This window comes from Pseudomonas sp. IPO3774 (assembly GCF_013386835.1).
GTDB lineage: Bacteria > Pseudomonadota > Gammaproteobacteria > Pseudomonadales > Pseudomonadaceae > Aquipseudomonas.
In genome coordinates this window covers 57,672-115,342 of the sequence record NZ_JACAQY010000058.1, presented here as the reverse complement: position 1 = coordinate 115,342, position 57,671 = coordinate 57,672, and the positions used below count along the sequence as shown (strand labels likewise).

Sequence of the window (57,671 nt, the reverse complement as noted above, 5' to 3'; positions counted from 1 at the left end):
TTCTGGCCGCTGAACAGTTCCAGCGGGCGCGCGTAGACCTTGGCCGGAATGGTCCAGCGCTTGCCGGAGAACTTCTCCTGGACCACGGCATCGAGGTAAACCGCGAAGCCGGCGATCACGACAAGCCCTACCAGGCTGAGCTTAAGCGCCCAGCCCAGCCAAGGGCGCAGGCCGCGGGAAGGAGGTTTTTTACGGGAACGGGGAGATCGGGTACGAGTCATGGCGGCGGATTATACGCACTTTATTGATGACCAACATGAGCCGGACAGCGGTTTGCACGACCGCCTGTAGGAGCCATAATGCCCGCCATGAATTTTCCCAGACTCTGAAGGATCGCCCGTGAGCCAGTCCCTGATTGCTGCCCTGCAAAACCCGGCCCTGTTTCCCCATCCGGTGGATCAGTTCCAAGTCATCGAGACCCATATTTCCTGGGTCCTGCTCACTGGGCCCTATGCTTACAAGATGAAGAAGCCGGTGAATTTCGGCTTCCTCGATTTCACCACCCTGCAAGCCCGCGGCCACTTCTGCAATGAAGAGCTGCGCCTCAACCAGCGCCTGACCGATGATTTGTATCTTGAAGTGTTGCCGATCACCGGCAGCGCCGAGGCACCGCAGTTGGGCGGCGACGGTCCGGTGGTCGACTACATGCTGAAAATGCGCCAGTTCCCGCAAAGCCAACTGCTCAGCACCCTGCAGGCCAACGGCGAACTGACCAGCGCGCACATCGACGAAATGGCCAGGCAGATCGCGCATTTTCACCTGAATGCCCCGAAAGTGCCGGCCACTAACTCTGCTGGCACGCCGCACGATGTCATGGCACCGGTGCTGCAGAACTTCGAGCAGATCCGTCCGTTCCTCAGCGACAAGGCCGACCTGGCACAACTGGACGCCTTGCAGGCCTGGGCCGAAAGCAGCTTCGAGCGCCTCAAGCCACTGTTCGAACAACGCAAGCTCAATGGCTTCACCCGTGAATGCCACGGTGATATCCACCTGGGCAACGCCACGATGATTGATGGCCACGTGGTGATCTTCGACTGCATCGAGTTCAACGAGCCGTTCCGCTTCACCGACGTGTATGCCGACACCGGCTTTTTGGCGATGGACCTGGAAGACCGCGGCCTCAAGAGCCTGGCACGACGCTTCATCAGCCAGTACCTGGAGCTGACCGGCGACTATCAAGGCCTGGAAGTACTGAACTTCTATAAAGCCTACCGCGCCCTGGTACGCGCGAAGATCGCGCTGTTCAGCATGCCTTCCGAGGCGAATGCGGTGCAGCGCGCTACCACCCTGCGCCAGTACCGCAACTACGCCAACCTGGCAGAAAGCTACAGCACCATCCCATCGCGCTTCCTGGCCATCACCCATGGCGTATCGGCCGTTGGCAAAAGCCATGTATCCATGCGCCTCGTAGAAGCATTGGGGGCGATTCGCCTGCGTTCGGACGTAGAGCGCAAGCGCCTGTTCGGCGAGCAGAAGGTCGAGAACACGCCGCAGGCCGGGATCTACGCCGCAGACGCCAGCGCCGCGACCTACGCGCGCCTGAACGAAATCGCCGACACCGTACTGCGCGCCGGTTTCCCGGTGGTATTGGACGCGACCTTCCTCAAGCGAGAACAACGCGACGGGGCGGCCAAGATCGCCGAGGCCACCGGCGCGCCATTCCTGATCCTTGACTGCAATGCGCCACAGGCGGTAATCGCCGCTTGGCTGGCACAACGTCAGGCGGACAAGAACGACCCTTCCGACGCCACCCTGGCCATCATCGAAGAACAGCAGGCCACCCGTGACCCGCTCAGCGCCGAGGAGTTGCTGCTCAGCAAGCGCGTGGAGACCAATGAAAGCGGGACCCTGGACGCATTGGTGGCACATATTCGCCAGCGCCTGCCGGGGCTGTAAGAAATATTTCTTGGTCGTGCAGCCTTCCGGGGCTCACGGCCGAGAAATAGTGGCACTATAATGGCGCCATAATTCCAACACGGGAGTCGCCATTGTGAGCCAGCCGAAGCTACTTGATACCCCGCTGTACGCGCTTCTGCATAAAGATGATATCCGCGGCTTCAACCAGGAGCGTCCGAAAGACGGCACCATCGATATGCGCGGTGGCGACTTTCGCGGCCTGGACCTGCGCGACCTGAATGCCGAGGGCGTGGATTTCACCGACGCTTATTTCCGCTCCGCCGACTTGCGCGGCCTGGATTTGCGTGACTGCCCACTGGAAGGCGCGAGCCTGGCGCACGCCCAGATCTCCGGCACTTATTTCCCCCCTGAGTTAAGCGCCGACGAGATCCTGATGTCCGTCAATTTCGGCACACGCCTGCGCTACCGCACACGCTAAACCGCTGCATCGGCTCCCGGCTACGCACAAGGTACCGGGGGCTTCACCCTTTCCTACGCTAACCCCCCCCCGCCTGCCTTAGAAGCTTTTAGGTCGTTGCCGACCAAAGAACTACGCTTTTCCTACTGAGCGCTACACTCCTTTCAGGCTTGCCTGGTCACGATACCCACCGAACCATTCGGCCGTCGCAAGGAGGCTTGATGAATGATGAGCTGCAACACCTGAAAAACCTTGGCAAGACGTCGGCGCAATGGCTGCATGCGGTGGGCATCCACAGTGCGTCCGACCTACGCCGCCTGGGGGCAGTCGACGCGTACCGTGCCGTACGCACCCGCGGTTTCAGGGCATCCAAAGTGTTGTTGTATGCCATTGAAGGCGCGCTGATGGATGTGCACTGGAATGACATTCCCGTTGAACGCAAGGAAGCTTTAAATCGTCAGCTGGACGCTCTGACGGCACGCCAAAAGAATTGAGATGCCAACTTGCACCCGCGTTTACGGGGATTCCAAACAGAAGTTTGAGGAAATTCGAAGAGACCGCAAAAACAAATGTTGACTCTCAAATGAGAATCGTTATGATTATCACAACTGGTCGCGAGATCAGCCGATAACTGAAAGACCATTGGTTCGGACTCTCAGATTATCTCCTCATCAGGCTAATCACGGTTATTTGACCCGGCTCTTGCCGGGTCTTTTTTTGCCCATAAAAAACTGCGGCGATTTTCAGCGGGCAATGATCAACGGATGGCCGCGCTCCGGATGCGGCTGCACCAACACATCCAGCCCGAATACCGCCTTCAGCGGCTCAGGCCGCAACACCTGTGCCGGTGTGTCCAACGCATGGGGCCGGCCATCCTCCAGTAACAGGATGCGATCACAGTAGCGCGCCGCCAGGTTCAGGTCGTGAAGGATCACCAGCACAGCCGCGCCACGGTCGGCAAAGCGGCGGATCGCCTGCAAGGTGGTGTGCTGGTGCAGCGGGTCAAGCATTGATGTCGGCTCATCCAGCAACAAGGTCTGCCCCGCTTCACCCGGCCATAGCTGCGCCAGCACCCGTGCGAGGTGCACACGCTGCCGCTCGCCGCCCGACAACGCCAGATAGCTGCGCCCGCTCAAGTGGCCGACGTCGGCAGCCTGCAAGGCAGCATTGATGATTTCATCGTCACGCACCCGGCCCGTCTGATGAGGCAAGCGCCCCATGCCCACCACCTCTTCGACGCGAAAGGCAAAGTCCAGGGTCGAGGTCTGCGGCAACACCGCCAGGCGCTGGGCACGCTGCGCTCCGCCCCAGTCTTTCAACTCACGCTGATCCAGCCACACAAGGCCTTGGTCGGGCTGCAACTCGCCGCATAACGCACCGAGCAATGTACTTTTTCCCGCACCGTTGGGGCCCAATACGCCGAGCACTTCTCCTGGCAGCAGGTCCAGGGTGATGTCCGCCAGCACAGTTTTGCGCCCACGACGGATCTGCAGGTCTTCTACTCGCAGCATCAGGCGCGCCCTCGTAACAACAGGTAGAGGAAAAACGGCGCACCGATAAACGCGGTAACAATGCCGATCGGTAATTCCGCCGGCGCCAAGGCCAGGCGCGCCACCAGATCGGCAAACAACAGCAAACTCGCCCCCGCCAGCACCGAGGCTGGCAGCAGCACCCGATGATCCGGCCCCGCCAGCAGGCGTACCAGATGCGGCACCACCAGCCCGACAAAGCCGATCATCCCCGCAGCCGCCACGGCCGCGCCCACGCCCAGCGCGGTGCAGAACACCAGTTCGCGCTTGAGGCCTTCAACATCAATGCCCAAGTGACTGGCTTCCGACTCACCCAGCAGGAGTGCATTCAGCGCCTTGGCCCGGCGCGGCAGCCACAGTGCTACGCCGGCGCTGACCAGCAGCAGCGGCCATAAGCGCGAGTAGCTGGCGCCATTCAGGCTGCCCAGGTTCCAGAACGTCAGGGTGCGCAAGGTAGCGTCATCTGCCAGGTAGGTGAACAGGCCCACCGCCGAACTGGCGAGCGCCGTCAGGGCGATACCCGCCAGCAACATGGTCGCGACGTTGGTTTGGCCGTTGCGCCGCCCCAGGCGATAGACCAGCGCTGTTACCCCCAAACCGCCGAGGAAGGCACAAAACGACAGCAGATAAGGCCCGAGCGCATCCGGCAAACCGCCAAAAAACGAACCACCGACAATCGCAATCGCCGCGCCCAACGCCGCACCGCTGGAAACCCCGACCAACCCGGGATCAGCCAAGGGGTTGCGAAACAGCCCCTGCATTGCAACGCCGGAAAGCGCCAGAACCCCACCGACGGCCAATCCCAGCAACGTACGCGGCAGGCGAATCTGCCCGAGGATCAGCTCCGCCTGCTCCAGGCCTTGGGCCTCGATTGGCACACCCATCAAGCGTAAGGCTGCCCGCAGTGTGTCCATTAACGGCAGACTCACCGGCCCCAGGGCCAATGACAACCAGATCGCCAGTACACACAGCAGACTCAAGCCGATAAACAGGGTTCGCGGTTTAACCAGAGTGGTCATGGGGCGGTATTAGCCTGAGACGGATAGAACCCGGCAGACAGCTTCACCAGGCTTTGCGGCAAGCGTGGCCCAAGCCCACCCACCAGCAGCGTCGGGTCCAGTTCATAGACGCGTCCATTCCTGGCCGCTGGCGTCGAAGCCAGGATCGGGTTTTCCTTGAACAACGCGGCGCGGGCCGCATCCCCGGTCAAAGCGCGATCGGCAAACACCAGCACCTCAGGATTGAGCCCCGCCAGCGACTCTACGGAAAACGGCTTGTAACCATCGTGGGTCGCCAGGTTGTGGCCGCCGGCCTGCTGCAACATCCAGTCAGCCGCCGTGTCTTTGCCCGCAATCAGCGGTTTGCCGCCGGCATGTCCCAGCAGCAACAGCACTCCAGGCGCCTTTTGAGTGGCCTGGGCCTTGGCCACCCAGTTCTTTTGTTGGTCAAGTTGTTGCTGATAGTCACTGAACAGTTCTGCAGCCTTCGCTTCGTTACCCAGCAGCTTGCCCAAATGCTGAAGGTTGCCCTGCAGCGTCGGCAGATCCGGCTCGGCTGAAAACAGCTCCACTTTCACACCGGCATTGCGGATTTGCGCCAACACCGGTGGCGGCCCCATTTCCTCGGTGCCCACCAGGATTTGCGGGCGCAGGCTCAGAATGCCTTCCGCCGACAACTGACGCTGGTAACCAATGCTCGGCAACGCCTTGAGGGATTCCGGATGCTGGCTGGTGGTATCCACGCCCACCAGCTTTGACTCACCGCCCAGGGCCGTCACCCATTCCGACAACGCACCACCGGCGCTGACCCAGCGTTGTGGCAGTTCAGAGGCCTGGGCCCCAGCGTTGACCAGCAGTCCGACAACGAGCGCGATAGCACTGGCACTCAGGCGCATAAAAGGGTTTCCTTCCAAGGGGTGAGCCCGCTGAAACACTCGCAATGTGACAGATCAAGGCTGCCCGACATCGTACAGAGCGCCCAGTCAGCTTACGGGCGAAGCCGGCATTTGATAATTGTTTGCATTTGCACGTCAAGCACCGGGCTCTGCGGCAAAAACCAGGATAGCCTTGCAGCCCGCAAACGGCGGCACTTAAGGATCGATATGAAGTTTCTCTGCGCCTCCAGCGAACTCGCACCCAACGCCAGCCTCGGTTTCGATATCGACGGCCGCAAGCTGTTTGCCGTGCGCCGCGAAGGCATTGCCTACTTCTATATCAACCGCTGCCCACATCGCGGGGTGCCGCTGGAATGGCAGCCGCACCAGTTTCTCGACCCCAGCGCCAGCCTGATCCAGTGCGCCACCCATGGCGCGCTGTTCCTGATCGAAAGCGGTGAGTGCGTCGCCGGCCCTTGCGCCGGCCAGAGCCTGACAGCCCTGCCCGGCCGCGAGGATGAACAAGGCCTGTGGGTACAACTCTAGTCGCCGAGCAATACTTCCAGCCGGCGATCGACGCAGATTTCCTCTGACGTCACTCGTACGCCATAGGCCAGCACCTCGACGCCCGCCGCCTTGGCCTCACGCAACGCTGCCGCGTAACCGGCATCAATTTCTTCGGCAGGACGCACCGCATCGATCCCCGAGAGGTTGACGCAGTACAACTGCACTGCCCGTACACCCTCACGCGCCAGATGCGCCAGCTCACGCAGATGCTTGGCACCGCGCTGGGTCACGGCATCGGGAAACGCCGCCGTCGAGGTCCCGTCAAACCCGAGGGTGACGCTTTTGACTTCGACATACGCCGCGCCCGCCGGGTAGTCCAGGCGGAAATCGATCCGGCTGTTTTCCTGGCCGTAGGCGACTTCGCGTTTCAAGGCAGTAAAGCCATTGAGCTCGGTGATAACCCCCGCGCGCAGCGCTTCTTCAACCAACTGATTGGCCCGCGCCGTGTTCACACACGCCAGGCGCCCTTGTGGGGTTTCGCTGATTTCCCAGGTGCCTGGCAGCTTGCGCTTGGGGTCATTGGAGCGGCTGAACCAGACCTGGCCACCTTCCACCATGCAGTTGAACATCGAGCCGGTGTTCGGGCAGTGAATGGTCAACAACTCGCCGGTAACGGTTTCGATATCGGCGAGAAAACGCTTGTAGCGGCGGATCAGCCGGCCTTCTTCAAGGGGAGGATTAAAGCGCATCAGCCTTGCCAACTCCGCAGGCCGCGGGCAATCCGTTCAACGGCTTGCTGTAGGCGATCAAGGTTTTGCGTGTAGGCAAAACGCACATGGTGACCGGCTTGATAACGGCCGAAATCCAGGCCCGGCGTGAACGCAACGTGCTCGGTTTCGAGGAAGTGCCGGCAAAACGCGAAGGCATCGCCGCCGAATGCGCTGATATCGGCATACAGGTAGAACGCGCCTTCCGGCTCCACGGCAATACCGAAACCCAACTCGCGCAGCGCTGGCAGCAGGAAATCGCGACGCCGGCCAAACTCGGCCCGGCGGTCTTCAAGAATGTTCAATGTTTGCGGGGTGAAGCAGGCCAGGGCCGCATGCTGGGCCATGCTCGGCGCGCTGATGTAGAGATTCTGCGCCAGCTTCTCCAGCTCACCCACCGCAGCAGGCGGCGCCACCAGCCAGCCCAGGCGCCAGCCGGTCATTCCGAAATACTTCGAAAAACTATTTAGAACGAAGGCTTCATCGTCGACTTCCAGCACGCTGGCGGCATCGGTGCCATAGGTCAGGCCGTGGTAGATCTCATCCACCACCAAATGCCCATTGCGCGCCTTGATGGCGCTCGACAACCCCGCCAACTCGTCCCGCGTCAGGATGGTGCCGGTAGGGTTGGCAGGCGACGCGACCAACGCGCCCACGCTGTCCTGATCCCAATGGCGCGCCACCAGGTCGGCGGTCAGTTGATAACGCACCTCGGGGCCGACCGGGACCAGTTGGGCCGCGCCCTCCACCAGCCGCAGGAAGTGGCGGTTGCAGGGGTAGCCTGGGTCTGCCAGCAGCCAGTGCTTGCCAGGATCCACCAGCAGGCTGCTCGCCAGCAACAAGGCTCCCGAGCCGCCGGGAGTAATCAGAATTCGCTCGGGATCGATGCTCAACCCGTAGCGCTGCTGGTAGAAACCGCTGATGGCTTGCCGCAACTCCGGCAGCCCGCGGGCCGCGGTATAGCGGGTCTTGCCATTGGCCAGCGCCGCCTGCCCGGCCTTGATGATGGGCTCGGCGGTGGTGAAGTCCGGCTCGCCGATTTCCAGGTGAATCACGTCGTGACCGGCGGCCTGCAATTCATTGGCCCGCGCCAGCAACGCCATGACATGGAAAGGTTCGATAGCGCGGCTGCGCGCACTGTAGGGCTGAGCCATTAGCCTTCCTTAACTCTGAGGACAAACCCCGATTCTACCCAACCCGCCGCGCAAAACCTGCTCTATTGCCCCAAGACATGTAGCAAGCACGGCAAGCAACTACCTGCAAAACAGCTAAAATCAACATTCGAGACCGTACAAGCCCGCCCTGCTGGGGCCTGCGGCGGTTTGCAAGCCTCAGGAGACGGTGCCTCGACAACCGGGAGTGGCGCACCCCGAATCTATCTGGTAAGTTCGCCCGCTTGCAGCCGCAGGGCCGGCAGGTGTCGGTGATGTTGCAATCCTGCGCAATGGATTAGAAGAGTGAGAGGCGGTCCATTCATGCCCACCCAAGCAAAGCAACAGAGCATCAGCGGCTTCCAACCCTACGTCGAGGCGAAGGGTGAGGAATACATGGGCAAGCCCATGCGCGAACACTTCTCCAAGATCCTGAAGCAGTGGAAACAGGACTTGATGCAAGAGGTTGACCGTACCGTTGACCATATGAAGGACGAAGCGGCCAACTTCCCGGACCCGGCAGACCGTGCCAGCCAGGAAGAAGAGTTCGCCCTTGAACTGCGCGCCCGTGATCGCGAGCGCAAGCTGATCAAGAAGATCGACAAGACCCTGCAACTCATCGAAGACGAAGAGTACGGCTGGTGCGAGTCCTGCGGCGTCGAGATTGGTATTCGCCGCCTGGAAGCGCGTCCTACCGCCGACCTGTGCGTGGACTGCAAGACCTTGGCTGAAATCAAGGAAAAACAGGTCGGCAAGTAATCACTGCCGGGCTGGACAAATGGGGCGTGCGAACGCCCCATTTTTGTTTCTGGCGTTTGCTGGTTTTCCAGTAATATCCGGCCCATGACAGCCTCCTCCTATATCGGGCGTTTCGCCCCCACGCCCAGCGGACACCTGCACTTCGGTTCCCTGGTTGCCGCCCTCGCCTCCTACCTCGACGCCCGTGCCAACCAAGGCCGCTGGCTGATGCGCATGGAAGACCTCGACCCGCCACGGGAAGAGCCCGGCGCCCAGGCCGCCATCCTGAATGCCCTGGAACGCTATGGTTTTGAATGGGACGGGGAGTTGGTCCGACAAAGCGAGCGGCACGATTCCTACGCTGAAGTGCTCAACCGCCTGTTCAATCATGGCCTGGCCTACGCCTGCACCTGCTCGCGCAAGCAACTGGAGCCCTATGCCGGGATTTATCCGGGACTGTGCCGCAATGCCGGGCATGACCAGCAAGATGCCGCCATCCGCCTGCGAGTGCCGGAGTTGGAGTACCACTTTACCGACCGCGTACAAGGCAAATTCCGACAGCATCTGGGTCGCGACGTAGGCGACTTCATCATCCGCCGTCGCGACGGCCTGTATGCCTACCAACTGGCGGTAGTCCTCGATGATGCCTGGCAAGGTGTGACCGACATCGTGCGTGGCGCCGACCTGCTCGACTCCACGCCGCGCCAACTGTATCTGCAAGAACTGCTGGGCCTGCGCCAACCGCGTTACCTGCATGTGCCGCTGATCATCCAGCCGGACGGTAACAAGCTGGGCAAATCCTACCGCTCACCGCCCTTGACCACTGACCAGGCCACGCCTTTGCTGTTAAGAGCACTGCGCGCCCTGGGCCAGCCGGCGGGCGACGAACTGCACCACGCCAGCCCACGGGAACTGCTGGATTGGGGCATTCAACACTGGGATGCCACACAGATCCCGCGCACACTCACGCTGGCCGAAGCGCAATTGCGCTGAAGGCGCTTGCAGCTTGCGAGCCATCCGTTACCATCGCCGCAGTTTTTCAATCAGAGGCCAACATGTACATCTATCGATTGGTCCTGCTGCTGGTCGTCGGGATCTACCTGTTTTCTCCCGCCATCATGGATTGGTGGATCGACGCCACAGGCGCCTGGTACCGGCCCTATCTGCTTTGGCTGATTCTGATCGTCGTGACTTTCATCCTGCAGAGCCAAAAAGATGCCGATGAGCTTTAGCCTGACCGAGATGCTGCTGATCAGCGCCGCCTACCTGGCCGCGTTGTTCGGGGTAGCCTGGATCAGTGAACGTGGGATGATTCCGCGGGCGATCATTCGCCATCCGTTGACCTACACCTTGTCGTTGGGCGTGTACGCGAGTGCCTGGGCGTTTTATGGCACCGTGGGCCTGGCCTATCAGTATGGATACGGCTTTCTTTCGAGTTATCTCGGGGTGTCCGGCGCGTTTTTGCTGGCGCCGGTGCTGTTGTATCCGATCCTGAAAATCACCCGCACCTATCAGTTGTCGTCCCTGGCCGACCTGTTTGCGTTCCGTTTTCGCAGTACCTGGGCCGGTGCACTGACCACGATTTTCATGCTGATCGGCGTGCTGCCGTTGCTGGCATTGCAGATCCAGGCCGTGGCCGACTCCATCAGCATCCTCACCCGCGAACCGGTGCAACACCGCGTGGCATTGAGCTTCTGCGCACTGATCACTCTGTTCACGATTTTCTTCGGCTCACGGCATATCGCCACCCGTGAGAAACATGAAGGACTGGTGTTTGCGATCGCGTTTGAATCGGTGATCAAGCTGATCGCCATCGGCGGTGTCGGTCTGTATGCGTTGTATGGCGTATTCGACGGCCCGCAACAGCTGGAACTGTGGCTGCTGCAAAACCAGACCGCCCTGGCCGCACTGCACACGCCGTTGCAGGAAGGCCCATGGCGCACGCTGCTTTTGGTGTTCTTCGCCTCGGCCATCGTGATGCCGCACATGTACCACATGACCTTCACCGAAAACCTCAACCCGCGTTCGCTGGTCAGCGCCAGCTGGGGCTTGCCGCTGTTCCTGCTGTTGATGAGCCTGGCGGTGCCGCTGATCCTGTGGGCCGGCCTGAAACTTGGCGCCACCACCAATCCCGAATACTTCACGCTGGGCGTGGGTATTGCCGCCAACAGCAAATCCCTCGCATTGCTGGCCTATGTCGGCGGATTATCCGCCTCCAGCGGGCTGATCATCGTCAGTACCCTGGCGCTGTCGGGGATGGCGCTGAATCACCTGGTGCTGCCGCTCTACCAGCCGCCGGCCGAAGGCAATATCTACCGCTGGCTGAAATGGACCCGCCGGGCCCTGATCGTCGCGATCATCATGGCCGGCTATGGCTTCTACCTGTTGCTGGGTGCAGAACAGGACCTGGCCAACCTGGGCATCGTTGCCTTCGTTGCCACCTTGCAGTTCCTGCCGGGCGTGCTGTCGGTGCTGTACTGGCCGACCGCCAACCGCCGAGGCTTTATCGCCGGTTTGCTCGCCGGGATCCTGGTATGGACCGTGACCATGCTGCTGCCGCTGGTGGGCAACCTGCAGGGCTTCTACATCCCGCTGCTGAACATGATCTACGTGCTGGATGACACCAGTTGGCACATGGCGGCAATTGCCTCGCTGGCGGCCAACGTGCTGATGTTCACCCTGATCTCGCTGTTCACCAACGCCAGCCCCGAAGAAACCAGCGCTGCCGAAGCCTGCGCAGTGGACAACGTCCGTCGCCCGCAACGCCGCGAACTGCACGCCGCCTCACCCCAGGAATTCGCCACGCAACTGGCCAAGCCGCTGGGCGCCAAGGCCGCACAAAAGGAGGTCGAGCAGGCCCTGCGCGATCTCTACTTGCCGTTCGACGAGCGCCGGCCTTATGCCCTGCGCCGCCTGCGGGACCGTATCGAAGCCAACCTTTCCGGCCTGATGGGCCCGAGCGTGTCCCAGGACATGGTCGAGACCTTCCTGCCCTACAAGGCCGGCGGCGAAAACTACGTGACCGAAGACATCCACTTCATCGAGAGCCGGCTGGAGGATTACCACTCCCGCCTCACCGGCCTTGCCGCCGAACTCGACGCCCTGCGCCGTTATCACCGCCAGACGTTGCAGGAACTGCCGATGGGCGTCTGCTCCCTGGCCAAGGATCAAGAGATCCTGATGTGGAACAAGGCCATGGAAGAGCTTACCGGCATCGCCGCCCAACGTGTGGTGGGCTCGCGCCTGAACACCATTGGCGACCCGTGGAAAGAATTGCTCCAGGGCTTCATCAACCTGCCCGACGAACACTTGCACAAACAGCACCTGGCGCTGGATGGCCAGACCCGCTGGCTCAACCTGCACAAGGCCGCCATCGACGAGCCACTGGCGCCCGGCAACAGCGGCCTGGTGCTGCTGGTGGAAGACCTGACCGAAACCCAGATGCTCGAAGACAAGCTGGTGCACTCCGAGCGCCTGGCCAGCATCGGGCGCCTGGCCGCGGGTGTGGCCCATGAAATCGGCAATCCGATCACCGGTATCGCCTGCCTCGCGCAAAACCTGCGGGAAGAGCGCGAAGAAGACGGCGAAATCATCGAAATCAGCGGGCAGATTCTCGAGCAGACCAAGCGTGTTTCGCGCATCGTGCAGTCGCTGATGAGCTTTGCCCACGCGGGCGCCCATCAGAATCACGACGAAGCGGTGTGCCTGGCCGAAGTGGCCCAGGATGCCATTGGGCTGCTGGCCTTGAACCGGCGCAATTTCGAAGTACAGTTCTTCAACCTGTGCGACCCGGAACACTGGGTCGACGGTGATTCACAACGCCTGGCCCAAGTGCTGATCAACCTGCTGTCCAACGCCCGCGACGCATCGCCGGCCGGCAGCGCAGTACGGGTCAAGAGCGAGGCTTTCGAGCACACGGTCGATCTGATCGTCGAGGACGAAGGCAGCGGCATTCCACAGAACATCATGGATCGATTGTTCGAACCCTTCTTCACCACCAAGGATCCGGGTGAAGGTACCGGTCTGGGCCTTGCACTGGTCTATTCCATCGTTGAAGAGCATTATGGACAAATCACCATCGACAGCCCGGCTGACACCGAAAGCCAACGCGGCACCCGTATTCGGGTGACCTTGCCGCGTCATGTCGAAGCGACGTCCGCTGTGAACTGAGACCGTCGAGAGAGTTGAATCAATGCCGCACATTTTGATCGTCGAAGACGAAACCATTATCCGCTCTGCCTTGCGTCGCCTGCTTGAACGTAATCAGTACCAGGTCAGCGAAGCCGGCTCGGTGCAGGAAGCCCAAGAGCGTTTCAGCATTCCCACGTTCGACCTGATCGTCAGTGACCTGCGTTTGCCAGGCGCCCCCGGCACCGAGCTGATCAAGCTCGGCCAAGGCACTCCGGTGCTGATCATGACCAGCTACGCCAGCCTGCGCTCGGCCGTGGACTCCATGAAGATGGGCGCGGTGGACTACATCGCCAAGCCCTTCGACCACGACGAAATGCTCCAGGCCGTAGCGCGCATCCTGCGTGACCGTCAATCGGCCAGCAGCGCACCGGCTGAACGCCCGGCAGCGGGCAAGGCCGCCAATGGTTCTGAAAAACCCGGTATTGACAACAGTAACGGCGAAATCGGCATCATCGGCTCCTGCCCACCCATGCAGGACCTGTACAGCAAGATCCGCAAAGTGGCGCCAACCGACTCCAATGTACTGATCCAGGGCGAGTCCGGTACCGGTAAAGAACTGGTGGCCCGTGCCCTGCACAACCTGTCCAAGCGCGCCAAGGCACCGATGATCTCGGTGAACTGCGCGGCGATTCCCGAATCCCTGATCGAATCCGAATTGTTCGGCCATGAAAAAGGCGCCTTTACCGGCGCCAGCGCTGGCCGTGCGGGTTTGGTTGAGGCCGCCGACGGCGGCACGCTGTTCCTCGACGAGATTGGCGAACTGCCGCTGGAAGCCCAGGCACGCTTGCTGCGGGTACTCCAGGAAGGCGAAATACGCCGCGTCGGTTCGGTACAGTCGCAGAAGGTCGACGTACGACTGATTGCGGCCACTCACCGTGACCTGAAGAGCCTGGCCAAGATTGGCCAGTTCCGTGAAGACCTTTATTACCGCCTGCACGTGATCGCTCTCAAACTGCCGGCCCTGCGTGAGCGCGGCGCTGACGTCAACGAAATCGCCACGGCCTTCCTGGCGCGCCAGAGTGCGCGCATCAACCGTACCGACCTGAAGTTTGCTGCCGATGCCGAGCAGGCGATTCGTCACTACTCCTGGCCGGGTAACGTGCGGGAGCTGGAAAACGCGGTAGAGCGTGCGGTGATTCTGTCGGAGAGCCCGGAAATTTCCGCCGAGCTGCTGGGGATCGATATCGAGCTCAGCGACCTGGATGATGATGACTTCATCGGTTTGCCACCGCAGCAAGGTGGCGGCAGTAACAACAGCCACGAGCCGACGGAAGATTTGTCACTGGAAGATTACTTCCAGCATTTCGTGCTGGAGCACCAGGACCACATGACCGAGACCGAACTGGCGCGCAAACTGGGCGTCAGCCGTAAATGCCTGTGGGAACGGCGCCAGCGCCTGGGTATCCCGCGGCGCAAGACCGGGGTTGCCAGCGAAAGCTGAGTGGGTTGCCCCCACAGGTAACACCCTCAGATGTGAAAAAACTGTTACCGCTGATTTTTCACGTAACAAAAGCCGGGGCTTACGGTAACGAAGCCCCGGCTTTTTTTCGCCTTCAACAAACCCGAAAACGCCCCAAACCCCTTATTTTGCTGGGCCTCGCAAAAGTTGGCACGCACCCTGCTATATGCTTAGTACAAAAACAATAACAAGCAAATGTACAAGACAATAAAAATAAGACGAATCGACTCACGCATAACAAAAACAACACGGCGGAGGCGCAGCTAACTGATTCTTTTGGAGAGGCGTTGCATTTGGGGCTTGCCCCGCAACCAGGCCGAGAACAACAAAAACTGCCCTAAGGCAGAGCCTGAACTGGTTGGATCGTAGATCAGCAACACAGCGACCAAAGCAATCCGTTTGCTCTTGGCTCCCGATTGGGAGTGTCATGAAGGTGAAGCTTCATGGCGAGGGCGATCAACAAAAACAAGAAGCCCGAAACCAATAATAAAAATAGAGCACGCAACTACTTCTGGGGGAGCTTCGGCTCCCCTTGTAGTTTCTGCGATTTGGCACTTGCCACCCTTCTTTTAAGCTTCTGGCTCAAGCCTTGCAGCTAGTTCCTACACCATCCCCTGACTAAATGCTAGAATCCCGGCCCATCATGCGGTCATTCTTCGTTATGGCCGAACATTCCTTCAAACAGTGCATCCCATGCTGAAGAAGTTGTTCCAGTCATTCCGTTCTCCCTTGCGTCGTACGCAACACAAACGCAGCACGCCTGAAGTGCTCAATAGCAGCCAGCATTCGCTGCAACGCGCCCAGTTCAGCCGTTATGCGGTGAACATCGTCGAACGTTTGCAGAACGCCGGCTACCAGGCCTACCTGGTTGGCGGTTGCGTGCGCGACATGTTGCTCAATATCACTCCCAAGGATTTCGACGTCGCCACCAGCGCCACGCCGGAACAAGTGCGTGCCGAATTCCGCAATGCGCGGATCATCGGCCGGCGCTTCAAGTTGGTGCACATCCACTTTGGTCGCGAGATCATCGAGGTCGCGACCTTCCGCGCCAACCATCCGCAAAACGATGAAGAAGAAGACACTAACCAGTCTTCCCGCAACGAAAGCGGGCGCATCCTGCGGGACAACGTCTACGGCACCCTGGAAGAAGACGCGCAACGCCGCGACTTCACCATCAATGCCCTGTATTACGACCCGGTCAGCGAGCGCATTCTCGATTACGCCAATGGCGTACACGACATCCGCAACAACCTGCTGCGCCTGATCGGCGACCCGACGCAACGCTACCAGGAAGACCCGGTGCGCATGCTGCGGGCCGTGCGTTTCGCCGCCAAGCTGAACTTCGGCATCGAGAAGCACACGGCCGCGCCGATTCGCGACCTGGCACCGATGCTGCGGGAAATTCCCTCGGCCCGGCTGTTCGAAGAGGTGCTCAAGCTGTTCCTCTCCGGCTATGCTGCCGACACCTTCGAAATGCTGGTAGACCTGCAGTTGTTCGACCCACTGTTCCCGGCCAGCGCCGAAGCACTGGAGTACAACCCGACCTACACCCACACGCTGATCAGCGAAGCCTTGATCAACACCGACCTGCGCATCAAGCAGAACAAACCGGTAACCCCGGCGTTCCTGTTTGCCGCCCTGTTGTGGCCAGCGCTTCCAAAACGCGTCATGCGCTTGCAAGACCGTGGCATGCCGGCAATTCCGGCCATGCAGGAAGCCGCTCACGAGCTGATCGCCGAGCAATGCCAGCGCATCGCCATCCCGAAACGCTTCACCATGCCGATCCGCGAGATCTGGGACATGCAGGAGCGCCTGCCACGCCGCAGCGGCAAACGCGCCGACCTGCTGCTGGACAACCCGCGCTTCCGTGCCGGCTATGACTTCCTGCTGCTGCGCGAAAGCGCCGGCGAGCAGACCGACGGCCTGGGCGAATGGTGGACCGACTACCAGGACGCCAACGACAGCCAGCGCCGCGAGATGATCAAAGAGCTCAGCAGCAAAGGCGAAGCCACCGGCGATGGTCCGAAAAAACGTCGCCGCAGCAGTGGCAGCAAGCGCAAACGCAGCGCTGGCGATTCATCGAGCGCGTCGGGCGAGTAAGCACGTGGAACGTATCTACGTCGGCATGGGCAGCAACCTGGCTGCCCCTGAGCAACAATTGCGCGACGCCATCGAGGCCCTCGCGCAATTGCCGGACACCACGCTGGCGGGCGTCTCCGCCTTCTATCAAAGTGATTCCCTGCTCCCGGGCCAGCCGCGCTATACCAATGCGGTCGCGGCCCTGGACAGCGCGCTTGCACCACTGGAACTGCTCGATGCGCTGCAAGCCATCGAGAATGACCAGGGCCGCGAGCGTCTTGAGCGTTGGGGCCCGCGCACCCTGGACCTGGATATCCTGGTGTTTGGCGACCGGCTGATCGATGAGCCACGCCTGAAGGTGCCGCACTATCAAATGCACCTGCGGGCGTTCGTGCTTTACCCGCTGGCAGAACTGGCCCCGGCCAGCCTGCAACTGGCCGATGGCCGCCTGCTCGGCGACCTGCTGGATGCCTGCCCGTTTGTCGGCCTGGAACGCCTGCCTTCAAACCTGTAGGAGCGAGCTTGCTCGCGAAAAACCTGAGAACACCGCTGGGCGCCAGGCTTCCCGCGTCATCATTGACGACCTTCGCGAGCAAGCTCGCTCCTGCATTTACTACGCATCATTTACTGCTGAATCGCATCAGTAACAGCGGTAACACCACCGCCGTAACAATGCGGTAACACATCCAATTGACTTCCAGAGTCCTCCTCACGACTATAGGCGTCCCGCTGCCGCCTACCCGGCGCTAAAGGGCGCAATCCAGGCCTTATAAGCACTGATCCTTAAGAAAGTGCGCCTGTATAAACGAAGACTCACGCGCGTTACTCGCTGTTTCCAAGCGCCTGAATGAGGACCCTTTTCATGCCAAACGTTACCCTGAGCACCTTGCAGAGCCTCAAGCTCAAAGGTGAAAAGATCACCATGCTGACCTGCTACGACGCCACTTTTGCCCAGGCCAGCAGCCAGGCAGGAGTTGAAGTGTTGCTGGTGGGGGACTCCCTGGGCATGGTTCTACAAGGGAATGACAGCACCCTGCCCGTCACCAACGATGAAATCGCTTACCACACGGCCTGCGTCAAGCGCGGCAACGAAGGCGCCTTCATCATTGCCGACCTGCCCTTCATGGCCGATGCCACCATCGAACAGACCCTGACCAACAGTGCTCAACTGATGCGTGCCGGTGCACACATGATCAAGGTTGAAGGTGCCGCCTGGCTCGCCGAGTCGATTCGTTTGCTGGCTGAACGCGGCGTACCGGTTTGCGCGCACATGGGCCTGACGCCACAGTCGGTGAATATCCTCGGCGGCTACAAGGTACAAGGCCGCGGCGAAGCCCAGGCGCGCCAGATGCGGGCCGATGCCATCGCCCTTGAACAGGCCGGGGCGTGCATGATTCTGCTCGAATGCGTGCCAAGCGAGCTGGCATCGGAAATCACCCAGGCCGTTAAAGTACCGGTGATCGGTATCGGCGCCGGTTCTGCCACAGACGGCCAGGTATTGGTACTGCATGACATGCTGGGCCTGTCCCTTACCGGCCGCGTACCCAAGTTCGTGAAGAACTTCATGGCGGGCCAGGACAGCATCCAATCAGCCCTCGCCGCCTATGTCAGCGAAGTCAAAGCCGTCACCTTCCCGGGCGCCGAACACGGATTCTCCGCATGAACACCGTCAAGACCGTGCGCGAACTGCGCGCCGCCGTCACCCATGCCCGCAGTGCGGGCAAGCGCATCGGCTTCGTGCCCACCATGGGCAACCTGCACAGCGGCCATGCCACGCTGGTCACCAAGGCTGCGCAACAAGCGGACTTCGTGGTGGCGAGCATTTTCGTCAACCCGCTGCAATTTGGCGCCGGCGAAGATCTGGACAAGTACCCGCGCACCCTGGCGGCTGACCAGGAAAAGCTGCTTCAAGCCGGTTGCAACCTGTTGTTCGCCCCGACCGTCGAGGAGATGTACCCCGACGGCATGGCCGGCCAGACTCGCGTCAGCGTGCCGCAACTGTCCGAAGGCCTGTGCGGCGCCAGCCGGCCCGGGCATTTTGAAGGCGTGGCCACGGTGGTCAGCAAGCTGTTCAACATGGTCCAGCCGGACTTGGCGATCTTTGGCCAGAAGGACTACCAGCAACTGGCGGTGATTCGCGCCATGGTCCATGACCTGAACATGCCGATCCAGATTATCGGCGAGCCGACCGTGCGCGCCGACGACGGCCTCGCGCTGTCGTCGCGCAATGGTTACCTCACCGACGAACAGCGCGCGATCGCACCGGTGCTGTACCGCAGCCTCAGCCAGATCGCCGCCGCCATTGAAGCGGGCGACCGCGACTTCGCCAAACTGCGCGCCGCACAGGTCCAGCAGATCGAAGCGGCAGGTTTTCGCATGGACTACCTGGAGGTTCGCCAGGGCCTGCACCTGCGTCCGGCCACCGCCGAAGACAAGGACCTGGTGATCCTGGTCGCCGCCTACCTGGGCGCCACCCGGCTGATCGACAACCTGCATCTGCACCTGAACTGACCCCGCCGCACACCCCGCCTGTTGCACTGCCTGATCGGCCGGTATAAAAAAGTACCGGCCACAGCGCAGACAAAGCCAAGACAGATCGACACGCTAGGTTTAATGTATTCGCCCTACGCTCTTCGTTGGCGTTGACCGGAGCCTGTCATCTTCACAAAGACAGGACATTCCCGGCTTTCAAGTGTCCTAAAAGCAGTCCCAGCAATAAAAAGGAAACCCGCAGCGATGGCGTACTACCGCACTCCTCATGACGTTACCGCTCTGCCCGCCTGGCAAGCGCTCAATCAACATCGCCAAGCCATGCAGGATTTCAGCATGCGCGAAGCCTTTAATGCCGATCCCCAGCGCTTTACCCAGTTCACCTTGAGCAGCTGCGGGCTTTTCCTCGATTACTCGAAAAACCTGATCACCAGCGAAACCCGCGACCTGCTGATAGGCCTGGCCAAGGAAGTCGACCTTCAGGGCGCGATCAAGTCGCTGTTCAACGGCGAGCCGGTCAACTCCTCCGAAGGCCGTCCGGCGCTGCACACCGCATTGCGTCGCCCGGTGGGTGACAAGCTGTCCGTCAACGGCGTGAACATCATGCCGGACGTGCACAAGGTGCTGAACCAGATCACTGACCTGGTCGGCCGCATCCACGACGGCCTGTGGCGTGGCTACACCGAGAAGCCGATCACCGACGTGGTGAACATCGGTATCGGTGGCTCGTTCCTCGGCCCGGAGCTGGTGTCTGAAGCGCTGTTGTCCTACGCCCACAAAGGCGTGCGCTGCCATTACCTGGCAAACATCGACGGCAGCGAGTTCCACGAGCTGACCATGAAGCTGCGCGCCGAGACCACGCTGTTCATCGTCTCGTCAAAATCCTTCAACACCCTCGAAACCCTGAAAAACGCCCAGGCCGCCCGCGCCTGGTACCTGGCTCAGGGTGGCTCGGAAGCCGAGCTGTATCGCCACTTCATCGCCGTATCGAGCAACAACGCGGCGGCCGTGGCCTTCGGTATCCGCGAAGAGAACATTTTCCCGATGTGGGACTGGGTGGGCGGTCGTTACTCGCTGTGGTCGGCCATCGGCCTGCCCATCGCGCTGGCCATCGGCATGTCCAACTTCAAGGAACTGCTGTCCGGCGCCTACACCATGGACCAGCATTTCCAGACCGCTCCATTCGAGGCGAACATGCCGGTGCTGCTCGGCCTGCTGGGCGTGTGGTACGGCAACTTCTGGGGCGCGCAGAGCCACGCGATCCTGCCGTACGACCACTACCTGCGCAACATCACCAAGCACTTGCAACAGCTGGATATGGAATCCAACGGCAAGAGCGTGCGCCAGGACGGTACGCCGGTTTCCACCGACACCGGCCCGGTTATCTGGGGCGGCGTAGGCTGCAACGGTCAGCATGCTTACCACCAGCTGCTGCACCAGGGCACCCAACTGATCCCGGCCGACTTCATCGTGCCGATCGTCAGCTTCAACCCGGTTTCCGACCACCATCAGTGGCTGTACGCCAACTGCCTGTCCCAGAGCCAGGCCCTGATGCTCGGCAAGACCCGCGCCGAGGCTGAAGCCGAGCTGCGCGACAAGGGCATGGACGAAGCCGAAGTGCAGAAGCTGGCACCACACAAGGTGATCCCGGGCAACCGTCCGAGCAACACCATTGTGGTTGAACGCATCAGCCCTCGCCGTCTTGGCGCACTGGTGGCGATGTATGAACACAAAGTGTTCGTGCAAAGCGTCATCTGGGGCATCAACGCGTTCGACCAGTGGGGCGTGGAGCTGGGCAAGGAGCTGGGCAAAGGCGTCTACAACCGCCTGACCGGCACCGAAGAACAGCCTGCGGACGATGCGTCCACCCAGGGGTTGATCAACTACTTCCGCGGCCGTCACCGCGGTTGATGGTATCAGCACTACAATGAGGGTCTGAACCTGCGGGAGCGGACCCTTGTAGGAGCTGGCTTGCCAGCGATGCAAACACCTCGGTGAAACTCAATACCGAGGTGATGCAATCGCTGGCAAGCCAGCTCCTACGAGGGTCGCAAAGCTCCCCTCTTGTCGCAAAAAACAAGAATAAGGATCCCTCATGTTCGATATCAGCACGTTCCCCACCGCCGATGCCGTCCGCCGGGCTGCGCAACTCAGTCAAGAGGACTACCAGCGCCTCTACCGCCAATCCGTCGAGCAACCCGATACGTTCTGGGCCGAACAGGCCAAGCGTTTTCTCGACTGGAGCACGCCTTGGCAGACCGTCCAGAAATCCGACATCAAGACCGGCGCCGCGCAATGGTTTGCCGGAGGCCAACTGAACGTCAGTTACAACTGCATCGACCGTCACCTCGCGCAACGCGCTGATCAGCCGGCCTTCATCTGGGAGGGCGATGATCCTGCGACGTCTTCCAAAATTACCTACCGCCAGCTCCACCAAAACGTCAGCCGCCTGGCCAACGTGCTGAAAAGCCGTGGCGTGAAGAAAGGCGACCGGGTGTGCATCTACATGCCGATGATTCCCGAGGCGGCCTACGCGATGCTGGCCTGTACGCGGATCGGTGCGGTGCATTCGGTGGTGTTTGGCGGATTCTCGCCGGACGCCTTGCGCGACCGCATTCTCGACGCCGATTGCCGCACGGTGATCACCGCCGATGAAGGCGTGCGCGGCGGCAAGCCGGTGGCGCTGAAACAGAATGTCGACAAGGCCCTGGCCAGTTGCCCGGGTGTCAGCACGGTACTGGTGGTGCAACGCACTGGCGCGGCAGTCAATTGGACTGAAGGGCGCGACCTCAAGTATCAACAGGCCCTGGATGCAGCCAGCGACGACTGCCCGCCCGAGCCGATGGATGCGGAAGACCCGCTGTTTATCCTCTACACCTCCGGCAGCACCGGCAAACCCAAAGGTGTGTTGCACACCACCGGCGGTTACCTGCTGCAGGCGGCGATGACCTTCAAGTACGTGCTCGATTACCGCGAAGGCGAAGTGTTCTGGTGCACCGCCGATGTCGGCTGGGTCACCGGCCACAGCTATATCGTGTACGGGCCACTGGCCAATGGTGCGACCTCGCTGATGTTCGAAGGCGTGCCGAGCTACCCGGACAGCTCGCGGTTCTGGCAGGTGATCGACAAACACAAGGTCAACATCTTCTACACCGCGCCGACCGCGTTACGCGCGCTGATGCGGGAAGGCCATGGGCCACTGGAAAACACTTCCCGCGCCAGCCTGCGCCTGCTGGGCAGTGTCGGCGAGCCAATCAACCCGGAGGCCTGGGACTGGTACTTCAACGCGGTCGGCGAACAACGCTGCCCGATTGTCGACACCTGGTGGCAGACCGAAACCGGCGGCATCATGCTCAGCCCGCTGGTCAGCGCCCAGCGCATCAAGCCCGGCTGCGCTACCCAGCCGATGTTTGGCGTAGTGCCGGTGCTGCTCGATGAGCAAGGCAAGGAAATCAGTGGCGCCGGCAGCGGCGTGCTGGCGATCAAATCCAGCTGGCCAGGGCAGATCCGCAGCGTGTACGGCGACCCTCAGCGGATGATCGACACCTATTTCAAACCCTACCCCGGCTACTACTTTACCGGCGACGGCGCGCGGCGCGACGAGGACGGTGACTACTGGATCACCGGCCGCATCGACGACGTGATCAACGTTTCCGGGCACCGCATCGGCACCGCCGAAGTCGAAAGCGCCCTGGTGCTGCATGATCAAGTCGCAGAAGCCGCGGTGGTCGGTTATCCACACGACGTAAAAGGCCAGGGCATCTATGCCTTCGTCACGCCCATGAATGGCGTCGAGCCCGACGACGCGCTGAAAAAGCACCTGCTGGACCTGGTCAGCAAGGAAATCGGCAGCTTCGCCAAGCCCGAGCTGATTCAATGGGCGCCGGCCTTGCCGAAAACCCGCTCAGGCAAGATCATGCGGCGGATCCTGCGCAAGATTGCCTGCAACGAACTGGACAGCCTGGGAGATACATCCACACTGGCCGACCCGAGCGTGGTGGACGGCCTGATCGACAAGCGCCTCAACCGCTAGGAACCCATGGAATTCATTCGCAGCCGCATCGAAAACCAGCTGATGAGCCTGACCGGCTTGTCGCTGGGCCAACTCGACCTGGAGAGCCCCAAGGGCGATCCGGGTCTCTTTGGGCCGAACTCGGTGAGCTGGAAGGTCCATGGCGACTTCAGCAGCATGTTGATCGGCGGCATCAGCGCGTTGATGTTGCAGGCATTGCACCCGCTGGCGTTGGCCGGCGTGTGGGACCACTCGAACTTTCGGCAGGACATGCTGGGGCGGTTACGACGCACCTCGCAGTTCATTTCCGGCACCACGTTTGGTTCGCGGCGTGACGCCGAATGGCTGATCGAGAAAGTGCGCACCATTCACCTGCAAGTGGTCGGCCATGCACCGGACGGCCGACCGTATGCCGCCAGTGATCCCGAGTTGCTGACCTGGGTGCATGTGGCGGAGGTCAGCAACTTTCTCGCGGCCCACCTGCGTTATCGCAACCCGGATTTATCTGCGAGGGATCAAGACCGGTACTACAGCGAAATCGCCCTGGTGGCCGAGCAATTGGGCGCGCGCCATGTGCCGCGTTCGCGCCAGGAAATTTCCGATTACCTTGAGCGTATCCGCCCGCAACTGCTGTGTGACCAGCGCAGCGACGAAGTCCTGCGCCTGCTGCTCAATGCGCCGTCTCCGAGCACCCTGGCCAAGCCGTTTGGCTCGCTGATGATGCAGGCCGGTATCGACCTGCTGCCGGACTGGGCCAGCGACATGCTCGGGCAGAAGCAAAGCCCGATCCAGCGCCAGATGATTCGTGCCGGGGTCAGGCGCAGCGCGCCGTTGTTGCGCTGGGCCATGCGCAATGGTTCGGTGCAGCGGGCCCACAGGCGAATGGGCCTGCTGGAGCCATAACTGTTAAACTCCCGCGCCCCAATTACTCTGCAAGGCGCGCACTATGTCTTCCTTGAATCAGGCGCTGCGCGCCGCCCTCGATCATCGCCAGGACCTGCTCGCCGAGTTGCATGCACAAGGTACCGATTGCTATCGCCTGTTCCACGGCAGCCAGGAAGGCGCCGGCGGCCTGACAATCGACCGCTACGGCCCGCAACTGCTGGTGCAGAGTTTTCACCAGTCGCTGGAAAGCGACGACCTGTTGCACCTGCATCAAGCAATCAACCAGCACCTGGGGCCTGAACTGCTGCTGGTCTACAACGACCGCTCCCGGGGCAACTCGCGCATCGACCGTGAAGACACGGTTTACCGTGCCGAGCCCGCAGCCCTGGAAGACCTGGTCGGCCACGAATGGGGCCTCAATTACCGCGTGCGCGGCCGCCATGCCGGGCAAGACCCGCTGTTATTCCTGGACCTGCGCAACACCCGTGGCTGGGTCAAGGCACACAGCGCCGGCAAAAGCGTGCTGAACCTGTTTGCCTACACCTGCGGCGTAGGCCTGAGTGCTGCTGCCGGTGGCGCTCGTGAGGTGTGCAACCTGGACTTTGCCGAGGGCAACCTGGCGGTCGGTCGCGAAAACGGTCAACTCAACCCGCAATTGCCGACGATGGAATTCATCCAGTCCGACTACTTCCCGGCAATCCGCCAACTGGCCGGCCTGCCCATCAGCCAGCGTCGGGGGCAGAAGCTGCCGAGTTACCCGCGCCTGGAGCAGCGTCAATACGATCTGGTACTGCTCGACCCGCCCGCCTGGGCCAAGAGCGCCTTCGGCACCGTCGACCTGCTGCGCGACTACCAGAGCCTGCTCAAGCCGGCGCTGCTGGCCACGGCCGACAACGGCGTGCTGATCTGCTGCAACAACCTGGCGAAAGTCGGCATGGACGACTGGCGTGACCAGGTCCTGCGCTGTGCGGAAAAGGCCGGGCGCACGGTGCGCGACTGGCAGGTCATGACACCCGGCGCAGACTTCCCGTCCCACGACCAGCAACCACCGCTGAAGACCCTGATCCTGCAACTGTAAGACTTGTCCCAAAAGGGCCAGGGCGCAGTAATAAAGGCCCGGCTCTTCGGAACCGTAAACCCGTGCCATACTCCAAGGCACTCTTGAACGACATAGATGGCGTCACATATGCCCAAAGGATTGATTCGCGCCGCTGGCGCCTTGCTGACCGCCCTTGCCCTGTACAGTTTGCTGGGCTTCCTGATTCTCCCCGGTATTGCCCTTCGCGTGGCCAACCAACAGTTGGCCAACTACGCCACGGTGCCGGCGCGTGTCGAGCGTATCGAGCTCAACCCGTTCAGCCTCGAACTGACCGTGTGGGGCCTGAATATCGGTGAGCCGGGCAAGGAGCAAGTGGCCTTTGAACGCCTCTATGCCAACCTGCAGATCGACAGCCTGTGGACCCGCGCCCTGCACCTGGCCGACGTACAACTCGACAAGCCCAAGACCGAGCTGCTGTTCGACAAATCCGGCCAGCTCAACCTGGCGCAGCTGTTCAAACTCCCGGCCAGCGAACCGACACCAACCGATCCGAACGCCAAGCCATTCCCGCTGCGCATCGATAACATCAAGCTGGCAGGCGGCTATGTGCACTTCCAGGATTTGCGCCCGAGCGAGCCGATCGAGTTTCTCTACGACAAACTCGATTTCGAGCTGAAAAACCTCAGCACGCTGCCCGATGACAACGCCGACATGACCCTGGTGGCAGCCGGCCCTGAAGGCGGCCAGATCGACTGGACCGGCAACTTCAGCCTGATCCCGATCGCCTCCGAGGGCAAACTCAAGGTTACCGACGGCAAGATGAAAGTCTGGTGGCCGTATGTACGTGACGCGGTGCCGCTGGTTCTGGAAGACGGCATCCTCAACTTCAGCACCGACTACAAGCTGAGCCTGGCCAAGGAAACCGAGCTGAACCTGACCAACGTCGCCCTGAGTGTCGCGCCGTTTGCGATCAAGGCACCGGATGGCCGGCCGCTCGCGCGCCTGCAGAAGCTGGACGTCAGCGAAACCACCGTGGACCTGGCCAAACAGCAAGTGATCGTCGGCAAGATCCGCAGTAATAAACTCGAAACCTGGGCCGCCCTTGAAGCCGACGGCCAGCTGGACTGGCAGAAGCTGTTTGCCAGCCAACCGAGCAAACCTGCAACTGCACCCGCAGCCGAGCCAGCCACCGCACCCGCTACCGCCGACTCGCCAAAACCTGCACCGGCAGCGCCGAGCAAGCCTTGGCAAGTGCTGCTCAAGGACGTGCAACTGCGCGACTATCAAGTGCATCTGGCTGACCGCTCGGCCAAACCGGCAGTCGCCCTGGAAGTCGGGCCGCTGAACCTTGACCTGCAGGGTTTCGACAGCCTTAACCAGAGCCCTTTTACCCTCAAGCTCGATACCGGCGTAGGCAAACAAGGCAAGCTCGAGGCGACCGGCCAGGTCAACCTGAGCCCGGTCAGCGCCAAGCTGAAAGTGGACACCAAAGACATCGACCTGCGCGTCGCCCAGTCCTATATCAGCCCGTTTATCCGCCTGGAACTGCGTAGCGGCATGCTCGGCAGCAACCTCGACGTGAACCTGAAAAGCACCGCCCCCCTGGCATTCCAGGTGACCGGCCGGGCCCAGGTCGACCAGTTGCACACCCTGGACACCATGAAGACCCGCGACTTCCTCAAGTGGCAGCGCCTGGTGCTGGAAGGCGTGAATTATCAACATGGCGACAGCCTGTCGATCGACAAGGTCAACCTGTTGCAGCCCTATGCGCGCTTCATGATCAACGATGACCGCACCACCAACATCGATGACCTGCTGATCCCGCAGCCGGCCAACAGCCCCGGCAAGTCCGCGGCGAAACCTGCGGCCAGCAAAGAGAAGCCCCTGGGCATTCATATTGGTCAAATTGCGATCAACGACGGCTCGGCCAACTTCGCCGACTTCAGCCTGACCCCGAACTTCGCCACGGCCATCCAGCAGCTCAACGGCCAGATCGGCACCATTGACAGTCGCCAGGCCAAACCGGCCAGCGTCGACGTCAAGGGCAAGGTTGACCGTTATGCACCGGTCACCATCAAGGGCAGCGTGAATCCGTTTGACCCGATGGCCGCACTGGATATCGCCACCAGCTTCAAACGCGTCGAACTGACCACCCTGACGCCATACTCGGGCAAGTTTGCCGGGTTCCGCATCCGCAAGGGTCGGCTCAACCTGGACCTGCATTACGTCATCACCAAGGGCCAGTTGAAGGCCGAAAACAAGGTGGTGGTCGAGCAACTGCAACTGGGTGAGAAGGTCGACAGCGCCGACGCCGTGGACCTGCCGATTCGCCTGGCGATAGCCCTGCTCAAGGACTCCGACGGCAAGATCTCGATCGAACTGCCGGTGACCGGCGACTTGAACAACCCGCAGTTCAGCGTCATGCCGATTGTCTGGCAGACCCTGCGCAACCTGGTAGTGCGTGCGGCCACGGCGCCATTCAAGTTCATTGGCGGCCTGATCAGCGGTGGTGGTGCCCAAGACCTTGGCAACGTGTCGTTTGCCGCAGGCTCGAGCGAGCTGAGCAAGGATTCCCAGTCGGCCCTCGACAGCCTGGCCAAAGCCCTCAAGGAGCGCCCTGCGCTGCGCCTGGAGATCGAAGGCACCGCCGCTGCCAGCAGTGACGGCCCGCTTTTGGCCGCACAACGGCTGGAACGCGAATACCAGTACAACTACTACAAGATCCTCCAGCGCCGTGGCGACAAGGTGCCGGCCCAGGCGTCGCTGCTTGAAGTACCGGAAAAGGAAAAGGCGCCGCTGCTGGAAGGCATCTACCGCACCCGCCTGAAACAACAGCCTCCGGCCGAATGGAAAGACCTGAGCAATGACGAGCGCACCGCCAAGCTGCGGGACGGTGTGATCAAGTTCTGGAGTGGCAGTGACGTGTTGCTGCGCCAACTGGGCCAGGACCGCGCCAGCGCGATCAAGGACTACCTGGTAGACAAGGCGCAGCTGGAAGATGAGCGGGTTTACTTTATCGATGCAAACCTTGGGGAAGCGGAGAAAGATGGTCGGGTGGTAACACCGATGCATCTGGATGCCGAATAAACCGGCACCCGCTGAGCACCTGTGGCAAGGGGGCTTGCCCCCTCGCCACAAGAGCCTCGCTGACCTCCCCACTTTTCTACCCACAATAGAACAGGCCCCGACACAAGTGCCGGGGCCTGTAATGACCACATCCGTGTGGTCGGTCGCATGAACCTGTGAGGTGCATTGAGCGGATAACTAGACTCGCTCGTGGCCGCCTCCGCCTAGCTCAGGCGATTCGTTAAGCGTTACTCTGCTTTCAGGCCGTCGGCCGATACAGCTTTAACGCCTTTGATTTTCTTGGTGATGTTCACCGCGGTGGTTTTCTGCGCTTCAGTCACTGCGACGGTCGACGACAGGGAAACTACACCTTTGTTGGTTTCGACTTTGATGTCGGTGCCAGGAATACCTTTCTCGGTTACCAGGTCAGCTTTCACTTTGGTGGTGATCCAAGTGTCCGAGGTGGACTCTTTGGCACCAGCAGCTGCGCTTTTGGTTTTGTCGACGTTATCAGCCTTGGTAGCGCCGCCAGCCATCAGGCCGTCAGCCGAAACTGCGGTTACGCCTTTGATTTTCTTGGTGATCGCTACAGCAGTAGCTTTCTGAGCGTCAGAGATAGCAACTGTCGAGGACAGGGAAACCACACCTTTGTTGGTCTCAACCTTAATGTCCGAACCAGGAATACCTTTCTCGGTCAGCAGGTCAGCTTTGACTTTGGTGGTGATCCAGGTATCCGAAGTGGACTCTTTAGCCTTGGTGACTTCACCGGCCGCCAGCGTCATAGGGGCTTGGGAAGTCTGAGCAAAGGCTACGTTAGCACCCATGGCCAGGGTCAGAGCGGTAGCAGTAGCGAGAGCGAACTTCTTCATACGAGTAACTCCTGTTTTATTAAAAGTCTGCAGTACGTAAACCTTGATGCTGCAGCGTTAACAGGGATATTGCAGACAGTGTGCCAACTCGACGTGGCCAATTAAATCCTTATAAAACAACACGTTATGAAAACAGGTGATTTTCGGAATCGTGCAACTTGCATGAAGACGAACGTGCCTGCATGCAAGTTGCGGCTTTTGGGGTATGGCTAAACGCCTGATTTCGCGACACTTTCCCGCAGGCATAAAAAAAGGACTCCGAAGAGTCCTTTTTCAGCTTGCAGCGACGGGGTGATTAAACGCCCGAAGCCTTGGCTGCTGCTACGTCCTTGATGGACAGCTTGATACGGCCGCGGTTGTCCACGTCCAGTACCAGCACTTCCACTTCCTGGCCTTCTTTCAGGATGTCGGTCACTTTCTCAACGCGAGCATCGCTCAGCATGGAGATGTGAACCAGACCGTCCTTGCCCGGCAGGATGTTGACGAATGCGCCGAAGTCGACGATGCGCTCAACCTTACCGACGTAGATCTTGCCGATCTCGGCTTCAGCAGTGATACCCAGGACGCGCTGACGTGCCGCTTCAGCCGCTTCCTTGGTTTCGCCGAAGATCTTGATCGAGCCGTCGTCTTCGATGTCGATCGAAGCCTTGGTCTCTTCACAGATCGCACGAATGGTCGCGCCGCCTTTACCGATAACATCACGGATTTTGTCGGTGTCGATTTTCATCGCGATCATGGTCGGAGCATTTTCCGACAGTTCGGTACGGGACTGGCCAATGATCTGGTTCATCTGACCGAGGATGTTCAGGCGCGCTTCCAGGGCTTGGCCCAGAGCGATTTCCATGATTTCTTCGGTGATGCCCTTGATCTTGATGTCCATCTGCAGCGCGGTAACACCTTTGGCGGTACCGGCTACTTTGAAGTCCATGTCGCCCAGGTGGTCTTCGTCGCCCAGGATGTCGGTCAGGATGGCGAACTTCTCGCCTTCTTTAACCAGGCCCATGGCGATACCGGCAACCGGTGCCTTCATCGGAACGCCGGCATCCATCAGAGCCAGGGAAGCGCCGCAGACCGAAGCCATGGAGCTGGAACCGTTGGACTCGGTGATTTCCGACACAACACGAATGGTGTACGGGAACACGTCGGCGGCAGGCAACATGGCTGCAATCGAACGACGGGCCAGACGGCCGTGACCGATTTCGCGACGACCAGCGCCACCCATGCGACCACACTCACCTACCGAGAACGGAGGGAAGTTGTAGTGCAGCATGAACGGGTCTTTTTTCTCGCCTTCCAGGGTGTCCAGCAGCTGTGCGTCACGGGCAGTACCCAGTGTTGCAACAACCAGGGCCTGGGTTTCACCACGGGTGAACAGGGCCGAACCGTGGGTTTTTGGCAGAACGCCGACTTCGATGTTCAGCGGACGTACGGTGCGAGTGTCGCGACCGTCGATACGTGGCTTGCCGTTAACGATGTTTTCGCGAACGGTGCGGTATTCGATTTCGCCGAAGGCTGCTTTGACTTCGCTGGAAGAAGGCTGGCCTTCTTCGCCGGACAGCTTGGCAACGACCTGGTCCTTCAGCTCACCCAGGCGAGCGTAACGGTCGGCCTTGATGGTGATGGTGTAGGCGTCGGAGATAGCGGTGCCGAACTCGGAGCGGATAGCGCCCAGCAGTGCGGTAGCTTCTGGCTGAGGAGCCCAGGTCCAGGTTGGCTTGGCAGCTTCAGCGGCCAGTTCCTTGACAGCGTTGATCACAACCTGGAACTCGTCGTGAGCAAACAGTACAGCGCCCAGCATCTGGTCTTCGGTCAGCTCTTTGGCTTCCGATTCAACCATCAACACGGCTTCCGAAGTACCGGCAACGACCATGTCCAGGCTCGAAGCTTTCTGCTGTTCGTAAGTCGGGTTCAGCAGGTAGCCGGTGCTTTCGTGGAATGCAACACGGGCAGCGCCGATCGGGCCATCGAAAGGAATACCGGAGATGGCCAGGGCCGCCGAGGTACCGATCATCGCAGCGATGTCCGGATCGGTCTTCTTGCTGGTGGAAACGACGGTGCAGACAACCTGCACTTCGTTCATGAAGCCTTCTGGGAACAGCGGACGGATCGGACGGTCGATCAGTCGGGAAGTCAGGGTTTCTTTCTCGGAAGGACGGCCTTCACGCTTGAAGAAACCACCAGGGATCTTACCTGCAGCGTAAGTCTTTTCCTGGTAGTGAACGGAAAGAGGGAAGAAGCCTTTGCTTGGGTCAGCGGTCTTGGCGCCTACAACGGTCACCAATACGGTGACGTCGTCGTCAACGGTAACCAGCACTGCGCCGGAGGCTTGACGGGCGATACGGCCTGTCTCGAGGGTAACGGTCGACTGACCGAACTGGAATTTTTTGATAACCGGGTTCACGGTGTCCTACCTTCTTTGTGGCTCTTGGGGAACTTGTCTTCTTGCGAAATTCTTGGGCAATGTCGGGAATCGGCCCAACGCCTGTCCAGGGTAAAACGTGTATCCAGATAAAACTTGAGGCTGGAAGCCTGCCATGGGCCAGCGGGAAACCCACTGACACACGACAGCCAACCAACCTCTAGCGCAATCGCTTATTAGCGACGCAGACCCAGGCGACCGATCAGAGTCTGATAACGACCCAGATCCTTGCCTTTCAGGTAGTCCAGCAGCTTACGGCGCTGGTTTACCATGCGGATCAGACCACGACGGGAGTGGTGATCTTTACCGTTGGCCTTGAAGTGACCTTGCAGCTTGTTGATGTTGTGGGTCAGCAGTGCAACTTGCACTTCTGGCGAACCAGTGTCACCAACAGCTTGCTGATAGTCAGCAACGATTTGTGCTTTTTCTTGAACGTCGAGAGCCATGAGGCAATCCTTTTTTCAGGAAACCACCCAAAGGGCAGTTTCAACAGGCCAGGGACAAATCCCTGTATCTAAAAATGAGTAGTGACCATGCCTGCTAACAGCCACCCTCGTTCCAGTTTGAGTAAAAGCTACTGCGCTTTTACCACAAACTGGTTTCGGTCATTCTGACCGAATCAGTCGACGCGGCGCGATGCGCCCGTCTTCGCTCACTTCACCGATACCGATAAAGCGACCGTTGTGATCTTGTACCCGCACCATGCCGAACTTCGGGGCATCCGGTGCACGTACCGGCTGGCCGTTAAGCCAGTAGAACGCGCTGTGCTCCGAGAAGTGCAGCAATGGCCAATCCAGTAAACCGCTGTCCGATGGCATCAGAAAGCGATCAACCGCTTCGTTGCCGCCTTCGGCATGCACTGCTTCCAGCTCTTCCAGCGTGACCGTCTGGGCCAGGGTGAAAGGGCCTGCCTGGGTGCGTCGCAGTTCTGCAACGTATGCGCCACAGCCTAGTTGCTCACCGATATCTTCCACGAGGGTGCGGATATAGGTGCCTTTGCTGCAGTCCACCGCCAACCGGGCGGTGTCGCCTTCAGCGGCGAGCAATTCCAAGCGCGCAATAGTAACAGAACGCGGTTCGCGCTCCACCACTTCCCCTGCACGTGCCAGCTTGTAAAGAGGCTGGCCATCACGTTTGAGAGCCGAGTACATCGGCGGTATCTGACTGATTTGCCCACGAAAAGCAGGTAAGGCAGCTTCGATATCAGCACGACCAACGGTCACCTCGCGAACCTGCAAAACATCACCTTCGGCGTCTGCCGTGGTGGTGGTCTTGCCCAGTTGCATCAGGGTCTCGTAGCCCTTGTCGGAATCGAGCAGGTATTGCGAAAACTTGGTGGCCTCGCCGAAGCACAACGGCAACACGCCGGTGGCCAAGGGGTCGAGGCTGCCGGTGTGCCCTGCCTTCTCGGCATTGAGCAGCCAGCGAACCTTCTGCAACGCCGCATTGGAGGTAAAACCAATGGGCTTGTCGAGCAGAATGATGCCGCTGACATTACGACGGATACGTTTGACCTGAGCCACCGATTACTCCTTGGCGTCTTCAGGCGTGGCGGATTCCGGGTGCTGATTGTCTTCAGCCACGGCCCGCTCGATCAGTGCCGACAGGTGCGCGCCACGCACGACGCTTTCGTCGTAGTGGAAGTGCAACTGAGGAACGCTGCGCAGCTTCATTTCACGGGCCAACTGCATACGCAGGAAACCTGCGGCGGAGTTGAGCACCTTGATGCTTTGCGCGATTTCTTCGCTGTTGTCCTGGCCCATTACGGTGATGAAGATCTTGGCGTGACCAACGTCACGGCTGACTTCAACGGCGGTGATGGTGACCAGGCCAACACGTGGGTCTTTTACTTCACGACGGATCAGCTGTGCCAGCTCACGCTGCATCTGATCGCCGATACGTTGGGTACGGCTGTATTCTTTTGCCATGTCTTGTTACCTGTTGCTGCCACACGGTGAAACCCGTGGGGTCTGAAAGCGGCAAACGCCCGGCCTGACAAAAGCCAGACCGGGCGTTGCGTTTAGAGTCCGGACACAGCGCCAGGCATTTGCTTGCCCGGGCGCTGCGTGGCCCTTGAAGTACGCGAGTTAGAGGCTGCGAGCAACCTGGACCTTCTCGTAGACTTCGATCTTGTCACCCGCCTTGACGTCGTTGTAGCTCTTGACGCCAATACCGCATTCCATGCCGGCACGTACTTCGGAAGCGTCATCCTTGAAGCGGCGCAGGGATTCCAGCTCGCCTTCGAAGATAACGATGTCTTCACGCAGTACACGGATTGGACGGTTACGGTGCACAACACCTTCGATAACCATGCAACCGGCGATCGCGCCGAATTTCGGCGAGCGGAACACGTCACGCACCTCGGCCACACCCAGGATGTTCTCCCGGACGTCGCTGCCAAGCATGCCGGTGAGGGCTTTCTTGACGTCTTCGATGATGTCGTAGATGACGTTGTAGTAACGCATGTCCAGGCCTTCCTGCTCGACGATCTTCCGTGCGCCAGCATCGGCACGCACGTTGAAGCCGAACAGTACAGCGTTGGAGGCCAGCGCCAGGTTGGCATCGGATTCGGTGATACCACCGACACCGCCGCCGACCACACGCACTTGCACTTCGTCGTTACCCAGGCCATTCAAGGCGCCGTTCAACGCTTCGAGGGAACCACGAACGTCAGATTTGAGGACGATGTTAAGCGTCTTCTTCTCTGCCTGGCCCATGTTCTCGAAGATGTTTTCCAGCTTGCCGGCGTGAGCACGGGCCAGCTTGACTTCGCGGAACTTGCCTTGACGGAACAGAGCCACTTCACGGGCTTTCTTCTCGTCCGACAGCACGCTCATCTCGTCGCCAGCGTCCGGGGTACCGTCCAGGCCGAGGATCTCGACAGGGATGGAAGGACCGGCTTCCTTGATTGGCTTGCCGTTCTCGTCGAGCATGGCACGTACACGGCCATAGTTCGAACCGACCAGGACCATGTCGCCTTGGCGCAGGGTACCGTCTTGAACCAGAACGGTTGCAACCGGGCCACGACCCTTGTCGAGACGCGATTCAACCACAACACCACGACCTGGGGCCGATGGAGTTGCTTTCAGTTCGAGAACTTCGGCTTGCAGCAGGACAGCTTCGAGCAGTTCGTCTACACCGGTACCGACTTTCGCCGAAACCGAAACGAATGGCGTATCACCGCCCCACTCTTCGGAAGTCACGCCGTGAACCGACAGTTCGCTACGGATGCGATCGAGATCGGCGCCCGGCTTGTCGATTTTGTTCACTGCAACAACCAGAGGAACACCAGCGGCTTTAGCGTGCTGGACAGCTTCAATGGTCTGCGGCATTACGCCGTCGTCCGCTGCAACTACCAGGATCACGATGTCAGTCGCCTTGGCACCACGGGCACGCATGGCGGTAAACGCGGCGTGACCAGGGGTGTCGAGGAAGGTGACCATGCCGCGTTCGGTTTCAACGTGGTATGCACCGATGTGCTGGGTGATGCCGCCGGCTTCGCCTGCAGCTACCTTGGCACGACGGATATAGTCGAGCAGCGAGGTCTTACCATGGTCAACGTGGCCCATTACGGTCACGACTGGCGCACGGGAGAACGTCTCGCCTTCAAACTTCAGGGACTCGGCCAGGGAATCTTCCAGGGCGGTGTCGCTGACCAGGGTCACTTTGTGGCCCAGCTCTTCAGCAACCAGTTGGGCAGTTTCCTGGTCCAGTACCTGGTTGATGGTCGCTGGGGTACCCAGTTTGAACATGAACTTGATGATTTCAGCAGCCTTGACCGACATCTGATTGGCGAGGTCGCCAACAGTGATGGTCTCGCCGATCTGCACGTCACGCACGACAGGGCCGGTTGGGCTCTGGAAACCGTGGGCGTTGCGCTTCTTCAGCTTGGCCTTGCCGCGACCACCGCGACGGAAGCTGTCGCTTTCTTCGTCGGTAGTACGTGGGGCAACGCGTGGCGCTGGCGCCTTCTCTTTGACCGAAGCACGATGTGGAGCGTTTTTGCGCTCACCATCGCCACTGCCACGACGATTGTTATCGTCGGCACGTGGTTTGTCCGGGCGGCGAGGTTCTTCGCGTTTGCGAGCGTCGGCTGCAGGAGCTGGCGCGGCGGCAACCGGAGCGGCCTCACGAACAGCTTCAACAGGCGCGCTAGGCGCAGCAACGGCCTCAGTGTTAGCAGGTTGCGCAGCAGCAGGCTGGCGACGCGCTTCTTCTTCGGCGCGACGCTTGGCTTCTTCTTCAGCCTTCTGACGAGCAGCATTTTCTACTGCGCGACGTTCTTCCAGTTCGCGTTTGCGCTCGGCTTCGATTTCTTCCGGGCTGCGCTGTACGAAGACTTTCTTCTTGCGTACTTCAACGCTGATGCTCTTGCTGCCAGCAACACGCAGGGTGCTGGTGGTTTTGCGCTGCAATGTAATCTTGCGCGGTTCTTCCACTTTCGCCTTGTGGCTGCTCTTCAAGTGAGTCAGTAAAGACTGCTTCTCACTATCGCTCACACCTTCATCGGCGGCGGTGTGCGGCAGACCTGCCTCACGCATCTGCTGCAACAGGCGCTCTACCGGTGTTTTGACCTCATCGGCCAGTTGTTTCACCGTGACTTGCGTCATGCACTTCTCTCCTCAGGCCGCGCCTAATTACTCGAACCAATGGGCTCGGGCGGCCATGATCAACTTGCCGGCACGATCATCGTCAATGCCGTCGATGTCGAGCAGGTCGTCAATAGACTGCTCGGCCAGGTCTTCGCGGGTAATTACGCCGCGCACCGCCAGTTCCATCGCCAAATCCTTGTCCATACCCTCAAGCGAGAGCAGGTCTTCGGCCGGATGGGCGTCTGCCAGCTTTTCCTCAGTAGCGATGGCTTTAGTCAACAAACGATCCTTGGCCCGAGCGCGAAGCTCGTTGACGGTGTCTTCGTCAAAGCCGTCGATGTTGAGCATTTCTTCCAACGGTACGTAGGCAATCTCTTCCAGGCTGGTGAAGCCTTCATCTACCAGCACCTGTGCCAGGTCTTCGTCGACTTCCAGCTCGTCGATGAAGTTGCGCAGGATGTCACCGGTTTCTGCTTGCTGCTTAGCCTGGATGTCCGATTCGGTCATCACGTTCAGGGTCCAGCCGGTCAACTGGCTGGCCAAACGTACGTTCTGACCACCGCGACCGATGGCCTGAGCCAGATTGTCTGCGCCAACGGCGATGTCCATTGCATGGGCATCCTCGTCAACGATAATTGCCGCCACTTCAGCAGGCGACATTGCGTTGATCACGAACTGCGCAGGGTTATCGTCCCACAGGACGATGTCCACACGCTCACCGCCCAATTCGCCCGACACTGCCTGGACGCGCGAACCGCGCATACCAATGCAAGCGCCTTGCGGGTCGATGCGTTTGTCCTTGGAGCGGACCGCGATCTTGGCGCGTGAACCCGGATCGCGGGACGCAGCCATGACTTCGATCAGGCCTTCGGCAATTTCCGGCACTTCGATGCGGAACAGCTCGATCAGCATTTCCGGCGCGGTACGCGACAGGATCAACTGAGGGCCGCGGTTCTCGGTGCGGATTTCCTTGAGCAGCGCACGCAAGCGCACGCCAACCCGGAAAGTTTCGCGGGAAATGATGTCTTCGCGGGCCAGCAACGCTTCAGCGTTGTTACCCAGGTCGACGATCACGTTGTCGCGAGTGACTTTTTTCACGGTGCCGGAGATGATTTCCCCCAGACGCTCGCGATAAGCGTCAACGACTTGAGCGCGCTCGGCTTCGCGGACCTTCTGCACGATGACTTGCTTGGCAGTCTGTGCAGCGATGCGGCCGAACTCGATGGATTCGATCTTTTCTTCGACGACATCACCGACCTGGGCGCCCGGATGCGTTTCAGCAACCTTGCTCGGCCAGGTTTCGATGGCCGGATCATCAAGATCGGCTTCTTCGACGACCGTCCAGCGACGGAAAGTCTCGTAGGCACCGGTGTGGCGGTTGATTTCCACACGCAGATCAACTTCGTCTTCAAAACGCTTTTTGGTAGCAGTGGCCAGGGCCAGCTCCAACGCTTCAAAAATCACGTTTGCCGGTACGCCCTTTTCATTGGATACCGACTCAACAACCAGCAGTACTTCTTTGCTCATCGTACGCCTCGCCTTTCGCAAGCCATTGGATCCGCGGGATCCGCGTCTCAGTCAAAACTGGGAATAATGTTGGCCTTGTCGATCATATCGATCGGCAACAGGAACTCATGGTCTTCTACCTGCACCACGACGTCCTGCTCTTCTACACCGCGCAGAAGGCCCTGAAAGTTGCGTCGCCCTTCAAAGGGAGAGCGCAGCTTGATCTTCACTTGTTCACCGGCAAATTTTGCAAACTGATCAATAGTGAACAGTGGGCGTTCCATGCCAGGCGAGGAAACTTCGAGGGTGTATTCAACGGAGATCGGATCTTCAACATCCAGGACACCGCTGATCTGACGGCTGACAATGGCACAATCGTCCACCAGCACGCCGCCCTCTTTATCGATATAAACGCGCAACATTGAGTGGCGACCTTGAGCCGAAAACTCAATACCCCAGCATTCATAGCCTAGGGCCACGACCACCGGGGCCAACAAGGCCTGCAACTCTTCTAGCTTGCTCGACACCTGAACCCCCTCGTGCATGTATGTGCATGCTGTGCAAAATAAAAAAATGGGCGAAACGCCCATCCTTGAAACGCCGTCGAACAGCGGCGTTGAAAGTGTCCAGCTAACAAAAAGCCCCTTAAAAGGGGCTCCGCTAAAACTGGTTGCGGGGGCCGGATTTGAACCGACGACCTTCGGGTTATGAGCCCGACGAGCTACCAGACTGCTCCACCCCGCGACAAAGCTGGGGCGGAAGTATACGACCGATCCCTTACAGGGTCAATGTAACCTTCCACCTACAAGAAAGCCCGCAACAGCGGGCTCTCCTGATAATTGGTACCGAGAAGGGGACTCGAACCCCTACACCCTATGGGCACAACCACCTCAAGGTTGCGTGTCTACCAATTCCACCACCTCGGCAATACAGCGTTTACAACCTTCTTACTTCTGCTCTTGAGCTGGAGGTACGTCAGTCGCTGGAGTAGCCGACTTTTGCTCTTGAAGCACCGGGACATCATCAGAAGCCGGTTTTGCTTTTGGTACTTCCAACACTGCTGGGTTTGGGAGACCTACTTGAGTCAGCACATGAGCTTTCTCTTTAGCAAAGTAACCTAACCCCAAGCTGGTTATGAAGAAACCGGCGGCAAGTATAGCAGTAAACTTACTAAGAAAGGTAGAGGAACCTTGGCTTCCGAACACAGTATTTGAAGCACCTGCCCCGAAAGACGCACCAGCGTCCGCACCTTTACCCTGCTGCAGCAAAACCAGAGCAACTACGCCCAGTGCACCCAGCAGATGAAAAACAACGATGACTGTTTCCAGCATTTTTTCAGTTTCCCGCGGCGCGACAAATCGCACCGAACTCATCTGCATTCAGGGAAGCTCCACCAATGAGCCCCCCATCGATATCCGGCATGCCGAACAGTTCGACCGCATTGGCCGCCTTCACGCTGCCGCCGTATAGAAGCCGCACACCTCGTGCGACCTCAGAATTCTCTGCCGCCAACTGCGCGCGGATGGCTGCGTGCACATCCTGCGCCTGTTGCGGCGAAGCAGTCAGCCCGGTGCCAATGGCCCAGACCGGCTCGTAAGCAATTACTGCATTTGCAAAGGCACCGACTCCCAGCTCCTCGATGATGCTGCCCAGCTGACGCCCGACAACCTCAAGAGTTTTACCGGACTCACGCTGCTCAAGGGTCTCCCCTATGCACAACACCGGAACCAAGCCGCAAGCCTGTGCCGCCGCGAATTTGCGATTGAGTGTCCCATCACGCTCGCCCATGATCTGGCGGCGCTCGGAGTGCCCAACAAGCACCAGGGAACAACCCGCATCAACCAGCTGACTCGGTGCAATCTCACCGGTCAACGCACCTTGCATGGATTCCACCGCAGAGTTCTGCGCGCCGACCTGGATCGACTTGCCTTTCAAGCCATCAATCACTTGATTGATATACAAGCAAGGCGGGAATACCGCGACATCAACACCGCCAGGCAAGGCCAAATGACGAAGGCCATTGATCAGCTCAGCGACACTGGCGCGGGTACCGTGCATCTTCCAGTTACCAGCTACCATAGTGCGACGCATGCTGTACCTCGTCGGTCAAAGTGGGCGCAGATGTTACCCAACCACATCATCACTGGCAAGCCGAATTCAGGCGCAAACTTCAGTTACCAGTTTTGCCAGCTCTTCGGCATAGCCGCGAACCTGTGTTTCGTCCTCGCCCTCGACCATTACACGCACCAAAGGCTCGGTACCCGACTTGCGCAGCAAGACCCGACCACGCCCCGCCATGGCGGCAGTCACGCGCTCACTGGCCTCTTTGACAGCCGGATGCTCGATAGGGTTGTCACCGCCTGCAAAGCGCACGTTGAGCAGCACTTGCGGGCACTTGCGCAACGCCTGCCGCGCCTGGGCCAGGCTTTCTTCACGGCGACGCAGCGCCAGCAGCACCTGCAGCGCCGCAATGATCGCATCCCCGGTAGTCGTGTGCTGGAAGCAGACGATATGACCGGAATTTTCGCCACCCACCTGCCAATTACGCTCCAGCAGGTCGGCAATCACGTAGCGGTCACCGACATTGGCGCGCACAAACGGGATCCCCAGATCTGCCAGGGCCAGCTCCAGGCCAAGATTGCTCATCAAGGTACCGACGACGCCGCCTTGCAGCTTGTTACGCTCATGCAGGTCACGGGCGATGATGAACAACAGGTCGTCGCCATCGACGATCGCGCCAGTGTGGTCGACCATCAATACGCGGTCGCCATCACCATCGAACGCGATGCCCAAGTCGGCATGCTCAGCCAGGACAGCCGCCTGCAACTGCCCCATGTGGGTTGAGCCGCAGTTGTCGTTGATGTTCAGGCCGTTCGGCTGCGCCGACAGTACAGTAACGTCTGCGCCAAGCTCCTTGAACACACTCGGTGCGACTTTGTACGTCGCGCCGTGGGCGCAGTCGATGACGACCTTCAACCCGGCAAAATTGGTGCTGCTAGGCACGCTGCTTTTGCAGAACTCAATGTAACGGCCGGAAGCGTCGTTAATCCGCGATACCTTGCCCAGCTTGCTCGATTCGACGACGGTCATCGGCGCATCCAGCAACTCTTCGATCATGTGCTCGATCTCATCCGGCAGCTTGGTGCCCTGGCCCGAGAAGAACTTGATGCCATTGTCATCGTGGGGATTGTGCGAAGCGCTGATCACGATACCGGCTTCAGCATGAAAGGTACGCGTCAGGTAAGCGATCGCCGGCGTAGGCATCGGCCCCAACAGCATCACATCAGCGCCGGCAGCAGACAGACCTGCCTCCAGCGCAGACTCAAACATATAACCCGAGATACGCGTGTCCTTACCCACCAGGATACGGCAGGCCCCCATGCTGCGGAACGCCATGCCGGCGGCCCAGCCCAGCTTGAGCATGAAATCGGGAGTAATCGGGAATTCGCCGACCCGACCGCGAATGCCATCGGTGCCAAAATACTTTTTAGTCATAAGTGCTCCATCATTCTTATTCGGCTGATTCAACCGCTGCGATCATCCGCACTACATCTATCGTCTCGGCCACGTCATGCACGCGCAAGATGCGCGCACCCTTGACCACGGCAAGTGCCGCAAGTGCCAGGCCGCCATGCAGCCGCTCACCCACGGGACGATTCAACGCCAGACCTATCATGCTCTTGCGCGAAACCCCGACCAACAAGGGGCGACCAAGGGCATGCAGGGATTCCATATGCTTGAACAGGCTTAAATTGTGCTGCAAGGTCTTGGCAAAGCCAAATCCCGGGTCGAGGATTATCCGCTCGGGAGCAATCCCCACCGCCGCGCATTGAGCCATGCGCTCGGCAAGGAAGCCTTTCACTTCACCGACCAGATTGTCGTAATGCGGGTCGTCCTGCATCGTGCCCGGCTCGCCAAGCATATGCATCAGGCAAACCGGCAGCCCCGTCGCGGCGGCCGCATCCAGAGCGCCATCGCGCTGCAAAGAGCGCACATCGTTGATCAACCCTGCACCCAGCCGCGCAGTTTCGCGCATAACGGCAGGGGTCGAGGTGTCGACAGAGATGATGACGTCCAGCTCTTGATGGATGCGCTCGACAATCGGAGCAACCCGTTCCAGCTCCTCCAGGGGAGAAACTGCGCGCGCACCGGGCCGGGTTGATTCGCCACCGACGTCAATCAGAGTCGCACCGGCAGCCACCATCGCTTCCGCATGGCGCAACGCAGCATCAAGCTGACTGAAGCGACCACCATCGGAAAAGGAATCAGGGGTTACATTAAGAATGCCCATAACGTGTGTATGGGCCAAATCAAGAACCCGGCTGCCGCAAGGCAACCGGGTCGAGGACAACGCAGAAGTCATTTCAAACCTTAATGGTCAGCAGCCGGGCCGCCGATCGGGGCTTCAGGGCGTTCGTTCTGTACCACTGGCGGCGTGCCCGAAGTACCCGAACCACCTTCCCAATCGCGAGGCTCGCGAGGCGTACGACCGGCCATGATGTCGTCAATCTGCTCGGCATCAATGGTCTCGTACTTCATCAGGGCATCAGCCATGGCGTCGAGCTTGTCGCGGTTGTCGGTGAGGATCTGCTTGGCCGTGCCGTAGCACTGGTCAATGATGCTGCGCACCTCGGAGTCGATCAGCTTGGCTGTCTCGCCGGAGAAGCTGGCAGCTTGACCACCACCACCGCGACCCAGGAATACTTCGCCTTCTTCCTCGGCATACATCAAAGGACCGAGTTTCTCCGACAGACCCCACTTGGTCACCATGTTCCGTGCAATCTGGCTGGCACGCATGATGTCGTTGGAGGCACCGGTGGTAACACCGTCGAAGCCCAGGGTCATCTCTTCGGCGATCCGGCCGCCATACAGCGAGCAGATCTGGCTGATCAAGGCACGCTTGGAGAGGCTGTAGCGATCCTCTTCCGGCAGGAACATGGTGACGCCCAGCGCCCGGCCACGAGGAATGATCGATACCTTGTAGACCGGGTCATGCTCAGGCACAACGCGACCAACAATGGCGTGACCGGCTTCATGATAAGCGGTGTTCTGCTTCTCTTTCTCGGACATGACCATGGATTTGCGCTCGGCGCCCATCATGATCTTGTCTTTCGCCAGCTCGAACTCCTTCATTTCAACGATGCGCTTGCCGGTACGGGCGGCAAACAGCGACGCCTCGTTCACCAGGTTGGCAAGGTCGGCACCGGAGAAGCCTGGAGTACCACGGGCAATCACGGCCGGAGCCACGTCGTCGCCCATTGGCACTTTGCGCATGTGCACTTTCAGGATCTGCTCACGACCACGGATGTCTGGCAACCCGACAACGACCTGACGGTCAAAACGGCCCGGACGCAGCAAAGCGGGGTCGAGTACGTCTGGACGGTTGGTTGCAGCGATCACGATGATGCCGTCGTTCATTTCAAAGCCGTCCATCTCAACCAGCAACTGGTTAAGCGTCTGCTCACGCTCATCATGACCGCCGCCCATGCCGGCGCCACGATGACGACCAACGGCGTCGATTTCATCGATGAAGATGATGCACGGAGCGTGCTTCTTGGCCTGTTCGAACATATCGCGAACACGGCTGGCACCTACACCGACGAACATTTCGACGAAGTCGGAACCGGAAATGGTAAAGAAAGGTACTTTGGCTTCGCCGGCAATGGCCTTGGCCAACAGGGTTTTACCGGTACCTGGCGGGCCAACCATCAGCACACCGCGAGGAATACGGCCACCCAGGCGCTGGAACTTGCCCGGATCGCGCAGGAATTCAACCAGTTCGCCCACTTCTTCCTTGGCTTCGTCGCAACCGGCAACGTCAGCCAGGGTGGTTTTCACCTGATCTTCGGAAAGCAGGCGTGCCTTGCTCTTGCCGAAGCTCATCGGCCCGCCCTTGCCTCCCGCACCACCTTGCATCTGGCGCATGAAGAACATGAACACGGCGATAATCACCAGTATCGGGAAGCTGGCCACCAGGAGCTGGGTCCAAATGCTCTGCTGCTCAGGCTGCTTGCCTTCAACAACCACGTGGTTATCCACCAGGTCGCCGATCAGGCCATTGTCCTGGATTGCCGGACGGATGGTCTTGAAGCTGTCGCCATCGTTGCGCTTGCCGGTAATCACGTAGCCATCAACCGCTACGCGCTCGACCTTGCCATCCTTAACTTGCTGGATGAAGTCGGAATAGTTGAGGGTCTGCGGCTCGTTAGGGCTGGAGAAGTTGTTCATCACCGTCACGAGGACAGCCGCGATGATCAACCACAGGATCAGATTCTTTGCCATATCGTTCAATTAACTACCCTCTGAAGCAAGCTCCGCTACTGGCGCGTGCTTCGCATGATATTCACCGGCCTAACTTACTACATTACCTACAACTCTGGCAGGCGCCGTCTGTAACCCTTTGTGAAACTTTGACTACACAATATTCGTAAAGCTTCGTGACGAAAGCGATATAAAAAAACCTATCGCCTCCGTCAAATTTCTCAAAAACGCTCTTCACTGGCAGCGCCTTCAATGCCACGGAAGCCGCGACCCAGCAAATACTGCTCGCGAGACCTGTCCCGGGAAGAGTCAGGCTTGCGTGTCTGTACCTTGTCGAACAGTTTGCGGATGTTCTTGTGATACTCGTCGAAGCCTTCACCCTGGAAGACCTTGACCAGGAAGTCACCACCCGGACGCAGTACCCGTCCTGCCAGGTCCAGTGCCAATTCGCACAGGAACATGGCTCGCGGCATATCAACAGCCGGTAATCCACTCATATTGGGGGCCATATCGGAAATCACAAGGTCTACCTGCGAATTTCCGACGGCCTCAAGGATCTGTGCCAGCACTTCATCCTGGGTAAAATCGCCGTGAACAAAGGTCACGTCAGGGATGCTGTCCATTTCCAGGATGTCGGAAGCGATCAAACGACCTTGTCCACCAATCAGACGACTGGTCACCTGGGACCAGCCACCCGGCGCGGCACCCAGGTCGATAACGCTCATGCCAGGACGGATCAACTTGTCCTTCTCCTGGATCTCCAGCAGTTTGTAGCTGGCCCGGGAACGGTAGCCATCCTTTTGCGCCATTTTGACGTAAGGGTCGTTGAAATGCTCTTGCAGCCACTTAAGGCTAGTTTTGGAACGGGCCACGGGCCACCTCGAAAATAAAACGGGTCGTGATTAACTGGGCGGTCCCGGACTCGCTCGGGTAAACTGGCCGCCGCTTTTTACAAGATCAGACGCAGGGGTCAGATTATGCCGCTCACTCAAGAGCAGAAGAAACAGTACAAATCCATTGGCCACCATCTGAAACCAGTTTTGATTGTGGCTGACAACGGTTTGACTGAAGGTGTGTTAGCCGAACTTGAACGCGCATTGGGCGATCACGAGCTAATCAAGATCAAGGTCAGCATCCTTGATCGCGAGGCGCGCCTGGCAGCTATTGCAGAACTGTGCAAGGCTGGCAAAGCGGACCTGGTTCAGGTCATCGGCAAGATGGCGCTGCTGTATCGCAAGAACTTCAGCGCCAACAAGCAACTGTCGAACGTACACCGCTTCAAGTGAAACAAGGGTCACGGGCGTGCTTCGCACGCCCTGCCACTCCATCCTGGCGCCGGCTGTACAACCAGCACCAACCCGGAAAACCCTAGCACAAGATAGCTGAACAGTTGCCAGCGCAACGCCTCCGGCAGAAAGATGCGCACCACGCAAAACATTGCGCACGCATACAGCGCCATCAACAGCAGTTGCCCGCGAATATCCCGCCACAGACTCCCCAAGCCTTCGGCCTTGATCAGCACCAGCGCCTGAAGCGTCACGCACGCCGCTGCAAAACCTACCAGCAACGCGCTTAATAATCCGCTGACCTCATCGATCAGCAACGGTGCCAGGCCAATCAGGCCCAGCGCCGGCAGCACACCAATATGTAACAGCCATAGGCCGCCAACCCAAAGCATCTGGGCAAACTGCCAAAGCATGGCGCCCGCACGAAGCGGGCGCCGTCTTTCAGATGTGACGAACTTCGACAATCTCGTACTCGATCACGCCACCAGGCGTCTTGACGGCCACCACGTCACCCTCTTCCTTGGCGATCAAGGCGCGGGCCAGCGGCGAACCGACGGAGATCTTGCCGAGTTTGAAGTCGGCCTCGTCTTCACCCACGATGTGGTACACCACGCTTTCGTCAGTCTCGACGTTGGCGATTTCCACGGTGGTGCCGAAAATCACCTTGCCGGTATGCGGGATGGTCGTGACGTCGATAACCACCGAATTCTGCAGGCGGCCTTCGATGTCACGGATCCGCGCCTCGACCATACCTTGCTGCTCGCGGGCAGCATGGTATTCAGCGTTTTCCTTCAGGTCACCCAATTCCCGGGCCGTACCGATGTCCTGGCTCAGCTTTGGACGGACGACCTTGGTCAGGTGGGCGTGCTCTTCTTCCAGGGCTTTTGCGCCCTGGACGGTCATTGGGTATTTGATCATGCCTTCAATCCTGCGTGTAGATCCTGCAAGCGGCGCACGGTTTTTTCAGGACCGAACTTCAGCGCTTCGCAGATAGCTTCGCCAGCAGCAATGGTGGTGGTGCAGTAGATCTTGTGCTGCAAGGCGTTACGACGAATGGAGTAGGAGTCCGCGATCGACTGGCGACCTTCGGTGGTGTTGATGATCAGGGTGACTTCGTCATTCTTGATCATGTCGACCACGTGTGGACGGCCTTCCGTCACCTTGTTCACGCGACGCACTTTCAGGCCGGCAGCCTCGATCAGCTTGGCGGTCCCGGCAGTGGCCACGACTTCGAAGCCCAAGTTGATCAGATCACGGGCCACACCTGCAACCAGTGGCTTGTCATCATCGCGTACGCTGATGAACGCAGTACCGCCGGTCGGCAGCACTTCGCTGGCGCCCATCTGGGCTTTGGCGAACGCTTCACCGAAGGTATCGCCCACGCCCATCACTTCACCGGTGGACTTCATCTCCGGGCCCAGGATCGGGTCCACACCAGGGAATTTGGCGAATGGGAACACCGCCTCTTTCACACTGTAGAAGTTCGGAATGATTTCCTTGGTGAAGCCGATTTCCTTCAAGGTCTTACCGGCCATCACACGGGCAGCAATCATTGCCAGGGAAACACCGATGCACTTGGAAACAAACGGCACGGTACGCGAGGCGCGCGGGTTGACTTCGATGACGTAGATGTCTTCGCCTTGCAGCGCCAACTGTACGTTCATCAGGCCGACCACGCCCAGCTCCAGGGCCATTTTCTTGACCTGTTCGCGCATCTCGTCCTGGATGTGTGCAGGCAGCGAGTATGGCGGCAGCGAGCAAGCGGAGTCACCGGAGTGAACGCCAGCCTGTTCGATGTGCTGCATGATCGCGCCGATCACCACGTCGGTGCCGTCGCAGACCGCATCCACGTCCATCTCGATGGCGCAGTTGAGGAAGTGGTCCAGCAGCACCGGGCTGTCGTTGGACACTTTCACCGCATCACGCAGGTAACGCTTGAGTTCGTCTTCTTCGTAGACGATTTCCATCGCCCGGCCGCCCAGTACGTAGGACGGACGCACCACCAGCGGGTAACCAATCTTGCTGGCCGCGCGGATCGCTTCGTCTTCGCTGCGCACAGTGGCGTTTGGCGGCTGACGCAGGTTCAGGCGCTCAACCATCTGCTGGAAGCGCTCACGGTCTTCGGCGCGGTCGATAGCGTCAGGGCTGGTGCCGATGATTGGTACGCCAGCGGCTTCAAGTGCGCGAGCCAGTTTCAACGGGGTTTGGCCGCCGTACTGGACGATCACGCCTTTTGGCTTCTCGACACGGCAGATTTCCAGTACGTCTTCCAGCGTTACCGGCTCGAAGTACAGACGGTCGGAAGTGTCGTAGTCAGTGGAAACAGTTTCCGGGTTGCAGTTGACCATGATGGTCTCGTACCCGTCTTCGCGCAGGGCGAGAGCGGCGTGTACGCAGCAATAATCGAACTCGATGCCTTGGCCGATACGGTTTGGACCGCCGCCCAGGATCATGATCTTGTCGCGGCCCGACGGCGCGGCTTCGCACTCTTCCTCGTAGGTGGAGTACATGTATGCAGTGTCGGTGGCGAACTCGGCCGCACAGGTATCAACGCGCTTGTAGACCGGGAAGATGTCCAGCTTGTGGCGATGGGTGCGCAGGTTCTTCTCGGTCACGCCCAGCAGCTTGGCCAGACGCATGTCGGAGAAACCTTTGCGCTTGAGGCGGAACATCAGGTCGCGGTCGATGGAGGACAGGCCGAGGGTCTTGACCTTCTCTTCTTCCTTGATCAGATCTTCGATCTGCACCAGGAACCACGGGTCGATCATGTTCATGCCGAAGATGTCTTCGACGGTCATGCCGGCGCGGAAAGCATCGGCCACGTACCAGATACGCTCGGCACCCGGCACGGTCAGCTCGCGCTTGAGCACGCTCATGCTTTCCGGGTTGCTCAGGTCGAGCTTCTCGTCCAGGCCGCAAACGCCCACTTCCAGGCCGCGCAGGGCTTTCTGCAGGGACTCCTGGAAGGTCCGGCCGATGGCCATGACTTCACCAACCGACTTCATCTGAGTGGTCAGGCGGGCGTCGGCTTTCGGGAATTTCTCGAAAGCGAAACGTGGCAGCTTGGTGACGACGTAATCGATCGACGGCTCGAAGGAAGCTGGCGTTGCGCCGCCGGTGATTTCGTTCTGCAGCTCGTCCAGGGTGTAACCGATCGCCAGCTTGGCGGCGATGCGCGCAATCGGGAAGCCGGTAGCTTTCGATGCCAGCGCCGAAGAACGCGATACACGCGGGTTCATCTCGATCACAACCATGCGGCCAGTGTCCGGGCAGATGCCGAACTGGACGTTGGAGCCACCGGTTTCCACACCGATCTCACGCAGCACCGCCAAAGAGGCGTTACGCATGATCTGGTATTCCTTGTCCGTCAGGGTCTGTGCCGGCGCAACGGTGATCGAGTCACCGGTGTGCACGCCCATCGGGTCGAAGTTTTCGATCGAGCAGACGATGATGCAGTTGTCCTTCTTATCGCGGACAACCTCCATCTCATATTCTTTCCAGCCGATCAGGGATTCGTCGATCAGCAGCTCTTTGGTCGGAGACAGGTCCAGGCCGCGGGCGCAGATTTCTTCGAACTCTTCACGGTTGTAAGCGATACCGCCGCCGGTGCCGCCCATGGTGAAGGACGGACGGATGATGCACGGGAAGCCCAGGCGCTCAAGGACCGCGTTGGCCTCTTCCATGCTGTGGGCGATACCGGAACGCGGGCAATCAAGGCCGATGGACTTCATGGCCTTGTCGAAACGCGAACGGTCTTCAGCCTTGTCGATGGTGTCGGCATTGGCGCCGATCATCTCTACGCCGAACTTCTCCAGGACGCCTTCGCGCTCCAGGTCCAGTGCGCAGTTCAGGGCGGTCTGGCCACCCATGGTTGGCAGCAGGGCGTCCGGACGCTCTTTCTCGATGATCTTGGCAACGGTCTGCCACTTGATCGGCTCGATGTAGGTGGCGTCGGCCATGTCCGGGTCGGTCATGATGGTGGCCGGGTTGGAGTTCACCAGGATGACGCGGTAGCCCTCTTCGCGCAGGGCCTTACAGGCCTGGGCGCCGGAGTAGTCGAATTCGCAGGCCTGGCCGATCACGATCGGGCCAGCGCCGAGAATCAGGATGCTTTTTATGTCTGTACGTTTTGGCATGGGTTTGTCACTCAAATCCGCAGGTCAGTCGGCAAGCCGTCTTGAACAATCTTTGAAGAGCCCGAGGGGGCCGCCGGTTTCCCGGGCCGCCCTCAGGCCGCTCAGTTAGCGTCGCTTGGCCATCTCATTGATGAAACGGTCGAACAGCGGCGCTACGTCGTTCGGGCCCGGGCTTGCTTCAGGGTGGCCCTGGAAGCTGAACGCGCTCTTGTCGGTGCGCTCGATACCTTGCAGGGAACCGTCGAACAGCGACTTGTGAATCGCCCGGACGTTGCCCGGCAGCGTCGCTTCATCCACCGCAAAACCGTGGTTCTGGCTGGTGATCATCACGACGCCGGTGTCCAGATCTTGCACCGGGTGGTTGGCACCGTGGTGGCCGTGACCCATTTTCAGGGTCTTGGCGCCGGAAGCCAGGGCCAGCAGTTGGTGGCCGAGGCAGATGCCGAACACCGGGATCTCGGTTTCCAGCACTTCCTTGATCGCCTTGATGGCGTAGTCGCAAGGCTCCGGGTCACCCGGGCCGTTGGACAGGAACACGCCGTCCGGCTGCAGGGCCAGTACGTCGTTGGCCGGGGTCTGCGCAGGCACCACGGTCACGCGGCAACCGCGCTCGACCAGCATGCGCAGGATGTTGTGCTTGATACCGTAGTCGTAGGCCACGACGTGGTACGGCAGTTCGGAAGCTTCGATGGTCGCGTGGCTGTCGGTCTTCAAGTCCCAGACGGTGGAGCGCCACTCGTACGTTTCCTTGGTGCTGACGACTTTCGCCAGATCCATGCCTTTCAGGCCAGGGAAACCTTGGGCCGCTGCAATCGCTGCTTCTTCGGAGATGTTGTCACCGGCCATGATGCAGCCGTTCTGCGAGCCTTTTTCACGCAGGATGCGTGTCAGGCGACGCGTATCGATACCGGCGATCGCCACAACGTTGTTGGCTTTCAGGTAATCGGACAGGGACATCGTGTTACGCCAGTTGCTCGCTACCAGTGGCAGGTCACGAATGACCAGGCCAGCCGACCAGACACGATCAGACTCGGCGTCTTCCGGTGTAGTACCGGTGTTGCCGATGTGCGGATAGGTCAGGGTAACGATCTGTTGGGCGTAGGAAGGATCAGTAAGGATTTCCTGATAGCCGGTCATGGCGGTGTTGAACACCACCTCTCCAACGGTCTGACCGTCGGCTCCAATGGCTTCGCCGCGAAAAATGCTGCCATCAGCAAGGGCGAGTATGGCTGGCTTAGTCAAGAAGACCTCCCGTAAATAAAGCCTGAAAGGGCGATCGCAGGTTGTAAAAAAGCGGAGTGACGTATGGACACGTCACCCCGCTTCTTCACTGAATTATTCTGCGCGCTTTTAGTGGACACACTAAAGCTGTAGCTTACAGAAAAAGGCTTTTTTGGTCCACCGCTAATGAGCCTTAAAGGCAGGGGAATGCGACAGGACGTCGCTTAGCGGGTAAAAACGGGGCCTCAGCATATTCCTGAGACCCCGTTTTAGCTACTTCTTAATGCAGGTCCAGCACGTCGCGCATGTCGTACAGGGCCGGCGCACGACCCTCAAGCCACAGCGCCGCACGTACGGCACCCTTGGCGAACGTCATGCGGCTAGACGCCTTGTGGGTGATCTCAAGACGCTCGCCCTCGGTTGCGAACAACACCGTGTGATCGCCCACCACATCACCGCCGCGAACGGTGGCAAAACCGATGGTGTCGTGGGCGCGGGCACCGGTATGGCCTTCGCGGCCATACACCGCCACCTTCGACAGGTCACGACCCAGGGCATCGGCAATCGCCTCGCCCATACGCAATGCCGTACCGGACGGCGCATCGATCTTGTGCCGGTGATGAGTCTCGATGATCTCGATGTCAGCCTCATCACCCATCACCCGCGCCGCCATGTCGAGCAGCTTCAGCGACAGATTGACGCCGACGCTGAAATTGGCCGCGAACACGATTGGAATATCCTTGCCCGCCTCCACCAGCAGCTGCTTTTGCTCGGCGCTCAGGCCCGTTGTGCCGATCACCATGGCCTTGCCCGCCTTGCGGCAGAACGCCAGGTTTTTCAGCATCACGTCCGGCAGGGTGAAATCGATCAGCACGTCGAACTCGTCGGCAACCTGCTCCAGATTGCCGGACAACGAAACGCCGATCCGCCCCAGGGACGCCAACTCACCGGCGTCCGCACCAATCAAGGTGCTGCCGGGACGAACAATCGCCGCCGTCAGCCCGGAGGCCGGCGAGCGCGCCTGCACGGCCTCGACCAGGGTCTTGCCCATGCGCCCGGCAGCGCCCATCACCGCGATACGTCGCATACTCACTTCCTTACAGGTCGCCGAAGAAGCGCTTCACGCCTTCGAACCAGCCGGTGGTTTTTGGCGAATGAGTGTCATCGCCAGCCAGGGAGCTGCGGAACTCTTCCAACAGTTCGCGCTGACGACGCCCCAGGTTCACCGGCGTCTCTACCGCCACACGGCACATCAGGTCGCCAGCACCCCCACCGCGCACCGGCGCAACGCCTTTGCCACGAATACGGAACTGCTTGCCGGTCTGCGTACCCTCAGGGATCTTCAGCTTGACCCGACCGTCCAGCGTCGGAATCTCAAGCTCGCCACCCAGGGCCGCATCGACAAAGCTGATCGGCACTTCACAGAACAGATGCTTGCCGTCGCGCTGGAAGATCGAGTGCTCGCGCACATTGATCACCACGTACAGGTCGCCCGTCGGGCCGCCCTGAGTGCCCGCCTCGCCTTCGCCCGACAGACGAATGCGGTCGCCGGTATCAACACCCGCCGGCACTTTCACCGAGAGGGTCTTGTACTCTTCGACACGCCCCTCGCCGTGGCACGAGTCGCACGGATCGGAAATGATCTTGCCCTGGCCGTGGCAGCGCGGGCAGGTTTGCTGCACCGAGAAGAAGCCTTGCTGCATGCGTACCTGGCCGATACCGCCGCAAGTCGGGCACGTGATCGGCGAGGAGCCTTTCTTGGCGCCCGAACCGTCGCACGGCTTGCAATTGACCAGCGTCGGAACACGGATATTGACGCTGGTACCGCGCACCGCTTCTTCCAGGTTCAGCTCCAGGGTGTAGCGCAGGTCGCTGCCACGCTGGGCACCGCCACGCTGGCCACCACGGCCGCCGCCAAAGAAGTCGCTGAACACGTCGCCGAAAATATCGGAGAAGTTCTGCCCGCCGAAACCGGCACCGCCGCCACCCATGCTTGGGTCGACACCGGCATGGCCATACTGATCGTAAGCGGCGCGCTTGTTCGGATCACACAGGCATTCGTAGGCCTCATTGGCCTCTTTGAACAGCTCTTCGGATTCTTTGCTATCCGGATTACGGTCCGGGTGGTGCTTCATTGCCAGGCGACGGTAAGCCTTTTTCAGGTCCGCCTCGCTGGAGCCGCGCTCCACACCCAACACTTCGTAATAGTCACGCTTTGCCATAAGTCTTTGCACTCTTAAGGACGTCCGGCAAAACCCTCCTGAGCCTTGCCAAACTCGTTGAGCCCCAATACAGGCCCGGACCCAACTCACGTCAATTCAACGATCCTGGTCGTTACTGCTTTCAACCGGAAACCGGCCAAAAACGCGGTGACTGTCGTCCGGAAAGCAGGAGCATTCCCGATCACACCGCCAGCATCCGAGCGTTGTCGCATGCTGTAAAAATTCGCGTACCCCAGACACGCCAACGCGGGAGCAAGCTCCCGCGCGGCGACATCCTACCAGTCACCGCTTGTGAGCGGTCAACCGGGCGACCAAGTTACTTCTGGTCTTTGACTTCTTCGAACTCGGCATCGACAACATCGTCGTGCTTGGCTTCAGGTTCTGCCTGGTGTGCAGCACCATCAGCCGGCTGGCCTTGTTCGGCGTACATTTTCTGAGCCACTGGCGCAGAGACTTTCGACAGCTCTTCAACCTTGGCTTCGATAGCAGCCTTGTCGTCGCCTTTAACGGCGGCTTCCAGGGCAACTACTGCGGCTTCGATTGCAGTTTTCTCTTCGGCAGTCACTTTGTCGCCAGCGTCAGCGATCATTTTGCGAGTCGAGTGAACCAGTGCATCACCCTGGTTACGGGCAGCGGCCAGCTCTTCGAACTTGCGGTCTTCGTCAGCGTTGGCTTCAGCGTCACGGATCATCTGCTGGATTTCTTCCTCGGACAGACCCGAGTTAGCCTTGATCACGATCGACTGAGTCTTGCCGGTGGCCTTGTCTTTGGCGCCTACGTGCAGAATGCCGTTGGCGTCGATGTCGAAGGTCACTTCAATTTGCGGCACGCCACGTGGTGCTGGTGGAATCTCGGCCAGGTCGAACTTGCCCAGGGACTTGTTCTGACCGGCTTGCTTACGCTCACCTTGCAGCACGTGAATGGTCACGGCGCCCTGGTTGTCGTCGGCAGTCGAGAACACTTGCGATTTCTTGGTAGGAATCGTGGTGTTTTTCTCGATCAGCGCAGTCATCACGCCACCCATGGTTTCGATACCCAGGGTCAGCGGGCTTACGTCCAGCAGCAGAACGTCTTTCACGTCGCCGGCCAATACCGCGCCCTGGATGGCAGCACCCATGGCAACTGCTTCGTCCGGGTTCACGTCTTTACGCGCTTCTTTACCGAAGAACTCGGTAACCAGCTTCTGAACCAGTGGCATACGGGTCTGACCGCCCACCAGGATCACGTCGTTGATCGCGCCAACGTCGATACCCGAGTCTTTCAGCGCAATGCGGCAAGGCTCGATGGTGCGTTGAACCAGGTCTTCTACCAGCGCTTCCAGCTTGGCGCGGGAGATTTTCACGTTCAAGTGCTTAGGACCGGTAGCGTCTGCAGTGATGTACGGCAGGTTCACGTCGGTCGAATTGCTCGAAGACAGTTCGATCTTGGCTTTCTCTGCGGCTTCTTTCAGGCGCTGCATGGCCAGCGGGTCACCCTTGAGGTTCATGCCGCTTTCTTTCTTGAATTCGTCAACGAGGTAGTCGATCAGACGAATGTCAAAGTCTTCACCGCCCAGGAACGTGTCACCGTTGGTGGCCAACACTTCGAACTGGTGCTCGCCATCGACTTCAGCGATTTCGATCACGGAAACGTCGAAGGTACCGCCACCCAGGTCGTAAACGATCACAGTGTGGTCGCCCTTGGCCTTGTCCATACCGTAGGCCAGAGCGGCTGCGGTTGGTTCGTTGATGATACGTTTCACGTCCAGGCCAGCAATACGGCCGGCGTCTTTGGTCGCCTGGCGCTGGCTGTCGTTGAAGTAGGCCGGAACGGTGATCACCGCTTCAGTCACGGCTTCACCGAGGTAGTCTTCGGCGGTTTTCTTCATCTTTTTCAAGATTTCAGCCGAGATTTGTGGCGGCGACATTTTCTGGCCGTTCACTTCAACCCAGGCGTCACCGTTGTCAGCCTTGGCGATTTTGTACGGGACCATCTTGATGTCTTTCTGTACGACTTCTTCGTCGAACTTACGACCGATCAGACGCTTCACCGCGTACAGGGTGTTATGCGGATTGGTCACAGCTTGACGCTTGGCGGACTGGCCCACCAGGATTTCGCCGTCGTTGGCATAAGCCACGATGGACGGAGTGGTGCGTGCGCCTTCGGCGTTTTCAATAACTTTGGATACGCCGTTTTCCAGCACGGAGACGCAGGAGTTGGTAGTCCCCAGGTCGATACCGATAATTTTGCCCATGATTTACTCTCCCGAAACTTAGATTTTTTTGCCGCAGCAGTGGTGGCTAACTGCGGCAGTACTTAAACGCTTGACTTATAGATGGGGCCGTTACGACTTATTTCAAGCCTGCTCATCAATAGAAGGTGCAACCGGTGCAGGAGCCTTGCTCACCACAACCATTGCCGGGCGCAGCAAGCGACCGTTGAGCTGGTAACCCTTCTGGAACACCTTCAATACGCTGTTCGGCTCAAGATCAGCGTTTTCCTGCATCGCCATTGCCTGGTGATGCTCGGCATTGAACGGCTCGCCGCCTTGCGGATCGATGGCTTCCAGCTGATAACGCTTCAGGGTGTCCTGGAACATTTTCAGGGTCAGTTCGATCCCTTCGCGCATTGGGCGGATGTTTTCGTCGTCCGGGTTGGACAGCTCAAGGCCACGCTCCAGGCTGTCGATGATCGGCAACAGATCACCGGCAAATTTTTCCAGGGCGAATTTGTGAGCTTTTTCTACATCCTGCTCGGCGCGGCGGCGGACGTTCTGCAGATCGGCGGCAACACGCAACGATTGATCCTGTGCGCCTGCCAATTGCTCTTCGAGCACTTGCACACGAGCGGCCAGGTCTTCACCTGCGGCCTGGTTGGCGTCTGGATTTTGCGTATCCTGCGTCTGTTCGTCAGCCATAGATTTCTCCTTTCAAAATCATGCGCGAACTCGACTCGCGCTTCTGTTCCGGTATATGGGGCCACAATTTTCAGGTTCAAGGGTCGAGGCGTTACCAAAAGTCTTTCACTTGTCCTGGATCAATTCTTATCAATCATTCCCTGTTGCGCTTAAAAAGCCAGTTATTCAAGCAAATCGGACTAAGCATCAGGATTGTCACCTCCAAACAAAACACTGTATAAATAACCAGACCTAAAGCCTGGGAGCGGCCGTCATGCTGGTGCACCTGTCCGTACATAACTACGCCATCGTTGAACATCTGGATCTTGAACTGGATCGCGGGATGAGCGTAATCACAGGCGAAACCGGCGCCGGCAAGTCGATCATGCTCGACGCCCTGGGCCTGACCCTGGGTGATCGCGCCGACAGCGGGGTGGTACGCCCGGGCGCCGACAAGGCCGATATCCTCGCCACCTTTGACCTGGCCGATATCCCGGAAGCCGAGGCCTGGCTTGCCGAGCGCGACCTTAACAATGAAGGCCCGTGCATCCTGCGCCGGGTGATCACGGCCGAAGGGCGCTCCCGCGGCTATATAAATGGCACGCCCTGCCCGCTCGGCGATTTGAAAGCCCTGGGCGAACTGCTGATCGATATCCACAGCCAGCATGAACACCAGTCCCTGCTGAAAACCGACACCCATCGCCGACTCCTCGACGAATACGCCGGTGCCACCGATCTTGCGCGCCAGGTGCAATTGGCTGCGCAGCGCTGGCGCCAGACCCGCCAGGAGCTGGAGCGCCTTTCCAACTCCGGCGATGAGCAGCGTGCCCGCCACCAATTGCTCAGCTACCAACTGGAAGAGCTGGAAAGCCTGGGGCTCGGCGAGACGGAACTGGAGCAACTGGAACAGGAACACAAGAACCTCACCAACGCCGAAACCCTGCTGGGTATCTGCCGGCAAGTGGTGGAGCAGTGCAGCGAAAGTGATTCCGGCAATGTGCTCAACGCCCTGACTGCCAGCCTGAACCGGCTATCCAGCGTGAATAACGCATCAGGCTCGCTGAACGAAGCCACCACCTTGCTGACCAGCGCGCAAATCCAGGTAGAAGAAGCCGTGGGCGAACTGAACCGCTTTCTCGATCACTTCGATGCCGACCCAGCCCGCCTGCAGGATATAGAAGAGCGCCTGGACACCATCTACACCCTGGCGCGCAAACACCGGATCCAGCCGACTGAAGTCGCAACCATGCAGCAAAAGCTGCTGGATGAAATTGAAACCCTGAACGCCAACGACGAATCCATCGAGCGACTGGGTGAAGAGCTGGCGTCCTTCGCTCGCCATTATCACGAGAAAGCCCGAGAACTCAGCGACCTGCGCCATCAGGCAGCGACCGGCCTGGCCAGTGCGGTAGAGCAGGAAATCCAGCGCCTGGGCATGCCCGGCGGGCGCTTCACCATCGAGTTGCACACCAACACCAGCAATGAGCTGCTGCCCAACGGCCTTGAACAGGTAGAACTGCTGGTCAGCGCGAACCCGGGCCAGCCACTCAAGGCACTGGCAAAGGTAGCTTCCGGCGGCGAGCTGTCGCGGATCAGCCTGGCGATTCAGGTGATCACAGCCCAGACCTCTCGCGTGCCAACACTGGTATTCGATGAAGTGGACGTAGGGATCGGCGGCCCGACGGCCGAGATCGTGGGCCAGTTGCTGCGCCGGCTGGGCGATCGCGGCCAGGTACTGACCGTTACCCACTTGCCACAAGTAGCCGCCCAAGGGCATCAGCACTTGTTCGTGCACAAGGTGCGAGGCAGCGATGCGACCCATACCGCCGTGTCCAAGCTGAACAAGACCGAACGGGTAGAAGAAGTGGCGCGGATGCTCGGCGGCATCGACCTGACCAAGGAGTCCCTGGCTCACGCGAAGAAAATGGTGGTAACCGCGAAGGTCTGAAGCCTGGCTTACTGAGTATTTTCTTTCTATAGAAAGCACGAAGGCGACCCTAGGGTCGCCTTCGATCGTTTCGCAGAGCGAATCTGCGTAGCTTTCTTACTTTTTCTTACGTATGTAGAGAACCAGATTGTGGTCCACCAAATCGAATCCATGCTGCTCAGCGATCATGTGCTGGAGCTTCTCGATTTCCGGACTGGTGAACTCGATAACCTCATTGGTATCCAGGTCAACCATGT

At 59.6% G+C, this 57,671-nt stretch carries 49 protein-coding genes and 2 tRNA genes (2 of these 51 cut by a window edge); 20 read left to right on the top strand and 31 right to left on the bottom strand.

Annotated features, from left to right (window positions below; all coding sequences use genetic code 11):
- Positions 1 to 221 carry the beginning of a penicillin-binding protein 1B gene (mrcB, locus tag HYE77_RS27195; protein ID WP_003212132.1) on the bottom strand. 2,104 nt of this gene lie to the left of the window's left edge, so only the first 221 of its 2,325 coding nucleotides appear in the window; the start codon lies at positions 219 to 221; its stop codon lies off the left edge, out of view.
- 118 nt (positions 222 to 339) lie between these two features.
- Between mrcB and HYE77_RS27190 the strand changes: the two genes are divergently transcribed.
- The 3 genes from HYE77_RS27190 (at position 340) to HYE77_RS27180 (ending at position 2,808) form a co-directional block, all read left to right on the top strand.
- Entirely contained in the window at positions 340 to 1,896 is a 1,557-nt protein-coding gene (locus HYE77_RS27190; protein ID WP_177069928.1) for a bifunctional aminoglycoside phosphotransferase/ATP-binding protein, read from the top strand.
- 94 nt (positions 1,897 to 1,990) lie between these two features.
- Positions 1,991 to 2,335, top strand: a complete 345-nt coding sequence (locus tag HYE77_RS27185; protein ID WP_008436884.1) for a pentapeptide repeat-containing protein — start codon at positions 1,991 to 1,993, stop codon at positions 2,333 to 2,335.
- Between the two features lie 200 nt (positions 2,336 to 2,535).
- The gene (locus HYE77_RS27180; RefSeq protein WP_003212140.1) at positions 2,536 to 2,808 is read left to right on the top strand and encodes a TfoX/Sxy family protein; all 273 of its coding nucleotides are present in this window, start codon (positions 2,536 to 2,538) and stop codon (positions 2,806 to 2,808) included.
- A gap of 249 nt (positions 2,809 to 3,057) precedes the next feature.
- On the opposite strand, the gene HYE77_RS27175 is transcribed toward HYE77_RS27180, so the two are convergent.
- Genes HYE77_RS27175 through HYE77_RS27165 form a run of 3 tightly spaced genes read right to left on the bottom strand, consistent with a single transcriptional unit; the run spans position 3,058 to position 5,737 of the window.
- Positions 3,058 to 3,825, bottom strand: a complete 768-nt coding sequence (locus HYE77_RS27175; protein ID WP_177069927.1) for a heme ABC transporter ATP-binding protein — start codon at positions 3,823 to 3,825, stop codon at positions 3,058 to 3,060.
- Complete coding sequence (locus HYE77_RS27170; RefSeq protein WP_177069926.1) at positions 3,825 to 4,862, bottom strand: iron ABC transporter permease; 1,038 nt, start codon at positions 4,860 to 4,862, stop codon at positions 3,825 to 3,827. Before HYE77_RS27170 ends, HYE77_RS27175 begins: the two co-directional genes overlap by 1 nt.
- Complete coding sequence (locus HYE77_RS27165; protein ID WP_177021517.1) at positions 4,859 to 5,737, bottom strand: hemin ABC transporter substrate-binding protein; 879 nt, start codon at positions 5,735 to 5,737, stop codon at positions 4,859 to 4,861. The genes HYE77_RS27170 and HYE77_RS27165 overlap by 4 nt, the downstream gene beginning before the upstream one ends.
- 207 nt (positions 5,738 to 5,944) lie before the next feature.
- Between HYE77_RS27165 and HYE77_RS27160 the strand changes: the two genes are divergently transcribed.
- Complete coding sequence (locus HYE77_RS27160) at positions 5,945 to 6,262, top strand: Rieske (2Fe-2S) protein (RefSeq protein ID WP_003212149.1); 318 nt, start codon at positions 5,945 to 5,947, stop codon at positions 6,260 to 6,262.
- Here HYE77_RS27160 and sfsA read toward each other — a convergent pair.
- A complete protein-coding gene (gene sfsA / locus HYE77_RS27155; RefSeq protein ID WP_003212151.1) occupies positions 6,259 to 6,972 on the bottom strand; it encodes a DNA/RNA nuclease SfsA in 714 nt (237 codons plus the stop codon). The two genes, HYE77_RS27160 and sfsA, sit on opposite strands and share 4 nt — an antisense overlap.
- A complete protein-coding gene (locus HYE77_RS27150) occupies positions 6,972 to 8,144 on the bottom strand; it encodes a pyridoxal phosphate-dependent aminotransferase (RefSeq protein ID WP_008436881.1) in 1,173 nt (390 codons plus the stop codon). Before HYE77_RS27150 ends, sfsA begins: the two co-directional genes overlap by 1 nt.
- 321 nt (positions 8,145 to 8,465) lie before the next feature.
- Between HYE77_RS27150 and dksA the strand changes: the two genes are divergently transcribed.
- From dksA to HYE77_RS27080, 14 genes are all read left to right on the top strand, one after another.
- Entirely contained in the window at positions 8,466 to 8,900 is a 435-nt protein-coding gene (dksA, locus tag HYE77_RS27145) for an RNA polymerase-binding protein DksA (RefSeq protein WP_003212154.1), read from the top strand.
- Between the two features lie 84 nt (positions 8,901 to 8,984).
- Positions 8,985 to 9,872, top strand: a complete 888-nt coding sequence (gluQRS, locus tag HYE77_RS27140) for a tRNA glutamyl-Q(34) synthetase GluQRS (protein WP_177069925.1) — start codon at positions 8,985 to 8,987, stop codon at positions 9,870 to 9,872.
- Between the two features lie 62 nt (positions 9,873 to 9,934).
- Positions 9,935 to 10,111: a hypothetical protein gene (locus tag HYE77_RS27135; RefSeq protein WP_003176118.1), complete on the top strand. Its 177-nt coding sequence runs from the start codon at positions 9,935 to 9,937 to the stop codon at positions 10,109 to 10,111.
- Complete coding sequence (locus tag HYE77_RS27130; protein ID WP_023659379.1) at positions 10,095 to 13,049, top strand: sensor histidine kinase; 2,955 nt, start codon at positions 10,095 to 10,097, stop codon at positions 13,047 to 13,049. The genes HYE77_RS27135 and HYE77_RS27130 overlap by 17 nt, the downstream gene beginning before the upstream one ends.
- Positions 13,050 to 13,071: 22 nt before the next feature.
- Positions 13,072 to 14,511 (top strand): sigma-54 dependent transcriptional regulator, encoded by a 1,440-nt coding sequence (locus HYE77_RS27125; protein WP_003212159.1) that lies wholly within the window; start codon positions 13,072 to 13,074, stop codon positions 14,509 to 14,511.
- A gap of 711 nt (positions 14,512 to 15,222) precedes the next feature.
- Positions 15,223 to 16,629 carry a polynucleotide adenylyltransferase PcnB gene (locus HYE77_RS27120; protein WP_003212161.1) on the top strand — a complete coding sequence of 469 codons (1,407 nt, stop codon included), beginning with the start codon at positions 15,223 to 15,225 and terminating at the stop codon, positions 16,627 to 16,629.
- Between the two features lie 4 nt (positions 16,630 to 16,633).
- Positions 16,634 to 17,122 carry a 2-amino-4-hydroxy-6-hydroxymethyldihydropteridine diphosphokinase gene (gene folK / locus HYE77_RS27115; RefSeq protein ID WP_003212163.1) on the top strand — a complete coding sequence of 163 codons (489 nt, stop codon included), beginning with the start codon at positions 16,634 to 16,636 and terminating at the stop codon, positions 17,120 to 17,122.
- Positions 17,123 to 17,470: 348 nt separating this feature from the next.
- Positions 17,471 to 18,271 carry a 3-methyl-2-oxobutanoate hydroxymethyltransferase gene (panB, locus tag HYE77_RS27110; RefSeq protein ID WP_177069924.1) on the top strand — a complete coding sequence of 267 codons (801 nt, stop codon included), beginning with the start codon at positions 17,471 to 17,473 and terminating at the stop codon, positions 18,269 to 18,271.
- Positions 18,268 to 19,119, top strand: a complete 852-nt coding sequence (gene panC, locus HYE77_RS27105) for a pantoate--beta-alanine ligase (protein ID WP_003212166.1) — start codon at positions 18,268 to 18,270, stop codon at positions 19,117 to 19,119. Before panB ends, panC begins: the two co-directional genes overlap by 4 nt.
- A gap of 225 nt (positions 19,120 to 19,344) precedes the next feature.
- Positions 19,345 to 21,009 carry a glucose-6-phosphate isomerase gene (pgi, locus tag HYE77_RS27100; RefSeq protein WP_177069923.1) on the top strand — a complete coding sequence of 555 codons (1,665 nt, stop codon included), beginning with the start codon at positions 19,345 to 19,347 and terminating at the stop codon, positions 21,007 to 21,009.
- A gap of 184 nt (positions 21,010 to 21,193) precedes the next feature.
- The gene (gene acs / locus HYE77_RS27095; RefSeq protein ID WP_177069922.1) at positions 21,194 to 23,131 is read left to right on the top strand and encodes an acetate--CoA ligase; all 1,938 of its coding nucleotides are present in this window, start codon (positions 21,194 to 21,196) and stop codon (positions 23,129 to 23,131) included.
- A gap of 6 nt (positions 23,132 to 23,137) precedes the next feature.
- A complete protein-coding gene (locus tag HYE77_RS27090) occupies positions 23,138 to 24,013 on the top strand; it encodes an oxygenase MpaB family protein (RefSeq protein ID WP_177069921.1) in 876 nt (291 codons plus the stop codon).
- A gap of 43 nt (positions 24,014 to 24,056) precedes the next feature.
- Complete coding sequence (locus HYE77_RS27085; protein ID WP_177069919.1) at positions 24,057 to 25,073, top strand: class I SAM-dependent rRNA methyltransferase; 1,017 nt, start codon at positions 24,057 to 24,059, stop codon at positions 25,071 to 25,073.
- Positions 25,074 to 25,181: 108 nt separating this feature from the next.
- Positions 25,182 to 28,121 (top strand): DUF748 domain-containing protein, encoded by a 2,940-nt coding sequence (locus HYE77_RS27080; protein WP_003212176.1) that lies wholly within the window; start codon positions 25,182 to 25,184, stop codon positions 28,119 to 28,121.
- Between the two features lie 227 nt (positions 28,122 to 28,348).
- Here the strand turns inward: HYE77_RS27080 and HYE77_RS27075 are convergent, their stop codons facing one another.
- The 16 genes from HYE77_RS27075 to rlmE all read right to left on the bottom strand — a co-directional run bounded on the left by HYE77_RS27075 (position 28,349) and on the right by rlmE (position 44,619).
- Entirely contained in the window at positions 28,349 to 28,969 is a 621-nt protein-coding gene (locus HYE77_RS27075; RefSeq protein WP_003212178.1) for a BON domain-containing protein, read from the bottom strand.
- Positions 28,970 to 29,264: 295 nt separating this feature from the next.
- Positions 29,265 to 31,370, bottom strand: a complete 2,106-nt coding sequence (gene pnp / locus HYE77_RS27070; protein WP_003212180.1) for a polyribonucleotide nucleotidyltransferase — start codon at positions 31,368 to 31,370, stop codon at positions 29,265 to 29,267.
- Positions 31,371 to 31,564: 194 nt separating this feature from the next.
- Positions 31,565 to 31,834, bottom strand: a complete 270-nt coding sequence (gene rpsO, locus HYE77_RS27065; RefSeq protein WP_003177875.1) for a 30S ribosomal protein S15 — start codon at positions 31,832 to 31,834, stop codon at positions 31,565 to 31,567.
- A gap of 159 nt (positions 31,835 to 31,993) precedes the next feature.
- A complete protein-coding gene (gene truB, locus HYE77_RS27060; protein WP_003212182.1) occupies positions 31,994 to 32,911 on the bottom strand; it encodes a tRNA pseudouridine(55) synthase TruB in 918 nt (305 codons plus the stop codon).
- A 3-nt stretch (positions 32,912 to 32,914) separates the two neighbouring features.
- Entirely contained in the window at positions 32,915 to 33,316 is a 402-nt protein-coding gene (gene rbfA / locus HYE77_RS27055) for a 30S ribosome-binding factor RbfA (RefSeq protein WP_003212184.1), read from the bottom strand.
- Between the two features lie 159 nt (positions 33,317 to 33,475).
- Entirely contained in the window at positions 33,476 to 35,998 is a 2,523-nt protein-coding gene (infB, locus tag HYE77_RS27050) for a translation initiation factor IF-2 (protein ID WP_003212186.1), read from the bottom strand.
- Between the two features lie 27 nt (positions 35,999 to 36,025).
- Positions 36,026 to 37,507: a transcription termination factor NusA gene (gene nusA / locus HYE77_RS27045; protein WP_003212187.1), complete on the bottom strand. Its 1,482-nt coding sequence runs from the start codon at positions 37,505 to 37,507 to the stop codon at positions 36,026 to 36,028.
- 47 nt (positions 37,508 to 37,554) lie between these two features.
- Complete coding sequence (gene rimP, locus HYE77_RS27040; protein ID WP_003235029.1) at positions 37,555 to 38,013, bottom strand: ribosome maturation factor RimP; 459 nt, start codon at positions 38,011 to 38,013, stop codon at positions 37,555 to 37,557.
- 140 nt (positions 38,014 to 38,153) lie between these two features.
- Positions 38,154 to 38,230: transfer RNA gene (locus tag HYE77_RS27035), tRNA-Met, on the bottom strand.
- A gap of 96 nt (positions 38,231 to 38,326) precedes the next feature.
- Positions 38,327 to 38,412, bottom strand: a tRNA-Leu gene (locus HYE77_RS27030).
- Between the two features lie 21 nt (positions 38,413 to 38,433).
- Complete coding sequence (gene secG / locus HYE77_RS27025) at positions 38,434 to 38,817, bottom strand: preprotein translocase subunit SecG (protein ID WP_026078118.1); 384 nt, start codon at positions 38,815 to 38,817, stop codon at positions 38,434 to 38,436.
- Positions 38,818 to 38,821: 4 nt separating this feature from the next.
- Positions 38,822 to 39,577 (bottom strand): triose-phosphate isomerase, encoded by a 756-nt coding sequence (gene tpiA / locus HYE77_RS27020; RefSeq protein ID WP_008436843.1) that lies wholly within the window; start codon positions 39,575 to 39,577, stop codon positions 38,822 to 38,824.
- A 66-nt stretch (positions 39,578 to 39,643) separates the two neighbouring features.
- Complete coding sequence (gene glmM, locus HYE77_RS27015; RefSeq protein ID WP_003212196.1) at positions 39,644 to 40,981, bottom strand: phosphoglucosamine mutase; 1,338 nt, start codon at positions 40,979 to 40,981, stop codon at positions 39,644 to 39,646.
- A gap of 16 nt (positions 40,982 to 40,997) precedes the next feature.
- Positions 40,998 to 41,849, bottom strand: coding sequence for a dihydropteroate synthase (gene folP, locus HYE77_RS27010; protein WP_087693399.1), 852 nt, complete (start codon positions 41,847 to 41,849; stop codon positions 40,998 to 41,000).
- A gap of 8 nt (positions 41,850 to 41,857) precedes the next feature.
- Complete coding sequence (ftsH, locus tag HYE77_RS27005; protein WP_008436840.1) at positions 41,858 to 43,768, bottom strand: ATP-dependent zinc metalloprotease FtsH; 1,911 nt, start codon at positions 43,766 to 43,768, stop codon at positions 41,858 to 41,860.
- 200 nt (positions 43,769 to 43,968) lie between these two features.
- A complete protein-coding gene (rlmE, locus tag HYE77_RS27000) occupies positions 43,969 to 44,619 on the bottom strand; it encodes a 23S rRNA (uridine(2552)-2'-O)-methyltransferase RlmE (RefSeq protein ID WP_003212203.1) in 651 nt (216 codons plus the stop codon).
- 105 nt (positions 44,620 to 44,724) lie between these two features.
- Here rlmE and yhbY point away from each other — a divergent pair, with 105 nt between their 5' ends.
- Positions 44,725 to 45,033, top strand: a complete 309-nt coding sequence (gene yhbY, locus HYE77_RS26995; protein WP_003212205.1) for a ribosome assembly RNA-binding protein YhbY — start codon at positions 44,725 to 44,727, stop codon at positions 45,031 to 45,033.
- A gap of 8 nt (positions 45,034 to 45,041) precedes the next feature.
- On the opposite strand, the gene HYE77_RS26990 is transcribed toward yhbY, so the two are convergent.
- The 8 genes from HYE77_RS26990 to grpE form a co-directional block, all read right to left on the bottom strand.
- Positions 45,042 to 45,446, bottom strand: a complete 405-nt coding sequence (locus HYE77_RS26990) for a hypothetical protein (protein ID WP_003212207.1) — start codon at positions 45,444 to 45,446, stop codon at positions 45,042 to 45,044.
- A gap of 28 nt (positions 45,447 to 45,474) precedes the next feature.
- A complete protein-coding gene (greA, locus tag HYE77_RS26985) occupies positions 45,475 to 45,951 on the bottom strand; it encodes a transcription elongation factor GreA (protein WP_003212209.1) in 477 nt (158 codons plus the stop codon).
- Positions 45,948 to 49,169, bottom strand: a complete 3,222-nt coding sequence (gene carB / locus HYE77_RS26980; protein WP_003212212.1) for a carbamoyl-phosphate synthase large subunit — start codon at positions 49,167 to 49,169, stop codon at positions 45,948 to 45,950. The genes greA and carB overlap by 4 nt, the downstream gene beginning before the upstream one ends.
- 105 nt (positions 49,170 to 49,274) lie before the next feature.
- Positions 49,275 to 50,411 (bottom strand): glutamine-hydrolyzing carbamoyl-phosphate synthase small subunit, encoded by a 1,137-nt coding sequence (gene carA, locus HYE77_RS26975; protein ID WP_003212214.1) that lies wholly within the window; start codon positions 50,409 to 50,411, stop codon positions 49,275 to 49,277.
- A 259-nt stretch (positions 50,412 to 50,670) separates the two neighbouring features.
- The gene (gene dapB / locus HYE77_RS26970) at positions 50,671 to 51,477 is read right to left on the bottom strand and encodes a 4-hydroxy-tetrahydrodipicolinate reductase (RefSeq protein WP_003212216.1); all 807 of its coding nucleotides are present in this window, start codon (positions 51,475 to 51,477) and stop codon (positions 50,671 to 50,673) included.
- 10 nt (positions 51,478 to 51,487) lie between these two features.
- Positions 51,488 to 52,612: a molecular chaperone DnaJ gene (dnaJ, locus tag HYE77_RS26965; protein ID WP_003212219.1), complete on the bottom strand. Its 1,125-nt coding sequence runs from the start codon at positions 52,610 to 52,612 to the stop codon at positions 51,488 to 51,490.
- A 316-nt stretch (positions 52,613 to 52,928) separates the two neighbouring features.
- Positions 52,929 to 54,845, bottom strand: a complete 1,917-nt coding sequence (gene dnaK, locus HYE77_RS26960; RefSeq protein WP_003212222.1) for a molecular chaperone DnaK — start codon at positions 54,843 to 54,845, stop codon at positions 52,929 to 52,931.
- Between the two features lie 102 nt (positions 54,846 to 54,947).
- A complete protein-coding gene (grpE, locus tag HYE77_RS26955; protein ID WP_003212224.1) occupies positions 54,948 to 55,508 on the bottom strand; it encodes a nucleotide exchange factor GrpE in 561 nt (186 codons plus the stop codon).
- A 253-nt stretch (positions 55,509 to 55,761) separates the two neighbouring features.
- Here grpE and recN point away from each other — a divergent pair, with 253 nt between their 5' ends.
- Positions 55,762 to 57,435 carry a DNA repair protein RecN gene (gene recN / locus HYE77_RS26950; RefSeq protein ID WP_087693402.1) on the top strand — a complete coding sequence of 558 codons (1,674 nt, stop codon included), beginning with the start codon at positions 55,762 to 55,764 and terminating at the stop codon, positions 57,433 to 57,435.
- 96 nt (positions 57,436 to 57,531) lie between these two features.
- On the opposite strand, the gene fur is transcribed toward recN, so the two are convergent.
- On the bottom strand, positions 57,532 to 57,671 hold the 3' end of the coding sequence (gene fur / locus HYE77_RS26945; protein ID WP_003212228.1) for a ferric iron uptake transcriptional regulator. It continues 265 nt past the right edge of the window; 140 of the gene's 405 nt are visible here — the last part of the coding sequence; the start codon falls outside the window, past its right edge; it ends in the stop codon at positions 57,532 to 57,534.

Coding starts and splice junctions, on each gene's coding strand:
- HYE77_RS27180 (WP_003212140.1), top strand. CDS start 2,536: ATGAATGATGAGCTGCAACACCTGAAAAACCTTGGCAAGACGTCGGCG.
- HYE77_RS27175 (WP_177069927.1), bottom strand. CDS start 3,825: ATGCTGCGAGTAGAAGACCTGCAGATCCGTCGTGGGCGCAAAACTGTG.
- HYE77_RS27170 (WP_177069926.1), bottom strand. CDS start 4,862: ATGACCACTCTGGTTAAACCGCGAACCCTGTTTATCGGCTTGAGTCTG.
- HYE77_RS27165 (WP_177021517.1), bottom strand. CDS start 5,737: ATGCGCCTGAGTGCCAGTGCTATCGCGCTCGTTGTCGGACTGCTGGTC.
- HYE77_RS27160 (WP_003212149.1), top strand. CDS start 5,945: ATGAAGTTTCTCTGCGCCTCCAGCGAACTCGCACCCAACGCCAGCCTC.
- sfsA (WP_003212151.1), bottom strand. CDS start 6,972: ATGCGCTTTAATCCTCCCCTTGAAGAAGGCCGGCTGATCCGCCGCTAC.
- HYE77_RS27150 (WP_008436881.1), bottom strand. CDS start 8,144: ATGGCTCAGCCCTACAGTGCGCGCAGCCGCGCTATCGAACCTTTCCAT.
- dksA (WP_003212154.1), top strand. CDS start 8,466: ATGCCCACCCAAGCAAAGCAACAGAGCATCAGCGGCTTCCAACCCTAC.
- gluQRS (WP_177069925.1), top strand. CDS start 8,985: ATGACAGCCTCCTCCTATATCGGGCGTTTCGCCCCCACGCCCAGCGGA.
- HYE77_RS27135 (WP_003176118.1), top strand. CDS start 9,935: ATGTACATCTATCGATTGGTCCTGCTGCTGGTCGTCGGGATCTACCTG.
- HYE77_RS27130 (WP_023659379.1), top strand. CDS start 10,095: ATGCCGATGAGCTTTAGCCTGACCGAGATGCTGCTGATCAGCGCCGCC.
- HYE77_RS27125 (WP_003212159.1), top strand. CDS start 13,072: ATGCCGCACATTTTGATCGTCGAAGACGAAACCATTATCCGCTCTGCC.
- HYE77_RS27120 (WP_003212161.1), top strand. CDS start 15,223: ATGCTGAAGAAGTTGTTCCAGTCATTCCGTTCTCCCTTGCGTCGTACG.
- panB (WP_177069924.1), top strand. CDS start 17,471: ATGCCAAACGTTACCCTGAGCACCTTGCAGAGCCTCAAGCTCAAAGGT.
- panC (WP_003212166.1), top strand. CDS start 18,268: ATGAACACCGTCAAGACCGTGCGCGAACTGCGCGCCGCCGTCACCCAT.
- pgi (WP_177069923.1), top strand. CDS start 19,345: ATGGCGTACTACCGCACTCCTCATGACGTTACCGCTCTGCCCGCCTGG.
- acs (WP_177069922.1), top strand. CDS start 21,194: ATGTTCGATATCAGCACGTTCCCCACCGCCGATGCCGTCCGCCGGGCT.
- HYE77_RS27090 (WP_177069921.1), top strand. CDS start 23,138: ATGGAATTCATTCGCAGCCGCATCGAAAACCAGCTGATGAGCCTGACC.
- HYE77_RS27085 (WP_177069919.1), top strand. CDS start 24,057: ATGTCTTCCTTGAATCAGGCGCTGCGCGCCGCCCTCGATCATCGCCAG.
- HYE77_RS27080 (WP_003212176.1), top strand. CDS start 25,182: ATGCCCAAAGGATTGATTCGCGCCGCTGGCGCCTTGCTGACCGCCCTT.
- HYE77_RS27075 (WP_003212178.1), bottom strand. CDS start 28,969: ATGAAGAAGTTCGCTCTCGCTACTGCTACCGCTCTGACCCTGGCCATG.
- rpsO (WP_003177875.1), bottom strand. CDS start 31,834: ATGGCTCTCGACGTTCAAGAAAAAGCACAAATCGTTGCTGACTATCAG.
- rbfA (WP_003212184.1), bottom strand. CDS start 33,316: ATGGCAAAAGAATACAGCCGTACCCAACGTATCGGCGATCAGATGCAG.
- infB (WP_003212186.1), bottom strand. CDS start 35,998: ATGACGCAAGTCACGGTGAAACAACTGGCCGATGAGGTCAAAACACCG.
- nusA (WP_003212187.1), bottom strand. CDS start 37,507: ATGAGCAAAGAAGTACTGCTGGTTGTTGAGTCGGTATCCAATGAAAAG.
- secG (WP_026078118.1), bottom strand. CDS start 38,817: ATGCTGGAAACAGTCATCGTTGTTTTTCATCTGCTGGGTGCACTGGGC.
- tpiA (WP_008436843.1), bottom strand. CDS start 39,577: ATGCGTCGCACTATGGTAGCTGGTAACTGGAAGATGCACGGTACCCGC.
- glmM (WP_003212196.1), bottom strand. CDS start 40,981: ATGACTAAAAAGTATTTTGGCACCGATGGCATTCGCGGTCGGGTCGGC.
- folP (WP_087693399.1), bottom strand. CDS start 41,849: ATGACTTCTGCGTTGTCCTCGACCCGGTTGCCTTGCGGCAGCCGGGTT.
- ftsH (WP_008436840.1), bottom strand. CDS start 43,768: ATGGCAAAGAATCTGATCCTGTGGTTGATCATCGCGGCTGTCCTCGTG.
- yhbY (WP_003212205.1), top strand. CDS start 44,725: ATGCCGCTCACTCAAGAGCAGAAGAAACAGTACAAATCCATTGGCCAC.
- HYE77_RS26990 (WP_003212207.1), bottom strand. CDS start 45,446: ATGCTTTGGCAGTTTGCCCAGATGCTTTGGGTTGGCGGCCTATGGCTG.
- greA (WP_003212209.1), bottom strand. CDS start 45,951: ATGATCAAATACCCAATGACCGTCCAGGGCGCAAAAGCCCTGGAAGAA.
- carB (WP_003212212.1), bottom strand. CDS start 49,169: ATGCCAAAACGTACAGACATAAAAAGCATCCTGATTCTCGGCGCTGGC.
- dapB (WP_003212216.1), bottom strand. CDS start 51,477: ATGCGACGTATCGCGGTGATGGGCGCTGCCGGGCGCATGGGCAAGACC.
- dnaJ (WP_003212219.1), bottom strand. CDS start 52,612: ATGGCAAAGCGTGACTATTACGAAGTGTTGGGTGTGGAGCGCGGCTCC.
- dnaK (WP_003212222.1), bottom strand. CDS start 54,845: ATGGGCAAAATTATCGGTATCGACCTGGGGACTACCAACTCCTGCGTC.
- grpE (WP_003212224.1), bottom strand. CDS start 55,508: ATGGCTGACGAACAGACGCAGGATACGCAAAATCCAGACGCCAACCAG.
- recN (WP_087693402.1), top strand. CDS start 55,762: ATGCTGGTGCACCTGTCCGTACATAACTACGCCATCGTTGAACATCTG.